We start from the raw sequence: 54,834 nt of genomic DNA, 5'->3' as shown, positions 1-54,834 counted from the left end.
GCGCGGCGCATGGTGCTGGAGAGGCCCCAGCGGGTGCCCTCGACCTCCTCGCGCCAGTCGATGTGGGCGTCGACCTGGAGGATCGTGAGGGGGCCGTGGGGTTCCAATGCCTGGAGCATGGGGATGGGAAGGGAGTCGTCGCCGCCGAGGAGGACGGGAATGGCGCCGGCGGCCAGGATCTCCGTGACCTTGTCGAGGATGAGGGTGCGGTTGCCCTCCGGGTCGTCCTCGCGAATGGGGAAGTCGCCCGCGTCGGCGGGGAGGCGGTCGCCGAAGGCGGGGGCGCCCAGGTCGAAGTTGTGCTTGGTGGCGTCGAAGGGGGCGGAGGCCGCGCGGATCGCGGCGGGACCGCCGGCGCAGTAGTTGCCGACCGAGGGATAGGGCGTGCAGCCGTCGGCGCCGAGGAGGACGGCGGGGACGGTCGAGCCGTCCCACTCGGGCAGGCCCATGAAGGTGGCGCCCTGACGGGCGCCGAACATCTGGCCGAGCGTGGACATGGGACCCCTCCTGTGCTGCCGGAGAAGACTGGCGCGAGGCAGCGGGCGGCGCAAGGAGGCGGGTGAGCGGGCGCGGGCGCCGTGCTAGGATGGCCGGGCGAACAGGGAGGTGCGCCATGGCCTTGGAAGGCGAGAGCGTCGTGCGGCATTACGGGAGGCCGGGGCTGGTGGAGCGGCTGCTCGACGACTTGGAGGCGCGGGGCGGGGATCGGAGCCGTCCCAGCGCGGCGGGCTTTCGGGCGATGGACCAGCTCCATGGCGGCGGCTTCGCGGCGACGCAGGCGATGGCGGCGCTGGCGGGCGTGGCGCCGGGGATGCGGGTGCTCGACGCGGGGAGCGGGCTCGGGGGGTCCTCGCGCTACCTGGCCGAGACCTTCGGCGTGCGCGTCGAGGCGGTGGACCTGACGCCGGAGTTCGTGCAGGCCGCGCGGGAGATCGACCGGCTCTGCGGCACCGACGGGCTGATCCGCGCGCAGGTGGGCAGCGTGACCGCCCTGCCCTTTCCCGACGGCGAGTTCGACCTGGTCTGGAGCCACTACGTCGCGATGAACGTGTCGGAGAAGGCGGCGCTGTTCGGAGAGGCGTTCCGCGTGCTCAAGCCCGGCGGGCGCTTCGCCTTCGCGATGCTGGCGCAGGGGCCCGGGGGGGCGCCGCATTACCCGCTGCCCTGGGCGCGCGACTCCTCCTACAGTTTCCTCGTCACGCCCGAGGAGGCGCTGGCCGGGATCGAGGTGGCGGGGTTCGAGCTGCGGGAGGTGCGGATGCCGCCGCCGGCCCAGCAGCAGCCCGCCACGATGGGGGACCAGGGCCTTGCCCCCAAGACCGCCGCGATGGGCGACGACATGGCGCAGCGCGAGGAGAACTCCCGCCGGTCGGTGGCCGAGGGGCGGCTGCAGCCGATGATGGTGCTGGCGGTGCGGCCGGGCTGACGGGGTCTAGGAGCGGGGCGACTCGGCGACGATGCGGACGGCGTCGCCGACGGTCCTCATGCCGTCGATCTCGGCGTCGGGGATGCGGGTCCCGAAGGCCGCGTCGAAGGCCATGACCAGCTCCACGAGGTCGAGCTCGTCGGCGCCGAGGTCGCGCTTGAGGGAGGCCTCGTCGGTCACCTGCGTCTCGGCGATGCGGAAATGCTCGGCCACGATCTGGCGCACGCGGCCGGCGATGTCGTCCTGGGCCCGCGCGATCAGGGGCGCGAGGCCGAGGACCATGGTGGCGATGGCTGCCAGGACGATGCGGCCGGCGACGGACATCCCTGCCCTCCCTTCAGAGACGGGGCGAGTGTCGCAGGCGCGACGGCGCTTCGCAAGGCGTCCTGCCGCAACGAAAAGGGCGGCGCCCCCCGGGAGGAGCGCCGCCCTTGTTCCGGTGGGCGTCCGCTTACTGCGCTTCGGAGATGAAGCGCACGGCGTCGCCGAAGGTCTGGATCGTCTCGGCGGCGTCGTCCGGGATCTCGATGCCGAACTCCTCCTCGAAGGCCATGACCAGCTCGACGGTGTCGAGCGAGTCCGCGCCGAGGTCGTCGATGAAGGAGGCGTTCTCGGTCACCTTCTCCTCTTCCACGCCAAGGTGCTCCACCACGATCTTGCGCACGCGGTCCGCGACGTCGCTCATAGATAGTCCTCTCGTCCTGGGCCTCGGCCCGCCTGTCAAAGTCACCGGCCCGACAAGTCCGGAGACCCGCCCCGTGTTCCCTGCGCCGGCCCACGTCCCCGCGCGCGGGCGCGCACGGGACCGTGTTCGGGGGGGTCATAGCAGAAGTTTGAACCGTGGCAAACGCTTTCGCCCGGTGGTTGCGGGCGCGCGCGAGGGCGTCCGCGCGACCGGTCGGCGGTCGCCGATCCCGCCGGCGCCGGCCCTTGGACGCGGGCGGCGCGGCGCTTGACGTCGGGGCGCGCCGGGGAGGAGGCGGCCCCGGGGCCGATGTCCCGGGCGGGAGAGGAGCGCGCCCAGGGGGCCCGCTCAGATCCGGCCCATCACCAGCAGGATCAGCAGGACGAGCAGGATCACCCCGAGGATGCCGCTCGGGCCGTAGCCCCAGCCGGTCGAGTAGGGCCAGGTCGGGATGGCTCCGATCAGGAGGAGGATGACGATGATGAGGAGGATCAGTCCGAGGGACATGGCGTGGCTCCGTGACGCCGCCTGACGCGGCGTCAGTCCAATGCGCGACAAGCTTCTTTGTTCCCTCTAAGGACCCGGAAAGGATCGGAATTCCCGAGGCCGAGCGAACCGGGCCGGGGCCGCCGGGAGACGCGTCCCGCGCCCCTCAGAGCATCGCCATGCCGCCGTTGACGTGGAGCGTGGCGCCGGTGACGTAGGCGGCCTCGGGGCTCGCGAGGTAGAGGACGGCGGCGGCGACCTCCTGCGGGTCGCCCATGCGGCCCATGGGGACGCGGCGCAGGAGCCCCGCGCGCTGGTCGTCGTTGAGGGCGTCGGTCATGGCCGTGGTGATGAAGCCCGGCGCGACCGAGTTCACCGTGATGCCGCGCGTCGCGACCTCGGCGGCGATGGCCTTCATCATGCCTTCGAGGCCGGCCTTGGCGGCGGCGTAGTTGGCCTGCCCGGGGTTGCCGATCGAGGCCACCACGGAGGTCACGTTGACGATGCGCCCCCAGCGGGCCTTCATCATGCCCCGGATCACCCCGCGCGAGAGCTTCATGGCGGCCGTGAGGTTGAGGGCGATCACCCGGTCCCAGTCCTCGTCGCTCATGCGGATGAAGAGGTTGTCCTTGGTGATGCCCGCGTTGTTCACGAGGATGTCGACCGAGCCCATCGCCTTGGCCGCCTGATCGGGGAGGGCGGCCACGGCCTCGGGGTCCGAAAGGTTGCAGGGCAGGACTTGGGCGCGCTTGCCGAGCTCGGCGGCGAGGGACTCCAGCGGCTCGGTCCGGGTGCCGGAGAGGCCGAGGGTGGCGCCGGCGCCGTGGAGCGCGCGGGCGATGGCGCCGCCGAGGCCCCCCGAGGCGCCGGTGACGAGGGCGGTCTTTCCGGTGAGGTCGAACATGGGAGGCCTCCTTCAGGCGGCGGAGAGGGCGGAAGCGGCGGCACGGGCCTCCTCCGGGGTGCCGATGTTGCGGACGGAGATGCCGGGCGCGGTGCGGCGTATCATGCCGGAGAGCGCCTTGCCGGCGCCGATCTCCCAGGCCTCGGTGACGCCGGCCTGCGCCATCCAGGCGACGGATTCGCGCCAGCGGACGGAACCGGTGACCTGGCGGACGAGGAGGTCTCGGATCTCCTCCGGGTCCTGCACGGGGCCGGCGGTGACGTTGGCGACGAGCGGGACGCGCGGGGCGCGGATCGTCGTGGCGGCGAGGGCCTGCTGCATGGCGTCGGCGGCGGGCTGCATGAGCGCGGAGTGGAAGGGGGCGCTGACGGGCAGGAGGAGGGCGCGCTTGGCGCCCCGGCCCTTGGCGATGTCGACCGCGCGCTCGACGGCCTCGCGGGTGCCGGAGACGACCACCTGGGCGGGGTCGTTGTCGTTGGCGGCCTGGCAGACGCCGCCCGTCGCGCGGGCCTCGCGGGCGACCTCGGTCGCGGCCTCGAAGTCGAGGCCGAGGAGCGCCGCCATGGCGCCCTGCCCCACCGGCACGGCGGCCTGCATCGCCTCGCCCCGCAGGCGCAGGAGGCGGGCGGTGTCGGCGAGGCCGAGGGCGCCCGCCGCGCAGAGGGCGGAGTATTCGCCGAGAGAGTGGCCGGCGACATAGCCGGCGGCGGTGACGGGGACGCCCTCGGATTCGAGCGCGCGGAGGGCGGCGAGCGAGGTCGCCATCAGCGCGGGCTGGGCGTTGCGGGTGAGCTGGAGCGTCTCGGCGTCGCCCTCCCAGATCAGGCGGGAGAGGGGCTCGCCGAGCGCCTCGTCCACCTCGGCGAACACGGCGCTCGCGGCCGGATAGGCCTCGGCCAGGGCCCGGCCCATGCCAACGGTCTGGGCCCCCTGCCCCGGAAAGACGAAGGCGCGCATGATCCCCTCCCTTGGCCGCGTCGTGGGCGGCACCTTTAGGCGGAAGGGGCCGATGCGGCAAGGCGCGGCGTCGTCGGGGACCCCCGGTCAGGCCAGCACGGGGATCGGCCGGGCGCCCGCATGGAGCCGGATGTCGTGCTCGAGCCGTCGGCGCAGGGTCTGGAGCGCGTGCTCGGGCCCCTGGGCGATGCAGAGCCCGTCCCGGCTGCCCCGGTGGTGGAGGATCAGCGTCCGGTGGCCGCCCCCGGCGCCGTCGCGCCGGATGTGGAGCGAGGCCGAGGGATCGAAGCCATGGGCGCCGAGCGTGCTCGCGCGGCCGACGCGGTGGCGGACGACCTCGCGCAGCTCGCCCCGGGCGAGGTCCACGTGGAGCTCCACCACTCCCCCGCGCGAGGCATAGCGCAGGAAGAGGAGCGCGAAGGCCATCAGGACGGCGGAGGCGCCGAGCCGCATGAGCGAGAGGCCGCCCGCGTCGTCGGGCGTCAGCGCCGCCACGGCGAGGGCCGCCGCCGCGCAGGCCGCACCGAGCGAGAGGACCAGGCCCTGCGCGACCTGGACGAGGATCGGCGGCCCGGCGGTCCCTCGGATCACGTAGCCCCAGAAGGCCTGGCGAACCTCGAACGGCAGGATGTCCTCGCGGCCTTCGGAGGGGTTGGTCGCTCCTGGCTGGCTCATCGTCGTCTGGTCCCTCGTTCCCACCGTCCCGTTGGGCCTGGTGTGCCGTCGCGTTGTGGCGGAACCGTGTCGGGCGGGGGGCGCACGGCCCTGCGCCAGGGGACGGGCCGTTGCCGGATGCGGAACACACTCGCCCGGGAGGCGAGTGGGCGACGGGGCATCTTGCGCGCGGGGGCGACATCTGTATAAGGCCGCATCCTTCCGCGAAGCCCTTGAAACCGGCGCAACCTCTCGTGGGACGGGCGCGGAAGGCAGGCCCATCCCTATGAAGTGCGCAGCAAAGCAGGAGAGCACATGCCTCTTTACGAGCATGTCTTCATCTCGCGCCAGGACCTGTCGAACGCGCAGGCCGAGGCGCTGGTCGAGCATTTCGGGACCGTCCTCGCCGACAACGGCGGCAAGGTGCTCGGCAACGAGTACTGGGGCGTCAAGACGATGTCCTACAAGATCAACAAGAACCGGAAGGGCCACTACGCCTTCCTGCGCACGGACGCGCCCGCCGCCGCCGTGACCGAGATGGAGCGCCTGATGCGCCTCCACGAGGACGTGATGCGCGTGCTGACCATCAAGGTGGACAAGCACGAGGACGGCCCCTCGGTGCAGATGCAGAAGCGTGACGAGCGCGACGGCCGCGACCGCGACCGTGGTGATCGCGGCGACCGGGGCGACCGTCCCCGCGACGACCGCCCGCGCGAGGACCGCGGCCCCCGCGAGGACCGTGGCGACCGTGGCGGCTTCTCCCGCGACCGCCGTTGATCTGAGAGGACCTGACTGATGGCTACCAAACCCTTCTTCCGCCGCCGCAAGTCCGACCCGTTCGAGGGCAAGGACGCCCCCGCGATCGACTACAAGGACACGCGGCTCCTGCAGCGCTACATCTCGGAGCGCGGCAAGATCGTCCCGTCGCGCATCACCGCCGTCGGCGCCAAGAACCAGCGCAAGCTCGCCCAGGCGATCAAGCGCGCGCGGTTCCTGGCGCTCCTGCCCTACGCCGTGAAGTGAGGACCCACCCATGCAAGTGATCCTTCTGGAACGCGTGGCCAAGCTTGGCCAGATGGGCGAGGTCGTGCGCGTCAAGGACGGCTACGCCCGCAACTTCCTGCTGCCGCAGGGCAAGGCGATGCGCGCCAACGATGCCAACATCGCCAAGTTCGAGACGCAGAAGGCCCAGCTCGAGGCGCGCAACCTCGAGACCAAGGCCGAGGCCGGCAAGCTGGCCGAGACGCTGAACGGGCAGACCTTCGTGGTCATCCGCTCCGCCTCGGACGGCGGCGCGCTCTACGGCTCGGTGACGACCCGCGACGTGGCCGATGCCGCGACCGAGGGCGGCTTCAGCCTCGACAAGCGGCAGGTGATCCTGAACGCGCCGATCAAGGACCTGGGCATCCACGCGGTGACCGTGCGGCTCCACCCCGAGGTGGACGCGCAGATCAGCGTGAACGTCGCCCGCTCGCCCGAAGAGGCCGAGCTGCAGGCCTCGGGCAAGTCGATCCAGGAGCTCGCCGCCGAGGCCGAGGCCGCGGCCGAGTTCGAGATCAGCGAGCTCTTCGACGACATCGGCGGAGCCGCGCAGGAGGAGTGATCCTCCCTGCCCCGTTGCGAGGCTTGGCGGGCCGTCCCCTCGGGGCGGCCCGTTTGGTTTTGTCAAGCGCTTTGCTCCTTTGACCTTCACACGCTTGAAGTGCAGTCATTTTTGTGTATATAGTTACACACATGCGGATATGATGGAAACCAACAGCCGCAAGCTCATCGCCATGCTCAAGGCCGACGGCTGGGTTCATGTCGACACCAAGGGCGACCACATGCAGTTCAAGCACCCGACCAAACCGGGGCGCGTCACGGTCCCCCATCCCAAGCGGGACATTCCGAAGGGGACCGTGATGTCCATCTACCGGCAGGCTGGTTGGAGGTAGGGAGACCATGCGCTACGTCGCATTCCTTCATCAGGACCAGGAAGGCTTCGGCATCAGCTTCCCCGACTTTCCGGGCTGCGTCTCGGACGGGGCCACGGCGGACGAGGCCGTCACGCGTGGCGAGGAGGCTCTGGCCTTCCACGTCGAAGGGATGGAGGAGGACGGAGAGCCCCTGCCCCGGCCCAGGAGCCTGTCCGATATCCTCGCCGACGCCGATCTCGCCGAGTGGCGCGAGGGGGCGCAGATCGCCCATGTGCCGCTCCTGATCGATCGGGGTTCGCCGCGCCGGGTGAACGTCTCGCTCGATCCCGGGCTTCTGGAGGCCATCGACGCGGAGGCGCAGCGGCGGGGCATGACGCGGAGCGCCTTCCTGTCCTCGGCCGCGCGGGCGGAGATCCGGGGGCGGCACGGCTGACCGGCGGCCGATCCTGACGGTGCCTCTTGTTGACGCTACGCCATTGTCGCCAAGCGCGCGCGGGTTTGTCACCCTGTCCGACACAAGGACCGCGTGAGCCGGTCCGATCGCCACACGCAGGGAGGCCCCCCATGACCCTTCGCATCAACCGACGCGGCTTCCTCGCCGGTACGGGGGCGCTGATCGCGCTCCACCCCTATTCCGCCCGCGCGCAGGCTGGACAGGCGCATCTCAGGATCATGGAGACGACCGACATCCACGTCCACGTCCTGCCCTACGACTACTACGCCGACGCGCCGGCGGACACGCTGGGCCTCGCGCGGACGGCCTCGCTCATCAAGGCGGTGCGGGCGGAGTCCACGAACTCGCTGCTCCTCGACAACGGGGACCTGTTCCAGGGGAACCCGATGGGCGACTACATCGCCTACGAGCGGGGCGTGGAGGGGCAGCTCCATCCGGTGACCAAGGCGATGAACGAGCTCGGTTATGAGGCCAGCACGCTCGGGAACCACGAGTTCAACTACGGGCTCGACTTCCTGGCGGGGTGCCTGGAGGGGGCGAGCTTCCCCTTCGTGAGCGCCAACGTCGTGACCAAGGCGGGGACGACGCCGGACCAGGACGAGACGCTGGTGCCGCCGTACGTGATCCTGGACCGGACGATCAAGGACGGCACCGGGGAGGAGTTCCCGATCAGGATCGGCGTCATCGGCTTCGCGCCGCCGCAGATCGTGGAGTGGGACCGGAAGAACCTCGAAGGGCGCGTCACGACTCGGGACATCGTGGAAGCGGCGCAGGCCTGGGTGCCCAAGGTCCGGGCCGAGGGGGCGCAGCTCGTGATCGCGCTCTGCCATTCGGGGATCGGCGAGGCCGAGCACGTTCCGGGGCAGGAGAATGCGGCGATCCCGCTGGCAGGGGTCGAGGGGATCGACGTGGTGCTGACGGGGCACCAGCACCTCGTCTTCCCCGGGGAGGACTACGCGGAGACCGAGGGGGTGGACGCGGCCAAGGGGACCATCGCGGGCAAGCCCGCGGTCATGGCCGGGTTCTGGGGCAGCCACATGGGGCTCGTCGACCTGATGCTGGAGCGCGAGGGCGAAGGCTGGCGCATCGCCGACTTCACCGTGGAGGCGCGGCCGATCTACCTGCGGGACGAGGACAACAAGGTCGCGCCCACGGTCGAGAGCGACGAGGCGGTGGCGGCCTCCGTCGCGCAGGAGCACGAGGAGACGCTGGACTACATCCGCCGGCCGGTGGGCAAGACCGCGGCGCCGCTGCACAGCTACTTCGCGCTGGTGGCGGATGATCCCTCCGTGCAGATCGTGAACATCGCGCAGGCCTGGTACATCGACCAGATGCTGGAGGGGACCGAGCACGCGGACCTGCCGCTGCTGTCGGCGGCGGCGCCCTTCAAGGGCGGGGGGCGGGGCGGCCCGGACTACTACACCGACGTGCCGGTGGGGGACGTGGCGATCAAGAACGTCGCGGACCTGTACCTGTATCCGAACACCGTGCGGGCGGTGAGGATCACCGGGGCGCAGGTCAAGGACTGGCTGGAGCGCAGCGCGGGGATGTTCAACCAGATCACGCCCGGCGGGCAGGACCAGGTGCTGCTGAACCCGGACTTCCGCAGCTACAACTTCGACGTGATCGACGGGGTGACCTACCGGATCGACCTGTCGCAGCCCTCGAAGTTCGACACGGACGGGAACCTCGTGGCGGCGGATGCGAACCGGATCGTGGACCTGGCCTATGACGGCCAGCCCATCGACCCGGCGCAGGAGTTCATCGTCGCCACCAACAACTACCGCGCCGAGGGGGGCGGGAGCTTCCCGGGGGCGGACGGGTCCACCATCGTCTTCGAGGCCCCGGACACCAACCGGGACGTGATCGTGCGCTACATCGTCGAGCAGGGGACCATCGACCCTGCGGCGGACGGGAACTGGAGCTTCGTGCCGATGCCGGGGACCACGGTGCTGTTCGACACCGGGCCGAAGGCGGCGGAGCATCTGGATCAGGTGCCGGGCGGGCTGAAGTGGAGCCGGCGGGGGACGGGCCGGACGGTTCGCGTGGTTCAGGATCGCGCTCTGACTACGAGGCGGGCGTCCTGCAGGGCGCCCGTTCCTTGCCAGTCGTGCCGGCAGGGGACCCGATCGCGGGGCACCCTTCGATAGGTCCGACGCCGCGGCCTCTCAGGCTGTCCCATGCAAGGGCGAGGCAACCGGCAGGTGGACCATGTGACAGGACCCTCCGTCGGTGCTAGAGCCGCGCGGCGCCCCTTGAGCCTTCTGGATGAGGTACGGAATGACGATCACGAGCCAGGATGAACTGGAAGGCCTGGCGGAGATCGGTCGCATCGTCGCCAACACCATGCAGTCCATGGCCAGAGCGATGGAGCCCGGCATGACGACGCGGGAGCTGGACGGGATCGGCCGCGAGCTTCTGGAGCGTGAGGGCGCGACCTCCGCGCCCGAGAGCACCTACGGGTTTCCGGGCGCCACCTGCATCAGCGTCAACGAGGAGATCGCGCATGGCATTCCCGGCGATCGGATCATCTCGACGGGCGACCTCGTGAACATCGACGTCTCCGCCTCCAAGGGCGGCTACTTCGCCGACACCGGGGCCACGTTTCGCGTGCCACCCGTCCAGCCCTCTCTCGACCGGCTCTGCCGGGACGGGAAACGGGCCATGCAGATCGGCATCGCGCAGGTCGGCAGCGGCAAGCCCCTGGCCGGGATCGGGAAGGCCATCGGACGTTTCGCCTCGGAGCGCGGCTATACGCTGATCCGCAACCTCGCCAGCCACGGCGTCGGCCGGGCGCTTCACGAATATCCGGAGACGATCGCGACCTGGCCCACGCGAGGCGACAGGCGGCGGATGCACAGGGGCCTTGTGCTGACCGTCGAACCGTTCCTGTCCAGGGGAGGTATCTGGGCGACCGATGGAGACGACGACTGGACGCTGTTCAGCGAGCCGCGCGCGCCTGTCGTGCAGTACGAGCACACGGTCGTCGCGACGGATCGCGGCGCCATCGTCGTCACGCTGCCGGGCTGATCTCGAGAGCCCGGAGCTCCGAGCCACCGTCCACCGCATCGGCCTGCGACCCCGGAGGCCCTGGGTGAACGAGCCATTCGATGGAGGGCCTGCGCGGGGCGTCCTTCCGGGGTGGCTGGCGAGCCTCATGGCTCACCGCGCCTGAGGTCGGGCGCCGTCCGCTGGACGGCCCCCGGGAGTGTCGGGTTGACGGGGGAGCCGTCCGTGAGACGGTTCCCCCAGGACCTCACTCCTCGTCGAGCTTCTCCACGGCGGCCTGGAGGTCGTCCTTGGAGACTTCCTTCTCCTCGACCTGGGCGGCGCCGAAGATGTGGTCGATGACCTTGTCCTCGAAGATCGGCGCCTGGATCTGCTGGCGGGCGGCGGGGTTGTTCTGGACGTATTCGAAGAACTGCCGCTCCTGGCCACGGTACTGGCGGGCCTGCTGGAGCACGGCCTGGGTCAGCTCCGAGTCCGTGACCTTGACCTCGGCCCTCTGGCCCAGGTCGGCGAGCAGCAGGCCCAGCTTCACGCGACGGCGCGCGAGGCGGAGGTGGTCCTCGGTCGGCTCGACGTGGTCATGGTCGTGGCCGTGCTCGTGCGGGTGCTCCTCGTGCCAGAGCTGGTGCGCGATCTGGTCGGCCTCGGCCTTCACGAGCGACTCGGGCAGGTCGAAGTCCACGCGCTTGTCGAGCTCGTCCAGAAGGGCGCGCTTGGCGACGGCGCGGGCGGCGCCGGAGTATTCCTGCTCGAGACGCTCGCGGACCTGGCGGCGCAGGTCGTCGAGGTTCTCGGCGCCGAAGCGGGTGGCAAGCTCGTCGTCGATCTCGGCGGCCTTGGGCGCCTTCACGGCCTTGACGGTGCAGGTGAAGACGGCGGCCTTCCCGGCGAGGTGCTTGGCGCCGTATTCCTCGGGGAAGGTGACGTCGACGTCCTTCTCCTCGCCGGCCTTCACGCCGACGAGCTGGTCCTCGAAGCCGGGGATGAAGGAGTTGGAGCCGAGCACCAGCGGGTAGTCGGTGGCCGAGCCGCCTTCGAAGGCCTCGCCGTCCACCTTGCCCACGAAGTCGATCACGACCTGATCGCCATTTTCGGCGGCGCCGTCCTTGTCCTCGTAGGACTTGGCGGTGTCGGCGAGCTGGGTCAGGGCCTCATCGACCGAGGCTTCCTCGGGGGCGACCCTGAGGCGGGTGAGGCTCAGCGAGGAGAGGTCCATCTCGGGAACCTCGGGGAGCTTCTCGTAGGAGACCTCGACGGTGACGTCGTCGCCTTCCTTCCAGGCCTCGTTGGTCATCTTGACCGAGGGCTGCATCGCCGGGCGGTCGCCGGTCGATTCCAGATGCGAGGAGACGGCGCCGTCGATGGTCTCCTGCATGGCCTCGCCCATGAGGCGGGGGCCATGCTGCTTGCGCAGGAGCGCCATCGGGACCTTGCCCTTGCGGAACCCCTTCATGGCGACCTGGGGCTGCACCTCGGCCAGCTTGGACTGGACCTTCTCGTCGAGCTCCTGGGCGGTGACGGTGACGGTGTAGCCGCGCTTCAGGCCCTCGTTCAGCGTCTCGGTGACTTGCATCTTCTCTCCTCTCGTGGCGCGCGGGCGCATCGTTCGTCTGGTGCGGGTGAAGGGACTCGAACCCCCACGCCTTGCGGCGCCGGAACCTAAATCCGGTGCGTCTGCCAGTTCCGCCACACCCGCAAGTCCTAGCGGGGGACGGGCCACGCCCTCCCCCTTCTGGCTGGCGCGCGGATTAGCAGAGGGCGCGGGCCGGGGCGAGGGGAAAAATCAGCCTCCCGGGGTTGCCTTCATCGCGCCACATTCAACCTTAGGATGAGCATCGTTCCGCCTAGGGAGAGTCGGATGCGTCATGAGACGGGGTTTCGGGTCGAAGCGGTCTCGCTGACGCGGCTGGCCGGCATGGCGACCGGGACGCGCATCCTCACGGGAAGCGGCTCGCGGTCGGTGGAGAGCCTCAAGCGCGGCGAGTGGGTGGTGACGCGCGAGGGGCGGGTGCCGGTGATCGCGGTCGAGGCAAGGTCGGCGCGGGTCGCCCCGGTGCGGGTCGTGGCGGAAGCGCTGGGGCTCGGGATGCCTGCGGAGGACCTCCTCGTCGGGCCGGCGACGCGGCTCTGGCTGCCCCGGCAGTCACGGCCCATCGAGGCGTTCCGGCTGGTGGACGGGGTCTACGTCACCGAGGAGCGGCCCAGAGGGATGACGCTCTGGACGCTGGTGGTCTGGGGGACTCGGGCGGTGCGGGCGGAGGGGGTGGAGGTCTGCGTCTGACGCGCCTGCCGTGCGAGGGGATGGCTCATCGCGGCACGGAGGCTCGTCCGTCTATGGCCGGAGATGGCGAGTGAACCATGGGCGCAGGGGTAGGTCCCCCGCCCTGGTCCCCCTCGCGGAGGACCCCCTTCCTACAGGCCCAGCGCCCGGAACACCTTGGGCAGCTCCTCCGGCAGGTCCTCGGCGATGAGGCCGGGGCCGAAGCTCCTCGCGCATTCGACATGGAGCCAGGCGGCGGTGCAGGCGGCGTCGAAGGGGGCGAAGCCGCGCGCGAGGAGGCCCGCGATGAAGCCCGCCAGCACGTCGCCGGAGCCCGCCGTGGCGAGCCAGGGGGCGGCGCGGTCGTAGACGGCGGCGTTGATGGCGGCCCTTCCGTCCGGCGAGGCGATCACGGTGTCGGGGCCCTTGAGGAGGACGGTCGCGCCGCTCTCGCGCGCGGCGTCGCGGGCGGCGTCCACCTTGGAATAGGTGGGGCCTCTGAGCGGGGGCTCGTGCCAGCGCTCAGCGATGGCGGGGAAGAGGCGAGCGAACTCGCCCTCGTGGGGAGTGAGGACGCAATGGCCGTGGAGCCTGGCGCGGAGGGCCTCGTCCTTGGAAAGGAGCGTCAGGGCGTCGGCGTCGAGGACGAGCGCGCGGGGGCGAGCCGCGCCCGGATGGGAGCCTGGGGGGCTCCCGTCAGCGGGAAGCGCCGGGCGTCCTGCGCCCGGCCGGAAGGACGCCTCCCCTGCCCCGCGCGAGGCGTCGAGGAGGGCGGAGAGGAGCGCGGCCTCGCGGTCGGAGGTGCCGAGGCCGGGGCCGGCGGCGAGGGCGTTGAAGCGGGGGTCGGAGAGGAGGTCGGTCAGGGCCTCGGCGTCCTTGACGGAGCGCAGCATGATGGCGTCGAGGCGGGCGGCGTTCTCCTGCAGCGCGCCAGGCGGGACGGCGAGGGTCACGAGGCCCGCGCCGATGCGGAGCGCGCCCCGGGCGGTCATGCGGGCGGCCCCGCCACGACCGGGGCGGCCGGAGAGGATGAGGGCGTGACCGTGGGAGTATTTGTGGCCGGTGCGCTTGGCGAGCCCGAAGGCGCCGTCGAGCGGCGGCGCATCGAGAGTCCGAGTCGAACCGGCTGCAGCAGGCAGGCCGATATCCTTGACCGCGATCCTCCCGCACCATGAAGGACCGTCACTCAGGACGTGCCCATGTTTCAGGCTATGGAAGGTGACGGTGAGGTCAGCCCGCAAGCACCGCCCGATCGGTTGGCCGGAATCGCTGTCCAAGCCACTCGGAATGTCCACGGCCACCATCCAAGGGCGGCTGCGCCCATCCCTCATGTCGGCCTCGGGGGTCGGAGCGGTCAGTCCTGCCACCAGGTCATCGTCGAGAGGCCGCGCGAGGCCCGTTCCGAACAGGGCGTCGATGATCAGGTCTGACCGGGAAGGGTCCTTGGCCCGGAGCGTCCCCGAGAAGGGTCGGAGACGCCCCAACCTGCACCAGCGATCATGGTTGACCCTGGCGTCCGGCGGCAGCCTGTCGGGGTCCCCGTAGAGGAACGCCTCCACCTCCCACCCCCGCTCCTTCAGCAGCCGCGCCACGACGAACCCGTCGCCGCCGTTGTTGCCGGGGCCGCAGAGGACCACGGCTCGCCGTGCGCCCTGCTCGATCTCCGGCCACTCCGCCAGGATCGCCTCGACGCCCCCCCTCCCCGCCCGCTCCATGAGCTCGAGGCCGGTGACCTCGCCCCTCGCGATGGCCTCCTGCTCGAGCGCCCGCATCTCCGCCGCCGTCAGGATCGCCGTCATCGCATCCTCCCCCGGCAGTTTTCAAACTGCCCAAATTCGCGGCAAGACGCCCAGGCGGCGATCAATCCGCATCCTTCCCCCCGGCGCCCCCCGCTTCGCTGCGCGGCCATGGTTGAAGCCCCCGGCGTGCCCGGCGATACGGCCCTCCGGAACGAGGGGCAGGCGCATGAAGAAGATCGAGGCGATCATCAAGCCGTTCAAGCTCGACGAGGTCAAGGAGGCCCTCCAGGAGGCGGGCGTCCAGGGGCTGAGCGTCGTCGAGGTGAAGGGCTTCGGCCGCCAGAAGGGGCATACGGAGCTCTATCGCGGCGCGGAATACGTCGTGGACTTCCTGCCCAAGGTGAAGATCGAGGTCGTGCTCCCCGACGAGCAGGTCGAGCGCGCCATCGACGCGATCGTCCAGTCGGCGAACACCGGCAAGATCGGCGACGGCAAGATCTTCGTCTCGCCCGTCGAGCAGGCGATCCGCATCCGGACCGGCGAAGCCGGCGACGACGCCCTCTAGCGCAGACACAGGACAGGGGCGGGAACGCCCGAACGGACACGAAGGGAAAGCAACGGGAAAATGGCCAACAAGCTTCTCGACCTCATCTCCTCGGAGGAGGCGGAATACGTCGACATCCGCTTCACCGACCCGCGCGGCAAGCTCCAGCACGTCACCATCGTGTCGGACCTCGTGGACGCCGACTTCATCGAGGAAGGCTTCATGTTCGATGGCTCGTCCATCGCCGGCTGGAAGTCGATCGACCAGTCCGACATGAAGCTGATGCTCGACGTCGAGTCGGCCTATGTCGACCCGTTCTTCGCCGAGAAGACGATCTGCGTGCACTGCAACGTCGTCGAGCCCGACACCGGCGAGCCCTACTCGCGCGACCCGCGCGGCACCGCCGTCAAGGCCGAGCAGTACCTGAAGTCCACCGGCATCGGCGACACCGCCTTCATGGGCCCCGAGGCCGAGTTCTTCATCTTCGACGACGTGCGCTTCAGCGTCACCATGAACAAGGTGTCGTTCCAGGTGGACGGCGTCGACGCGGCCTGGAACAGCGACCGCGAGTTCGAGGGCGGCAACACCGGCCACCGTCCGGGCATCAAGGGCGGCTACTTCCCCGTCCCGCCGCTGGACGACGCGCAGGACCTGCGGTCCGAGATGCTCTCCACGATGAAGCGGATGGGCATGAAGGTGGACAAGCACCACCACGAGGTCGCCTCCACGCAGCACGAGCTGGGCATCATCTTCGGCACGCTGACCAAGCAGGCCGACGAGATGCAGAAGTACAAGTACGTCATCCACAACGTCGCCCAGGCCTATGGCAAGACCGCGACCTTCATGCCCAAGCCCATCGCGGGCGACAACGGCTCGGGGATGCACGTCAACATGTCGATCTGGAAGGACGGGAAGCCCCTGTTCGCCGGCGACAAGTACGCCGATCTCTCGCAGGAGGCGCTGTGGTTCATCGGCGGCATCCTGAAGCACGCCAAGGCGCTGAACGCGATCACCAACCCCGGGACCAACAGCTACAAGCGCCTGATCCCCGGCTTCGAGGCCCCCGTGCTGCGCGCCTACTCGGCCCGCAACCGGTCCGGCGCGATCCGGATCCCGTGGTCCGAATCGCCCAAGGCCAAGCGCGTCGAGGCCCGCTTCCCCGACCCGTCCGCGAACCCCTACCTCGCCTTCTCGGCGCTGCTGATGGCCGGCATCGACGGCATCAAGAACCGCATCGACCCCGGCCCGGCCTCGGACAAGGACCTCTACGACCTGCCGCCCGAAGAGCTGGCGCAGATCCCGACCGTCTGCGGGAGCCTGCGGGAAGCGCTGCAGGAGCTGGAGAAGGACCACGAGTTCCTGCTCCAGGGCGACGTGTTCACCCGCGACCAGCTCGAGGGCTACATGGCGCTGAAGTGGGAGGAGGTCTACGCCTTCGAGCACACGCCGCACCCGGTGGAATACAAGATGTACTATTCCTGCTGATTCGCCCTTAACGCGAATCTCCCGGACAGGATTGGAGGGCGCCCTTTCGGGGGCGCCCTTTTTCCATTCCGAAACGCCCTTTTCGGCAGGTTCCATCCTGGAAACAAACTATCCCCAGTAGACTCTCCCTTGGGTTGTTACATGCAGCCGGGGATTGTGACTGAATCCGGGCAATGGAAAGGGGCCGCATCGCAGAAAGTCCTTAATTCGTTCGAACACTGGCCCAACTGGAAAGCGAGAACCGCAGCGTGCCGAGTCGTCTGTTTCCACCCTTAAGGAGCTTCGCGATGAACGCCCCCCTTCGCTCGAAGACCACGGTCGGACAGCTTCTCTATCCCACCCGGCCGTCGCTCGACTTCGAGCGACTGGTGGCGGAGCTGGACTCCGCCCTGGCCGGCGCCGGCGCGGGGGAACGGCGGACGACGCTGGAGCGCGACGGGCTGGCGGTGATCGACGCGGGGGCGTCGCGGATCTCGGTCGCGATGGCGGAGAACCTAGACACGGCCGGCGCCGCGGCCATCACGGTGACGGTGGGATTCGGCCCCGGGGATCAGGGCGACGCGCGGCTCGCACGGCGTCAGGCGGTGCTGGCGCGGCTGATCGCCGATCGCCTTGCCGCCCGCTCCACGCCCGCCGAGACGATCTGGACCGAGAGCCACGAGATCGCGACCCCCGAGTTCCTGGAGCGGAGCATCGAGGCCCTGGCCGCCCGCCGGGAGGCCGAGCGGGAGCACCGCCCACCGCCGCGCCACTTCGTCGACCTGGACGACCTCCCCCGACTGGTGGCCAAGGTGGATGCGACCCTCGACGCCCGTCGCGCGGGCTGGGTGGAGAGCGTGGGCGTCCCCGCAGGCCTGGACCTGCCGGAGGTGGACCTCTCGGGCTTGGACGCCCGCAGGACCGAGTCTGCGCCCTCCGCGGCCCTGCGGCTTGCTGCCCATCTGATCGACGCCACGCTCATGGTCGTCCTGCTTCCGGTGGGCGCGGCGATGATGATCTACAGCCTCTCGCGCGGGGCCAACCTCACGACCAGCGCGCGGGCCATGGCGCTGACGGGGGTGGGCGTCAGCGTCGTGCAGGCGCTGGGTGGCATGGGCATCGTCCAGGACGTCCTGTCGCGAACGATCTGAGGCGAGGGGAGAGCCGAGGCGGGTCGCGGGCGGGTCGGACAGGGGACCCGGCCCGCGACATCGCTTTGGCGAAGGCATCTCCGACGCCTTTGCGAGCCAGCCCGCCCTGAGGACGACACCACCGGAACGCCGGTCGTGAGCTCCCCGACGGACTGCCCGTCGGGCATCGTGCCGAGCCCGGATCCAGGCCCTTCGTTTCCATCTCAGGGGCCAGGATGCGCAGGGGCAGCGGTCCCCAGCGACGCGCGAAGGCCTGCGGGGGCTGAGGCAGGGCTTGGAGGCTGGGAGCTTGCAACCAGGGCCGGGAGCCGAGTCCCTCACTGCGGAGGGCAGGTGCAAGGCGCCGATCGGCCTGTGGAGGGCCTGCCCCAGGAACGAGAACGGCCGGGGGGGTCCCCGGCCGCCAGGTGGATGAGCCCTGCGCCTTTCCGTGCCTCAGGCCCGCGCAGTGCCCACGAGGCGCCAGACCGTCGGGAAGATGAGCGCGGCGAGCGCGAGCTTGATGGCGTCGCCGATCAGGTAGGGGGTGAAGCCCCAGGCCAGGGTCTGGTCCCAGACGGTGGCGTATTTGGCCGGGTCGAAGGCGCCAGCGGCGATGACGTGATCGATCCAGGCGATGCCCGGAATGTAGATCGCGACGTTGCCGAGGAGCATGGCGAAGGCCATCAGACCCACGCTCCGATCCCAGCCGCGCCGCGCGAGCGTGCCGAGGAGGACGGTGGCCAGCACGTAGCCCAGGAGGTAGCCGCCCGACGCGCCCATCATGTAGTGGAGGCCGTTGTTCTCGGCCGTGGAGCTGGCGAAGACGTCGGCGCCGAGCATTCCCAGGAGCATGTAGCCCAGGATCGTCACGAGGCCGAGCCGGGGCCCGTAGGCGGCGCCGATCGACAGCACGGCGAAGGTCCCGAGGTTCACCGGCACCGGCGAGGGCGGCACCGGCACCTGCACCTGCGCCGCGAGCGTCAGGCCGGCGATCCCGAGCGCCACGAACATGGCCTGCCGCGCGAGGCGGGCCGCGCCGTCCTCGTCGCTGCCGATCTCGGCCAGGACGGGCCAGTCCGCCTGGGTGATGCCTTGCGCCATATGGAGGTTCCCCCCTTTTGTCTCCCGTTCGTGTCGTTCTGACGCAAGGGCCGATCCCGCGCAAGTTGTTACGCTCGCCGATAGGCGGACCGCATCCGATAATCCTTGGCGGGCCCGGTCACGACCCACTCCGTGCCCCAGGCCGGCCACGCCGTGACGTCGTAGGTCACGCGGTAGAGGTCGAGTCCGCAGGGGTGGTCGGTGCCGGGGGCGCAACCCTCCGGGCGAAAGGCGTGGAAGGGCCGGCCGTCGGGGAAGCGGACCTCGATCAGGTCGCCCGCATGGTGCCAGAGGTAGTCCCGATGAGCCGCCATCGCCGGGCCGTCGCCGAGGCGCAGGACACCGTCCTCGCGGTAGCGCAGGCCGTCCCCCTCGGGCCGGAGGGAGGCCACTCCCTCGAACCGGCCGGGCGGGCCGAGATGGTCCTCGATGGTCCGGTGGAGGCGCCAGGTGCCGGCGAAATCCGCGAGGGTGAGCATGGTGGGGCAGGCTTTAGCGCGCAGGGTGCCTGTCCGGCAAGAAACGGAGTTGTGGCGGCGGGGCGCCCGCCCTACAGGGCGCTGACGCAAGGAGACCCGCCATGATCCCCCGCTACTCCCGCCCCGAGATGGTCGCCATCTGGTCCCCCGAGACCCGCTTCCGGATCTGGTTCGAGATCGAGGCGCACGCCTGCGACGCGCAGGCCGAGCTGGGCGTGATCCCCAAGGCGAACGCCGAGGCGGTGTGGAAAGCCAGGGACGCGACCTTCGATGTCGCGCGCATCGACGAGATCGAGGCGGTGACCAAGCACGACGTGATCGCCTTCCTGACCCATCTGGGCGAGATCATCGGCCAGGACGAGGCGCGCTTCGTCCACCAGGGGATGACGAGCTCGGACGTGCTCGACACCTGCCTGAACGTGCAGCTCTGCCGGGCGGCGGACCTGCTGCGCGTGGGCCTCGACCGGGTCTGCGCGGCGCTGAAGGCGCGGGCCTTCGAGCACAGGATGACCCCGCGGATCGGGCGCAGCCACGGCATCCACGCCGAGCCCACGACCATGGGCCTGACCTTCGCGCGCTTCCACGCGGAGATGGACCGCAACCGCGAACGGCTGGCCCGCGCGCGGGACGAAGTCGCGACGGGGGCCATCTCCGGCGCGGTCGGCACCTTCGCCAACGTCGAGCCTTACGTGGAGGAGCACGTCTGCCGGATGATGGGCCTGAAGCCCGAGCCCGTCAGCACGCAGGTCATTCCCCGCGACCGGCACGCGATGTTCTTCGCCACGCTGGGCGTGATCGCCAGCAGCATCGAGAACGTCGCCATCGAGATCCGCCACATGCAGCGGACCGAGGTGCTGGAGGCGGAGGAGTATTTCTCGCCCGGCCAGAAGGGATCCTCGGCGATGCCGCACAAGAGGAACCCCGGTGCTGACCGAGAACCTGACCGGCCTCGCGCGGCTGGTGCGGAGCGCGGTGACGCCGGCGCTCGAGAACGTCGCGCTCTGGCACGAGCGGGACATCAGCCATTCGTCCGTGGAGCGGGCCATCGGGCCGGACGCGACGGTGACGCTGGACTTCGCGCTGCACCGGCTGGCCGGCGTGGTCGAGCGGCTGGTGGTCTACCCCGAGAACATGATGCGGAACATGAACAAGTTCCGCGGGCTGGTGATGAGCCAGCGGGTGCTTCTGGCGCTCACGCAGGCGGGGGTGAGCCGGGAGGACGCCTATCGGCTCGTGCAGCGGAACGCGATGAAGGTCTGGGAGCAGGGGGCGGACTTCAAGGAGGAGCTGCTGAAGGACCCCGAGGTCACGGCCGCCCTCCCGCCCGAGGAGATCGAAGAGAAGTTCGACCTCGGCTATCACCTCAAGCACGTGGACACGATCTTTCGCAGGGTGTTCGGCGAGGGCTGACGGAGACCTGTGGCGACCGAAATGGGGCCAGCCCGAATGGCGCGCCATTCGGTCCGATGGTTCAGTTTCGGAATGGGCTCGACCGTGGCAATGACGCCGCGTTGATCCACTGCGCCCGATTCAGATCAGCCCGAATGCGGCCGCGCGGGAAATCGCCTCGGCGCCCGTCTTGGCGTCGAGCTTGAGGCGCGCGTTCTTGAGCCTCTGCTTCACCGCCCCCTCGCTCACGCCGAGCAGATGGGCGATCTGCTTGAGGCGCTGGCCGTTCTTGATGAGGCGGAGCGCCTCGAGCTCGGCCCGGGTGATGTTGCGGGGCGGCGAGAGCGCGTCGTGGCGGGCCCGCACATAGGCCAGCAGCGCCTGGGCCTCGAGGTCCGTGAACTCCCGGTCGGACCGGGCGAAGGAGCCGAAGCTGCGCTGGCCCGACGGAGCGGAGTCCCGCAGCGAGACGGCCACGCCGTGGACCAGGCCATGCAGGCGGGCGGCCGCCATGATCCCGCGCGGATCCGGGAAGGGGACGGCGCTCCAGCGGCAGAGCCCTTCGCCGTCGTAGATCCAGCGGAGCACCGGGTCCGACATCATGTAGCCTTCGCGGGTGTACCGCTCGATCCAGGCGGGGGGGAGGGCGTTCACTTCCTCCTTGGGAAAGGCGAAGCCGATGCGGAGGGCGATGTAGTAGCCGGCGTTCGCGAGCGCGGGGAGGTCGATGGAGAGAATGTCCTCCACGGGCGGGCAGGATCCATCCCGGCGGGAATAAGCCCCGTCCTTCGCCTTGTCCAACCTTTCCACATACATCCGGTTCGCCCCGTCTGTTTCCGATTTCATAGCGCTTGACGCATTGCGAGAGCAACCCGAAAGAGAATAAAGCTTTCCCATGCACGAGAAATTGGACATTCCCGATCTGTTGCTCGCGTTGATGGCGCTGGCGCCGGCCGGCTTCGCGATCGGACTCCATGTCCGCTACCAGACCCCGACGCTGATGTTCCAGACCTACCCGGTCGCGTGGCTCGCCGAATACTCCCACGGGGGGCTCGTGATGCAGGACCCGACCATCGGCTGGGCGGCCGAGAACCGGGGGATGATCTCCTGGGAGGAATTGAAGGACCGCGACCCCGCCGGCGTCTTCGAGAGGGCGCGGGCGCATGGGATCGTCCACGGCTTCGCGATCAGCCTGGAGCGGGGGGGCAGCCAGTCGCTCGCGAGCTTCGCGCGCGGCGATCGAGACTTCACGCCCGAGGAGAAGGAGACCACTCGGGCGCTCATGCTGCGGCTCCACGAGGCCACCGCCTCGGCCATGCCCCTCTCGCCAGAGACGCGCGAGGCGCTCCGCAGCCTGTCCGTCGCCTTCACGCAGCCGTGATCGCCGGGCCGGGCTGTCCGGGGGCCGGTTCGTGCTAGATTCGGGTCGCGATCCGTCCAGGGAGACCCCCGTCATGACGCGCCTCGTCCTTCTCCTCGTCCTTGTCGCCTCCCCGCTCGCCGCCTGGGCCGAATGCCAGGGGCACCACGACCAGCAGGCCATGTCCTGCGCCGAAGGGATGCAGTGGAACCCCGAGACCAGCTCTTGCGTGCCCATCGTCACCGGCTGAGGGCGTCCTCAACCGAATGGTAACGGATTGAGGCGATGCTGCCGGGGTGACGTGCCCCGGGGGACCCCATGATTCGCTCCAGTGACGCCGCGCTCGACCAGCGGCGCAAGGCTGCCATCGTCGTGCGCTTCCTGCTCTCGGACGGGCTTCGCCCGCCGCTCTCGGCGCTGCCGGAGGATGCGCAGGTCGCGCTGACGCGCGAGATGGGGCAGCTCCCGCTGGTGGACCGCGCCACGCTGGACGCCGTGATCGGGGAGTTCTCCGACGCGCTGGAGGGCGTGGGCCTCGCGCCTCCCTCGGGCGAGGACGCGGCGCTGGAGGCGATGTCGGGCCATATCAGCCCCGCCGCCCTGGCGCGCCTCAAGGCGGAGGCGGCGAAGCGGCACGGCTCGGACCCCTGGGCCGCCATGGCCGCGCTGGGGACGGCGGACCTCGCCGCCGCGCTCGCGCGAGAGAGCGTGGAGGTCGCGGCGGTGGCCCTGTCCAAGCTGCCGGTCGCCAAGGCCGCCGAGGTGCTGGGCAAGCTCCCGGGACCGCAGGCGCGGCGGATCACGCTGTCCGTCTCGCGCACCGCCAAGGTCACGCCCGACGCCGTCCGGCGAATCGGCCGCGCCCTGGCCGAGGAGCATTGCGGCACCCCTGCCCCGGCCTTCCCTCAGGCCCCGGGCGAACGGCTGGGCGCGATCCTCAACTCCTCCCCGCCCGCCACGCGGGAGGAGGTGCTGGGAGGGCTCGATGCCGAGGACAAGGCCTTCGCGGCCGAGGTGCGCAAGGCGATCTTCACCTTCGCCCACCTGCCCCGTCGGCTCAAGGCGGCGGACGTGCCCAAGGTCCTGCGCGCCATTGAGCCGAGGGTCGCCGCCCTGGCGCTCGCCGCCGCGCAGAAGGGCAAGGAGGACGAGGTCGCGGCCGCCGCCTTCCTGCTGGCCAGCCTGCCGCAGCGGCTGGCCGAATCGATCCGCGAGGAGATCGCCACCTTCGACCGGATCAAGCCCGCCGAGGCCGAATCCGCGCAGGCCGCCATCCTCGCCGCCGTGCGCGAGCGCGTAGCCCTGGGCGAGTTGGAGCTCGTGGAGGACGAGGACGGGCAGGCGGCGCCGTGAGCCCGTGCGGAGGACGGCGACGAGACCGCCCGCACGGGCGGCTCCGGACTTGGCAGGCCGCGGGTGACGCCCTATGCCGCTCGGACTCGTCCGAGGTCCCCGACCATGCCCGAGAGCGCCTCCACGCCCGCCGTCCAGGGCAGCACGACCGACCGGCTCGTGGACCTCGCGTTGCGCGGAGCCATCGGGGCGGCCATGGCGATGCCCTATCCCCGGCGCGTCGCCTTCTTCGGCGGGGTCGCGCGCCGGGTCGCGGGGCCGCTCGCGGGCTATCGGCGCCGGGCGCTGGAGAATCTCGCGCTCGTCCGGCCCGACTGGCCGGAGGCGGAGCGACGCAATGTGGCGGAAGGGGCGCTCGACAACTTCGGGCGCACGCTGATCGAGAACTACTCCTGGCGGGAGCTGGGCACCCGGCTGGCCACGACGCCGCTGACGGGCGGGGGCCTGCCGCATCTGGAGGAGGCGCGCGCCAGGGGGCGGCCGGTGCTGTTCCTGACGGGACATTTCGGCAACCACGAGGCGCCGCGTCACGTCCTCACGCGGCTCGGCTGCCGCGTGGGCGGGCTCTATCGCGAGATGAGCAACCCCTACGTGAACGCCCACTACGCCGCGACCATGGCCGAGGTCTCGGGGCCGGCGTTCCCCAAGGGGCGGCGGGGGACGCTGGGCTTCGTGCGCCACCTCGCGGGGGGCGGTATGGCGACGATCCTCTTCGACCTGCACGACTGGGACGGGGTGCCGATTCCCTTCCTGGGGCGCCCGGCGCTGACGGCGACCACGGCGGCCGACCTCGCGCTCCGCTACGACGCGCTGCTCCTGCCCTACTGGGGCATCCGGCAGCCGGACGGGCTGAGCTTCGACACGGTGCTGGAGGAACCGATCCCCCACGGCACCCCGCTCGCCATGATGGAGGAAGCGACGCGCCGGCTCGAGGCGCGGGTCGCGGCGCATCCGGGCCAGTGGTTCTGGGTGCACCGCCGCTGGAAGGGGGCACCCCCTCAGTGATCGAGCTTGGCCGCCGCGCGGATGGGCCCGGGCCCGGGCTCCTGGAGGAGGACCACGACGGGCTGCGTCCCCTCGACCGAATGGTCGAGGGCCAGGGGCTCCCGCCCGTCCCAGTGGCCCAGATGCTCCCACGAGGTGACGATGTTGTGGTAGGCCATGGTGAGGCCCGCGTTCTCGCCCCCGGTGATGACGACCTCGTCCTCGGGGACGTAGCGCACCAGCATCACGTCGAGCGGATGGGCAAGGTGGGTGGGCGCGGCCTCGATGCGGATCTCGTCCCCCTCGCGCGAGAGGTGCAGGTCCACGGGCGTCGTGGCATCGGCATGGGCCTGCAGGCTTTCCATGACGGCGAAGGTGTCGCCGCCGACCAGGCGGTCCTCTCCGTTGACGATGATCTGGGGCGTGTAGACCATCCGCTCGCCCGCCGCGCGCGCATAGGCCTCCTGCCGGGCGGTGTGGTTGGCCGAGGCGAAGGTGTCGGGCCAGCCGATGTAGTCCCAGTAGTCGACGTGCAGCGCGAGGGCGATCACGTTGTCCATCTTGGACAGGTCGCCCAGCATGGAGTCCGCCGGCGGGCAGGAGGAGCAGCCTTGGGAGGTAAAGAGCTCGACCACGATGGGAAGCTTGGATTCGGCGTGCGACAGGCCGGGCATCAGCATCGCAAGGGCCGAGAGGCCGGTCGCCGGAATCAGTCGCATTGGGGTTCGCCTGGCCTCTTGGTCGTGACTCCGGGCTTACGGGAGCCCCTCACGCCGCGCCAATCAATGAATTGCGAGAGGCCGCGCCGCAAGCCTCCTCGCCTCGCGCGGTGCGGCCTGCCAGCCCTGGGAGAGGGCTTTCCCTCCTTTGTGTGCAATGGTATACAAACCGCCGACCACGGCCCCCATATGGGGACGGGACACCAGAAGGATTAGCCAGATGCCCATCCAAGCAGGCCACGACAGCGCCGGCGTGCGTCGCACGCTGACCGTCGGGGGACGTGACTACGCCTATTTCTCGATCCCCGCCGCCGAGGAGGCCGGCCTGGGCCAGTTCGCCCGCCTGCCCGCCGCGCTGAAGGTCGTGCTCGAGAACCTGCTGCGATTCGAGGATGGGGGCTTCTCGGTGTCGCTGGACGACATCAAGGCCTTCGGGGACTGGGCCGCAAATGGCGGGCGCGCGGACCGCGAGATCAACTACCGCCCCGCCCGCGTGCTGATGCAGGACTTCACGGGCGTGCCGGCGGTCGTGGACCTCGCCGCGATGCGCGACGGGATCATCGGGCTGGGCGGCGACGCGCAGAAGATCAACCCGCTGAATCCCGTGGACCTCGTGATCGACCACTCGGTCATGATCGACGAGTTCGGCAACCCCCGCGCCTTCCAGATGAACGTGGAGCGGGAATACGAGCGCAACATCGAGCGCTACCAGTTCCTCAAGTGGGGCCAGACCGCATTCCGCAACTTCCGCGTGGTGCCGCCGGGGACGGGCATCTGCCACCAGGTGAACCTCGAGTACCTCGCGCAGGTCGTCTGGACCGACACCGACCAGACCGGGGCCGAGGTCGCCTATCCCGACACGCTGGTGGGCACCGACTCGCACACGACCATGGTCAACGGCGCGGCGGTCCTGGGCTGGGGCGTGGGCGGAATCGAGGCCGAGGCGGCGATGCTGGGGCAGCCGGTCTCCATGCTCATCCCCGAGGTCGTGGGCTTCAAGCTGACGGGCCGGCTGCGCGAGGGAACGACGGCCACGGACCTCGTGCTGAAGGTGGTGCAGATGCTCCGCCAGCACGGCGTGGTCGGCAAGTTCGTGGAGTTCTACGGCGAGGGGCTCGACCACCTGCCGCTCGCCGACCGGGCGACCATCGGGAACATGGCGCCGGAATACGGCGCGACCTGCGGCTTCTTCCCCATCGACCAGGAGACGCTGCGCTACCTGCACATGACCGGCCGGGACGAGGCGCGGATCGCCCTCGTCGAGGCCTATGCCAAGGAGAACGGCTTCTGGCGCGGCGCGGACTACGAGCCGATCTACAGCTCGACCCTGCACCTCGACATGGGCGAGGTCGTGCCCGCCGTCTCGGGCCCGAAGCGTCCGCAGGACCACACGCCGCTGACCCAGTCCTCCGAGAGCTTCTTCAAGGTGGTGAGCGACTACCGCAAGGGCGTTCCCCACAAGACCGGCATCAAGGTCGCGGGCGAGGACTACACGATCTCGGACGGCGCAGTGGTGATCGCCTCGATCACCTCCTGCACCAACACGTCGAACCCCTACGTCATGATCGGCGCGGGGCTGGTGGCGCGGAAGGCGCGGCAGCTCGGCCTGACCCGCAAGCCCTGGGTCAAGACCTCGCTCGCGCCCGGGTCGCAGGTGGTATCCGCGTATCTGGAGGCCGCCGGGCTCCAGGAGGACCTCGACGCGATCGGCTTCAATCTCGTGGGCTATGGCTGCACGACCTGCATCGGCAACTCCGGGCCGCTCCAGCCCGAGATCAGCCAGGCGATCAACGAGAACGACCTCGTCGCCGTGTCGGTGCTCTCGGGCAACCGCAACTTCGAGGGGCGCATCTCACCCGATGTGCGGGCGAACTATCTCGCCTCGCCGCCGCTCGTGGTGGTCTATGCGCTGGCCGGGGACATGGACTGCGACATCGCGAATGGCGTGATCGCCACGGCGCCGGACGGGCGGGACGTGTATCTGAAGGACCTCTGGCCCACCCAGGCCGAGATCGCCGAGCTGGTGGAGCGGACCGTCACGCGCGAGGCGTTCCAGTCCAAGTACGCCGACGTCTTCAAGGGCGACGAGCGCTGGCAGGCCGTCGCCGTCTCGGGCGGGGAGACCTACGACTGGCCGCCCTCCTCGACCTACATCCAGAACCCGCCCTACTTCAAAGGCATGGGGCGCGAAAAGGGCTCGATCGGCAACATCCTCCAGGCGCGGACCCTCGCCATCCTGGGCGACATGGTGACGACCGACCACATCTCGCCCGCCGGCTCCTTCAAGGAGACGACGCCCGCCGGCCGCTACCTCGTAGAGCGGCAGGTCCCGGTGCGGGAGTTCAACTCCTACGGAAGCCGTCGCGGCAACCACGAGGTGATGATGCGCGGCACCTTCGCCAACATCCGCATCAAGAACGAGATGCTGGACGGCGTGGAGGGCGGCTACACGCTCGGCCCCGACGGCAAGCAGACCTCGATCTACGACGCGGCGATGGCCTACCAGTCGCAGGGCACCCCCCTGGTGATCTTCGCCGGACAGGAATACGGCGCGGGGTCGTCGCGGGACTGGGCGGCCAAGGGGACCGCGCTGCTGGGCGTCAAGGCGGTCATCGCCGAGAGCTTCGAGCGCATCCACCGCTCGAACCTCGTGGGCATGGGGGTCATTCCCTTCGAGTTCACGGAAGGAATGACCCGCAAGACCTTGGGCCTGAAGGGCGACGAGAAGGTCTCCATCGGCGGCCTCGACACCGTGACGCCCCGGATGCTGGTCCCGGCGATCATCGAATACGCGGACGGCTCTAGGCGCGACGTCACGCTCCGCTGCCGGATCGATACCGCCGTGGAGATCGAGTACATCCAGAATGGCGGCGTGCTGCACTACGTGCTGCGCAACCTCGCCAAGGCGGCCTGAGGCCGCGAGCGGGCGCCCTTTCCCAGGGCGCCCCTTCCATCATCCGGCCGGCGGCTCGGGAAGCTGGCGCAGGTATAGGATGATCGCGGCGAGGTCGTCGTCGGTCATCTTCGCGAAATGGGCATAGGGCATCGGCGGGTTCATCGGCGTGCCGGTCGGACGCTGCCCGTGCCGGATCATTCCGTCGAGGTCGGCGTCCGTCAGGTGCTCCAGCGCCGCGCCATAGATGGGCGGCGCCACCACCACGCCCCAGGGTCCCTTGAACTCCATCCCTCCGCCACCCGTGCGCGTGTCGGTCTCCGGTCCCTGTGGACCCATGGGCGAGTGGCACTCGACGCAATGCGCGATGGGGCCTGCGAGGTATTCGCCGTATTCGACCGTCACGCCGGCCGGGATGGCCTCCACATGGTCCACCGGCGGGCCGTAGTTCGGGGGCAGCGGGATGTTGTAGGTGCTCTCGCCCGGATCATTCTCCACGGCCGGGACCTGCCGCAGATACATCACCACGCTCATCACGTCATCGTCCGAAAGGCGGCGGTAGAGGTGGATCGGCATGGGCGGCCCGATGACCCGCTCGTTCGGCCGGATGCCCTCGCGGATCGCGCGGGCCAGCTCCTCGTCCGACCAGTTGGCGACATCCCCGGCGGGCGTGATGTTGGGCGCGATGGCGGTGTAGAGATCGTTCTGCTCCACGATCCGACCCGAGAGCTCCTGCCCGGCGACCTCGCCGGTCGGCCCCAGCGGCGTGTGGCAGTTGCCGCAGCCCATCGGCCCTTCGACGAGGTAGGTCCCCCGTTCGAGCGAGGGCTCCGCCCAAGCGCCCCCGGCGGCGAGCGCCAGAAGCCCCGTGCCCAACACGATCCTCATGTCATCCTCCCTGTTGCGTTTTCAGGAGGATACCACGATTCCGGCGCAATTCGCCGCTCCAAAAGGTCAGTTCGCGGATGCACCCGCCGCTTCGAGCGCGGGGCGGAGACGGCGTTGCAGCGCGTCCTCGGTCAGCGGCTCGGCGAGGCGGGCGACGACCTTGCCATCGCCATCGACCACGAAGGTCTCGGGCACGCCGTAGATGCCCCAGTTCACCGCCGTGCGCCCGTCGGGGTCCGTCCCCGTCGCCTCGTAGGGGTTGCCCACGTCCTGCAGGAACCCCGCCGCCTTGGCGGGATCGTCCTTGTAGGCGATTCCGTAGATCGGGATCCCCTCGCCCGCCAGCGCCAGGAGCTGCGGCGCCTCGACCCGGCAGGGGGCGCACCACGAGGCGAAGAAGTTCACGAGCTTGACGTTCCCATCCGCCAGCACCGCCGGGTCGAGCGCCGGGAGGCCGGGGAGCGTCCCCTCCGGCAAGGTCGGGGCGGCCTGGCCCACCAGCGCCGAGGGAAGCTGCTGCTGCCCGGCGTCCCTCGTGTACATGGCCGAGGCGAAGAGGCCGGCCAGCGCCGCGAAGATCACCGGCGGGATCAGGACGAAGGGCGAGATCCTAGCCATCGCGACCCCTCTCGACGCGCTCCATCTCGGCCTTGACGCGCCGGTAGCGACGCCAGCTCCAGCCGGAGAGGCCGACGAGGAGGGCGAGGCTCACGCCATAGGCCGAGAGGACCTCGGACGCATATTTCCCGAGCTCCAGGGTCATGCGGCGGCCCTCTGCGCCTGGCGCTCCAGGGCGCGGAGACGGCGGAGGCGGATCTCCGTGCCGGTGCGCATCAGGACGAGCGCGACGAAGAGAAGGATGAACCCGGCGATGCAGACGACGAGGGGAACCCAGAACACGTCCGCGATGTGCTGCTCGGAGTCCATCGACAGCGTCGCGCCCTGGTGGAGGCCCTGGTTCCAGAAATACACGGCGTAACGGGACAGGAGCGCGAAGACCGAGCCGACGAGACAGAGAACCGAGGTCAGGTCCGCCGCCTGGTCCGGGTCCGGGATCGCCTCCCAGAGCGCGACGTAGCCCAGGTAGAAGAGGAACAGGATCAGGAAGGACGTGAGGCGCGGGTCCCAGGCCCACCACGTGCCCCACATCGGCTGCCCCCAGACCGCGCCGGTCCAGAGCGCGATCAGCGTCATCACCATGCCCACGGGCGCGGCGGCCTTGGCGGCGAGCGCACTGACGTGGTGGCGGCGGATCAGCCAGATCAGCGAGGCCACCAGCATCATGATCCAGCCGTTGATGGCGATCATGGCCGAGGGGACGTGGAGGTAGATGATCTTGACGGTCGAGCCGAAGCGGTCCGCGTCGGGCGTCAGGAAGAAGCCCCAGATCAGGCCGACGACGATGCACAGGATCGCCCCCCCGAAGGCCCAGGGGATCACCGGGGCCGTCGTGGCGATGAACTTCTTGGGGTTGGCGTATTCCCAGATCGACATTGGGCTTCAATAGTCACTGAGGCCCTTCGTCTCAATGCCCGATCAGCGGAGGTTGATCCTCAGGACCGCCCCTGCGGCGAAGGGCAGCAGGGCCAGCGCGCCGAGCGTGATCCCCGCCAGCATCAGGAGCGGCGTGGCGACCTCCAGCCCCATGGCGCCGCGCCGCGCGGCTTCGGCCCCGAAGATGAGGGTCGGGACATAAAGCGGCAGGACGAGAAGGGACAGGAGCAGCCCGCCGCGCTTGATCCCCACCGTGAGCGCCGCCCCGAAGGTGCCGATCACCGACAGCGCCGGGGTGCCGAGGGCGAGCGTCAGCACGAGCCAGGGGAAGGACGCGCCTTCGAGATTCAGGAGGATGCCCAGCGGCGCGGCGGCCAGCGTGAGCGGCAGGCCGGTGGTAAGCCAGTGGGCCACGGCCTTGGCCAGCGCGACGGCCTCCAGGGGAAGCGGCGAGGTGGCGATGAGCGGCAGCGCCCCGTCCTCGTGGTCGAGCGCGAACTGGCGATCGAGCGACAGGAGCGTGGCCAGGAGCGCGCCGACCCAGAGCACGCCCGGCCCGATGCGGGACAAGGTGTCGGCCTCGGGTCCCACGGCGAAGGGGACGAGGACGGTGACGATCAGGAAGAAGGCCAGCGAGAGGCCGAAGCCGCCGCCGGCGCGAACGGCGAGGCGCAGGTCGCGGAGGAGGAGGGCCTTCATGGAGTCACCCGTGAGGGGGGCTCTGTCCCCACCCCCTTCGGGGGCTCCCCCGGGATATTTGTGGCCAGAAGAATGACCATCAGAGAAAAGCCGCGTCGCTCCCCTGCCCCGCGACCATTGGGTCGGCGCGGAAGCGGGAGAGATCGAATTCGGGCGCGTCGAGGCCGAGCGGCACATGGGTGGCGATCACCGCGAGGCCGCCCGAGGCGAGATGCCTCTCGCGCAGCCATCCGGCGAAGCGCGCGACCGAGGCGGCGTCGAGCGATACCGTGGGCTCGTCGAGGAGCAGGATCGGACGCCCGATCACCCCAAGCCTCGCGAGGCCCAGGCGGCGGGACTGGCCGGCGGAGAGCGTTCCGGCCGGACGATGCGCGAGGCTCCGCAGATCGAAGTCGTCGAGCACCCCCTCGGCCCAGGGCCGCGCGTAGAGGTCCGCCCAGAACCGCAGGTTCTCCCGGACGGAGAGGGTCGCCTTGATGCCATCGGCGTGGCTCGCATAGGCCGCGCTTTCGGGCGGCATCTCCACGCGCCCCGCGAGAGGCGGCGCGAGTCCGGCCAGCACCCGCAGGAGCGTCGTCTTGCCCGCCCCGTTGGGCCCACGCAGGACCAGCGCCTGCCCCGGCTCGACCGTGAAGGACAGTCCGTCGAGGACTGGCACCCCACCCCGGGCAACCGAAAGACCCTCGACCCTGAGGCTCACACCGGGAACAGCGCGATGCCGACGCGCCGCCCCTCCGAGAGGAGCACGTTGTAGGTGCGGCAGGCGGCGGGCGTGGGCATGGGCTCCACGCCGAGGCCCACATCGTTCGTCACGGCGCGGAAGCCCGGAGGCAGGTAGGCCATCTCGGCCCCCGTGCCGACGAAGAGCACGTCGAGCCGCTTCGCCTCGGCGAGGATCAGCGCCGTGTCCTCCCAGCCGCCCCAGGCGCGCACCCCCGAGTCGGGCAGGATCAGGAGCGGCCCCCGGATGACCTCCCCGCCCACGCGGAAGAAGCCCGGCCCGTAGCTGTCCACGGGGCAGGGCATCGGGAAAGCGCATCTCGTTGAGCTGCATGACCTAGGCGTCGATGTCCGCGAACTCGTTGCGCGAGGCCTTCTTGGCCTTCTCGCCACGCGGCAGCCCGATCCAGAGGACGATGTTCTTGGCCACGTAGACCGAGGAGTAGGTCCCCACGAAGACGCCGAAGGTCATCGCGAAGATGAAGCCCCGGATCACGTCGCCCCCGAAGATGAGGAGAGGGATCAGCGCCAGCAGCGTCGTGCCCGAGGTGACCAGCGTCCGCCCCAGCGTCTCGTTGACCGAGAGGTTCATCACGTCCCGGAGCGGCATCGTCTTGTACTTCAGAAGGTTCTCCCGCAGCCGGTCGAACACCACCACCGTATCGTTGACCGAGTAGCCGAGGATGGTCAGCAGCGCCGCCACGATGGTCAGGTCGAACTTGAGCTGGAAGAGCGAGAAGATACCCGCCGTGACGATCACGTCATGGAGCAGCGCCACGATGGTGCCGAGCGAGTACTGCCACTCGAACCGCATCCAGATGTAGAGCCCGATGCCGAGGCAGGCGCCCGCGACCGAGAGGAACGCCGTCCTGATGAGCTCGCCGGAAACCTTGGGACCGACCGATTCGACCGCCGGGAAGGTGACCTGCTGGTCCACGCCGCGCAGCGCGTCCTCGACCTGCGCGATGGTGTCCTGCGTCACCGCCTCCTGCCCTTCCTGGGCCGCGATGCGGACCTGGGCCACGTGCTGGTCCGCCGCGAAGGTCGGGTCGAAGACCTCGGTGATCGTCACGTCGCCGAGCCCCAGCCCTTCGAGCGCCTGCCGGTAGGCGCCCACGTCGACGGGTTGGCTCGATTCGGTGCGGATGGTGGTGCCGCCCTTGAAGTCGATGCCGAAGTTGAACCCCAGCGTCAGGAAGCACACGAATGACGCCGCGATCAGGAAGGCCGACAGGCCGAACGTGATCCACTGGAGGCGGAAGAAGTCGATGTTGGTCTTTACGACGCGAGCCGCAGTCGCCAAGCCATTTCGGGGCCTCACACGGTGATGGTCTTGGGTCTGGCCCGGTTGAACCAGAGCGTGACGAGCACGCGCGACACGAAGACGCCCGTGAGCATGGTGGTCACCACGCCCATCGCGAGCGTGACGGCGAAGCCGCGCACCGTGCCGGTGCCGACGAAGAACATGATGGCCGCGACGATGAAGGTCGTGACGTTGGCGTCGAGGATCGCGGAGTGGGCCTTGGCGAAGCCTTCCTGGATCGCCTTCACCGGGCTCGCGCCGCGCCGCAGCTCCTCGCGCATCCGCTCGTAGATGAGGACGTTGGCGTCCACCGCCTGGCCCATGGTGAGCACGATGCCGGCGATGCCGGGCAGCGTCAGCGTCGCCCCCAGGATCGACAGGAGCGCGAAGATCATCACGATGTTGATGGCCAGCGCGACCACGGCGATGAAGCCGAAGAAGCCGTAGGAGGCAATCATGAACAGGACCACCAGCACGGCCGCCGCATAGGCCGCGTTCTTCCCCGCCTGGATCGAGTCGGCGCCGAGCTCGGGCCCGATGGTCCGCTGCTCGAGGATGTTGAGCTTGGCCGGCAGGGCGCCCGCCCGCAGCAGCACGGCGAGGTTGGTCGACTCCTCGGTGGTGAAGCTGCCGGTGATGATGCCCGAGCCGCCGGGGATGGCGCTCTGGATCGTCGGGGCCGAGATCACCTCGTTGTCGAGGACGATGGCGAAGGGCTCGCCGATGTGCTGGCCGGTGTATTCGCCGAAGGCGCGGGCGCCGGTCGGGTCGAACTGGAAGCTGACGGCGGGCCGCCCGTTCTGGTCGAACGACGGCTGCGAGTTGGTCAGGTCCTCGCCCGTCACCACGGGCGCGCGCTCGAGGATGTAGTAGGTCCCCGGCTGCTCGGAGGAGGGGACGAGGACGTTGCCCGTGCCGGGGTCGGCGTTCGGGTTGGAGGTGATGTTCACCACCGGGTTGAACGTCAGTTGCGCCGTGGTGCCGATGAGGTCGATGACCTCCTGCGCCGACTTGGCGCCCGGCACCTGAACCAGGATACGGTCGTTGCCCTGCCGCAGGATCGTGGGCTCGCGGGTGCCGGCCTCGTCAATGCGGCGGCGCACGATCTCGAGCGCCTGGTCCACGGTGCGCGAGTCGGTCGCGGCCTTCTCGGCGTCGGAGAGCTGGACGGTGACGACGTCGCCGTTGGCCGTGGCCTCGATGTCCGAGGTGCCGCCCCCCGTGAGCGAGGCGACGGGCTGGGCCATGCCGCGGATGATCTCCAGCGCGCGCGCCACGCCGTCGGGGTTCGAGACCCGGACGCGCAGTTCGGTCGCCGGGCCGTCCTCGCGGGTGACGAAGCCCACGGTGTCCCGCTCGGCCGCGAGCGCGTCGCGCAGGGTGGGCCAGAGCGAATCCATGCGCGAGGCGTAGACGTCCGCGACCTGCACCTCGGCCAGGAGGTGCGCGCCGCCCCGAAGGTCGAGACCGAGGTTGATGAGGCGCGACGGCAGCCAGGACGGCCATTCAGAGGCCTGACCCTCGAGCTCGGCCGAGGTGATGCCGCCCTCGATGGAGCCGCGGGCGTCGTTCGCCTGCTCCACGCGGGTGTAGAACAGGTTCGGCATCGCGAAGAGGATGGCGGCGACGACGACCGCCGCCACCATCAGGCGTTGCCAGAGGGGGATGAAGATCATGAGGGGGCTTTCGCCGGTTCGGTCTTGCTGACCACGCTTTGGATGGTGCTGCGGACGACGCGCACGTTGACGCCGGGGGCGATCTCGACCTCGACCTCGTTCTCGTTGTCCTTGACCCGGGTGACGCGCCCCACGATCCCGCCGGAGGTCACGACCTGGTCGCCCCGGCGCAGGGCGGAGACGAGGGCCTGATGCTCCTTGAGCTTCCTCTGCTGCGGACGGATCAGCAGGAAGTACATGATGAGAAAGACGAGGATCAGGGGGACGAGGGAAGCGATGCCTTCCATGGCGGTCCTTCTTGGCGGACGGAGGGGAGCCCCCCGAAAAGTCGCGGCAACATATGTGCGAGCCCCCCGCTTGTCCACCGCACCACAGCGTGAGGAGAGCGGAAGCGTGTGCGGCCCTTCCGCGCGGACGGGGGATGGGGCATAGGGAGCGCGCCGTTCACGCGATCTTAACTTCTTTCTGCGAAAGTGGGCCCATGCACGACATCCGCGCCATACGGGAGAACCCGGCCGCCTTCGACGCCGCCCTCGCCCGGCGGGGGCTGCCCCCGGCCTCGCCCGCGATAATTGCGCTCGATGAGGAGCGGCGCGCCCGCATCACCGCCGCCGAGACCGCCACGGCGGAACAGAACCGCGCCTCCAAGGAGGTCGGCGCCGCCAAGGCCCGCGGCGACGACGCGGAGTTCACGCGCCTCAGGTCGCTGGTCGCCGAGAAGAAGGCCGAGGTCGCGCGCCTCACCGAGGAAGCGAAGCTCAAGGACGCCGAGCTCTTCGACGTGCTTCTGGGGATCCCGAACCTCCCCTACCCGGACGTGCCGGACGGGCAGGACGAGACGGACAACCTCGAGGTCAACCGTTGGGGCAGTCCGCGCAGCTTCGCCTTCCAACCGCTTGAGCATTACGACATTCCCGCCGCCAAGGCCGGCATGGACTTCGAATCCGCCGCCAAGCTCTCGGGCAGCCGCTTCGTCGTGCTGAAGGGTGCGATGGCCCGGCTCCAGCGGGCGCTTGCGCAGTTCATGCTCGACCTCCACGTCGAGGAGCACGGCCTACAGGAGACCTGGACCCCTGTCCTCGTGAAGCCCGAGATGATGATGGGCACCGGCCAGCTCCCCAAGTTCGCGGAGGATTCCTTTGCGACGACGAACGGCTGGTGGCTCGTTCCCACCGCCGAGGTGACGCTGACCAACCTCGTCAACGGCGAGGTCGTGGACGAATCGACTCTCCCGCGCCGCTACGTCGCCCATACGCAATGCTTCCGCTCCGAGGCGGGGAGCGCCGGGCGCGACACCTCGGGGATGCTCCGCCAGCACCAGTTCGAGAAGGTCGAGATGGTCTCGGTGACCCGCCCCGAGGATTCGGACGAGGAGCACCGCCGCATGACCCGCTGCGCCGAGGCGGTCCTGGAGCGGCTGGGCCTGCCCTACCGCACCGTCGTCCTCTGCGCCGGCGACATGGGCGCGGGCGCGCGACGGACGCACGACCTTGAGGTCTGGCTGCCCGGTCAGGACCGCTACCGCGAGATCAGCAGCGTGAGCACCTGCGGCGACTACCAGGCCCGCCGGATGAACGCGCGCTACCGCCCCCAGGGCGGCGGCAAGCCGGAGTTCGTCCACACGTTGAACGGCTCGGGCCTGGCCGTCGGCCGAACGCTGATCGCCGTGCTGGAGAACGGGCAGGAGGAGGATGGCTCCGTGACGCTGCCCGAGGCGCTGCGGCCCTACCTCAAGGGGGCGACGCGCATCACGCCGACGGGGGAGCTGGCCTGAGGCCTTTCGGGGCGCGGAACGCCTGCATCACCTTGGACAGCGTCGGCGGGTCGTAGTCCGCGAAGGTGGCGATCCGCTCACGCGCGGCCTCGGACACGACGGTGGGGTCGTCCGGCCCGTCGCGGTCCGCGAGTTGCCAGAGCCGCCCGAAACCCGCTGTGCCGCGGGTGAGCAGCGGGTCGCGGATGTTCCTCGACCGGGAGACCTCCGACATGAACGGGGGGTCCAGGGCGAGCCCGGCCTTGGCGGCGCCGGCCGCGATCCAGGCCAAGGCATAGGAGGACAAACCCAGCGTCGCATTCCCTCCGCCGACGGCGCCGTGGTCGCCGGGGAACCAGGCCTGCTGGTAGGGCAACTGGTCCGCCAATGCCCCGGACAGGTCCGCATCCGCCGACAGGCCCCGGGTCCTGAGGTCGGGCGACTTGCGGTTCAGCTCGGCCAGGTTGGTCCAGAGCGTCGGCGCGAAGGACAACCGCCGCTCGTCTACCGCGACCGCATGGCGCGCGCGGCGCACCATCGAGCTGAGATCGGTGTCGTGGAAGTTGTAGCGCCGGTTGAAGAGCGGCGCCGTGGTGAAGTATCCCGGAACCCCGAGCGCGCCCACGGTATCCCAGACCCCGAGATAGGCGAGCTGCACGAGGCGATCGGGCACGAAGAGGCCGTTCTCCGCGCGCCAGTCGATCTCGTAAGCGCTCGTCGGCGAGAGCGGGGCATAGGTCGCGCGCCACTTCAGGAACTCGGGGCGGTCCGGCACCGACCGCTTGCGGCCCTTCTCGTCGCGCCCGGGATCGTCCGTGATGCGGCGACGGTAGAGATCCATGGCCTCGGACACCCGGTCCGCGTGCTTCGGCGACATCAGCCCCGCCCGCCGGATCAGGCCCACGAGCGAGCGAGCCGTGTAGGCCCCGCGCGAGAAGCCGAAGACATAGACCTCGTCGTTCGGCTCGTAGACCTCCATCAGCTTGCGGTAGGCGGTCTCGATGTTGAGGTCGAGGCCCCAGCCGAAGGCCCCGCCCGTCCATTTGTCGAACTGCTTGGTGAGCTCGTCCGAGCCACGCCCGACCCCCACGCCGGGGAAGTAGAAGCCCTGCTGCGAGACCCCGTCCGGCGCCTTCGCGACAATGGCCTGGGCCAGTCGCCAGACATTCGACGGATGCTCCGAGTCGTTCCGAAGCCAGGTGCCGTCGCAGAAGATCGCGATGCGCTTCATGCTCGAAATGTCGCCCAGAAGTGCCGTAGCGTCAATCGGTTCCTGCCCGGCGCCGATGAACCAGGGTCTCCGTGGGATGAAGGGTCCGACATTAGGGCGGGGAGCGGTCCGGCCCCCGGCGGCATCCCTATCCCTTCAGGTGCTTGTCGAGCGCTGTGGGCTGCTTGGCCTTGCGACCCTTGAACGGGTTCTTCGACCCGCTGTCGCGCAGCACCAGCCGGATCGGCGTGCCGTCGAGGTCGAAGGCGTTGCGCAGCCCGTTGACCAGATACCGCTCATAGCTCGCCGGCACGTCCTCGGGATGGGTGGACATGACCACGAAGGCGGGCGGACGCGTCTTCACCTGCGTCATGTAGCGCATCTTGATCCGCCGGCCGCCCGGGGCCGGTGGCGGGTGCGCCTCAGTCATGCCGAGGAGCCAGCGGTTGAGCTGGGCCGTGGAAACCCGCCGGTTCCAGACCTCGTGCGCCTTGACGATGGCCGCGTGCAGCCGGTCGAGCCCCCGCCCCGTCCGGGCCGAGACCGTCACCAGCGGCGCTCCCCGGAGTTGCGGCAGCAGCCTCTCGAACGCTTCCTTGAGCGCCTGGAGACGCGCCTCGCGGTCGGGGACGAGGTCCCACTTGTTCACCGCGACCACCACCGCCCGCCCCTCGCGCTCGGCGAGGTCGGCGATCCGCAGGTCCTGCTGCTCGAAGGGCGTCTCGGCGTCGAGGAGCACCACCACCACCTCGGCGAAGCGCACGGCACGCAACCCGTCCGAAACCGAGAGCTTCTCCAGCTTGTCGGTGATCCGGGCGCGCTTCCTCATCCCGGCGGTGTCGAAGACGCGGACCGGCGTCCCCTCCCAGGTCGTCGGGATCGAGATGGCGTCGCGCGTGATGCCCGCCTCGGGCCCGGTCAGGAGGCGTTCCTCCCCGATGATCCGGTTGATGAGGGTGCTCTTCCCGGCATTCGGGCGTCCCACCACCGCGATCTGGAGCGGGCGCCTCTCGGTCGGGCGCCAGTCCTCGGACGGCGCCTCCTCGTCCTCCTCCGTCTCCTCGCCGGACCAACCGAGGTCCACGTCGGTCTCGGGCGCCTGCTCGGCGGTGTTTCGATCCTCCGCCTCGAACTCCTCGGCCAGCGGCATCAGGACGCCGAGCAGGTCCTCCATCCCCTCCCCGTGCTCGCCCGAGAGGCGGATCGGCTCGCCGAGGCCGAGGCCGAAGGCCTCGATCCAGCCCCCTTCGCCCGCCTTCCCCTCGGCCTTGTTGGCGGCGAGGATGACATGGGCGTTCTTGCGCCGCAGGATATCGGCGAAGACCTCGTCGGTCGGCGTCACCCCTTGGCGCGCGTCGATCAGGAAGAGGCAGACGTCGGCCTCCTCCACCGCCCTCTCGGTCAGGCGCCGCATCCGCCCCTGGAGCGAGTCGTCGTTGGCGTCCTCGAGCCCCGCGCTGTCGATCACCGTGAAGCGGAGAGGCCCGAGCCGGGCCTGCCCCTCGCGCAGGTCGCGCGTGACGCCCGGCTGGTCGTCCACCAGCGCGAGCTTCCTCCCCACGAGGCGGTTGAACAGGGTCGACTTGCCCACGTTGGGACGGCCGACGATGGCAAGCCTAAAGGTCATCCAAAGCCCTCAGCGGAAGGCGTTCAGACGCCCGTCCTCGGTCACGATGTAGAGCGTCGAGCCCGCCACGACAGGGGCCGAGGCGGCGCCCGAAGCCAGCGCCACCGCGCCCAGCACCACGCCGGCGGTCGGATCGAACTGGAGGAGCTGGCCATCCGAGGAGGCGACGATCAGCCGCCCGCCCGCGAGCACCGGCCCGTAGAAGGCCGTGACGCCGCGCTTGTGCTCGGCCTGCGGGAGCCGGACGCGCCAGATCACGCCCCCTGTCGCGGCCTCCACGCGAAGGAGCTCGCCCAGGTCGTTGACGAGGAAAATGGAATCGGCCGCCGGGGCCACGGGGGATTGCGTCCCCTCAGGGATCGACCAGAGCGTATCGCCGTTCTCGATGTCGAGGGCGGCGGTGCGGCCGGAGAAGGTTCCGACATAGACGGTGGAGCCGTCGAGGACCGGGTCGCCGCCGATGTCGGTCGCGGCATAGGCCGCGGCCGAGCCCTGCCGGTTGCCGGCGACCACGGTCGTCCAGCGGACGAGGCCGCCCTGCGGGAAGACGCCGCGCACCTCGCCCGAGGGATGCGGCAGCACGACGATGTCGCCACGCGCCGCCACCCCGGCGCCTCCGGCCCAGGTCGCGGTCGAGGGCAGGCCCTCCACCTCCCAGCGGACGCGGCCCATCGCCGCATCGAGAGCCCAGGCCCGGCTGTCGCGCCCCACGATGAGCACGGTGTCGCCCAGTATGGTGGGCGAGGAGGAACCCGGCGCTTCGAGGTCCTGCGTCCAGATCGGCTCGCCGGTCGCGGCGGAGAGCGCCGTCAGGCGGCCGTAGCCGGTGCTCACGTAGACCACCGACCCATCGGTCGAGAGGCCCCCGCCCGAGGCGTCGGTCACGGCGGCGTCCGGCGGCAGGACCGGCCGACGCCAGAGGAGCTGCCCGCCGGTGGAGAAGGCGCTCACCGTCGCGCGGGCGTCGAGCGTGAAGATGCGACCACCGGCCACGACCGGCTCGGCCGTGATGCGGGCGCCCCGGCTGTCCCCCTCGCCGATGGGCACGGCGAAGGCCAGAGCCAGCGCCCCCGGCAGCGCGACATGGCCCGGATCGTGGTCCGGCCCGCCGCCCCGATGCGTCCAGTCCGCGTTCGCGACCGGCGCGGGCAGCGCGATCCCGCGCGGAGCGGCAACCGGCTCCGGGTTGGAGAAGGTGCCGGCACGCAGCGGATAGCGCGTGCCGGTCAGGATGACGTCCCGCGGCCCGCCGCAGCCCGCGAGGAGGAGCGCGGCCAGGAAGGTCAGTCGAAGCGGCGAGGCCATGGTCACTCCCCGGCCGTCGCGGCGACGGGCTCGGCCGAGGGCAGGTCCTCCAGCGGGACGCCCAGGGCGGTCAGCAGCGCCTCGACCCGACCCCGCTGGTTGGGGGTGACCTCCGCGTCCTGGCGGATCGATTCGAGCGTCGCCACCGCGTCGTCGCGCTTGTCCTGCGCGAGATCGAGGAGCGCGATCTGCTCCTGCGCGAGGAGGCTGAAGGGTGCGCCGGGGGCCGCGAGGGCCTCGAGCGCGGCGCGGTCGGCGTCGGGCCCGAGCGCCATCTGCGCCTTGAGCGAGGCGAGGTCGCGATAGAGCGGCGGCACGTTCGGGTCCGAGGCCAGCGCGTTCAGCGTCTCGGCCGCGGCCTGCACGTCGCTATTCCCGCTCTGCTCCCCTGCGAGGAGGAGGGCGGCGATCGTCCCCTCGTCACCCGTGCGCGGCAGGGCGGAGAGGGCGTTCACCCGGTCCTCGGCGCTTTGGGTCTCGACGGCGGAGAGGATGGCCTCGCCACGCGCCTCGGCGGCCGCCTCGCGGCGGGCGTCCCGCCACTGGGTGAGGGCGGCGGCCCCGACGATCAGCAGGATGACGAGGCCCAGCAGCCAGCCCCAGCGGCGGAACCAGAGGTTGATCCGGTCGCGGCGCAGGGCCTCCGCCACCTCGTCGATGAAGCTGTCGTTGGTGTTGGCCACCGCGGTCCCCCTATGGCCCTTGGTCTAGGGTCGCGCCGTGGGCGGTCCCGAAGTCCCGCCCGTCATAGCCCGCGAACGGAGGGGCTGCCAAGCCCCCCGCCCCCTACTCCGCTGCCGCCGGAGCCAGTTGGATCCCCCGCCGCAGCACTCCGAGGCCGATGACCAGCGCCGCGATGGCGCAGAAGCAGATCGTCGCGACCATGGGCAGCGCCGTCCCGTCGAAGAAGGGCGCCGTGGCGGCGACGAGGACGCTCCCCGTGACCATCTGGAGCGTGCCCCCCAGCGACGAGGCCAGCCCCGCGATGTCGCCGTGCTCCTCGAGCGCCATGACGAAGGTCACCGGCATGACGAGGCCCAGGAAGGCGTTGCCCACGAAGAGGCAGGCCATGAGGACCGGCAGCGTTCCCGTCCCGGCGAGGGTCAGGACCAGCATCGCGACGGTGGCCGCCGCGAAGCCCCAGAGCGCGATCCGCATCATGCGCACCATGCCGAAGCGGAAGCCGAGCGGCGCCGCCGCCTGCGAGGCCGCGAAGAAGCCGAGCGCGTTGAGCGCGAAGGCCAGGGAGAACTGCGTGGGGCTCAGGCCGAAGGTCTCGGTGTAGACGAAGGAGGCCGAGGCGATGAAGACGAAGAAGCTCCCGAAGCCGAAGGCGCCGACCATGGTCAGGCCCATGAAGCCCACCGAGCCCAGGAGCCTCCGGCAGCCCGAGGCCATGGAGCGGAGGTTCACCGGCACCCGGTCCTTCCGGGCCAGCGTCTCGGGCAGGGCGAAGAGCGTGACGAGGAGGCTCATGGCCGCCACGAGGAGCAGGACCACGAAGACCAGCCGCCAGCCCCCGAACTGGAGCACCAGCGACCCCGCGAGGGGCGCCAGCATCGGCGAGACCGAGATGACCAGCATCACCATGGCCATCAGCCGCGTGGCCTCCAGCCCCGTGTAGCGGTCCCGCACGATGGCGCGCGGCACGACCCCCACCGCCGCCCCGCCGATCCCCTGGACGAATCGCGCCGCCACGAGCCAGCCGATCGTGGGCGCCAGCGCGCAGCCGACCGCACCCACCGCGAAGATCAGGATGCCGAGGATCAGCGGCAGCTTCCGCCCATAGGCGTCCGCCATCGGCCCCCAGAGGAACTGCGAGACCCCGAAGGCGAGGAAATAGAGCGTGATCGTCATCTGCACGTCGGTCTCGGTCACGCCGAGGCCCTCGGCGATCTGCGGCAGCGCCGGGAGGTACATGTCGATCGAGAATGGCCCGATGGCCGACAGGAGACCCAGGACCAAAGCGGTCCGGAAAAGGGAGGAATGCATGAAATGCCCCCTTGAAATTAGCGTGAACGGAATGTGAACAGGCCGCCTCACTACGCCCTCGCGACATCGTTGGCAAGCCCGAAGTGACGCGAAGGTCAGGCCGGCTGCCGACTGCGTCCCTCAGGCATTGCGAGGTCGGCCCCTGCGATGCGGGCGGCAGATAGGGCGGCCCAGCGGAACGGCCAGTATGCCTTGGCGCGCTTCGGCCGATCGCCGGGCCAACCCTGCCGCCCGGGTGGCGAGAGCCTGTTCAGGCCGCCATCTCCTCCTCGCGGGTCTGCCGCGACCAGAGCTCGGCATAGCGCCCGCCGCGCGCGAGGAGCGCGTCGTGCGTCCCTTCCTCGATCAGCCGTCCGTCCTCCAGCACCACGATCCGGTCGGCGTCGGCGATGGTGCTCAGCCGGTGCGCAATGACGATCACGCTCCGCCCCTGCCCCATGTCGTGCAGCTCCTCCTGGATGTCGGCCTCGGTCGCGGTGTCGAGCGCCGAGGTCGCCTCGTCCAGGATCAGGATCGGCGGGTCCTTGAGCAGCGTCCGCGCGATGCCCACGCGCTGCTTCTCCCCGCCCGAGAGCTTGAGCCCCCGCTCGCCGACCTGGGTCTGGTAGCCCTGCGGCAGGCGCATGATGAAGTCGTGGATATGCGCGGCCTTCGCGGCGGCCTCGATCTCGGCCTGCGTGGCGCTGTCCCTGCCGTAGGCGATGTTGTAGCCGACCGTGTCGTTGAACAGCACCGTGTCCTGCGGCACGACGCCGATCCGGGCGTGGAGCGACTCCTGCGTGACCTCGCGGATGTCCTGCCCGTCGATGCGGATCGCGCCCCCGGTCACGTCGTAGAATCGGAACAGCAGCCGCCCGATGGTGCTCTTGCCCGCGCCGGACGAGCCCACGACGGCGACCCGCTGGCCGGGCGCCACGCGGAACGAAAGGCCCTTGAGGATCGGCCGCTCGGGGTCGTAGCCGAACTCCACCCGGTCGAAGACGATCTCGCCCCCCAGGACCTCCAGCGGCTTCGCCCCGGGCCGGTCCGTGACCTCGGCCGGCTGCTCCAGCAGGTGGAACATTTCGTCCATGTCCACGAGGGCCTGCCGGATGTCGCGGTACATGGACCCCAGGAAGTTCAGCGGCGTCGTGATCTGGATCATGTAGGTGTTGACCATCACGAAGTCGCCTACGGTCATCTGCCCCGCCTGCACCCCGCGCGCCGCCATGAGCATGACCACGATCAGCCCGAGGTTGATGAGGAGCCCCTGCCCCAGGTTCAGGTAGGCCAGCGAGTTGTTGGTCTTGACCGCCGCCTCGGCATAGGCCGCCATCGCCTCGTCGTAGCGCCTGGCCTCGCGCTCCTCGGCGTTGAAGTACTTCACCGTCTCGTAGTTGAGGAGCGAGTCGATGGCCCGCTGGTTCGCGCGGGTGTCCTGGTCGTTCATCTCCTTGCGGATCTTCACGCGCCATTCTGTGACGGTGAACGTGTACCAGACGTAGACCGCGATCGTGGCGCCCACGACCACGAGGTACCAGGCGTCGAACAGGAACCAGAGCATGACGCCGGTCAGCACCAGCTCCAGCAGCAGCGGTCCCAGCGAGAAGAGCATCAGGCGCAGGATGTAGTCCACGCCCTTCACGCCGCGCTCGATGATGCGGCTCAGGCCCCCCGTCTTGCGGGTGATGTGATAGCGGAGCGAGAGCGCGTGGATGTGCCGGAACGTCTCCAGCGCGATCAGCCGCAGCGCCCGCTGCCCCACGCGGGCGAAGACCACGTCGCGGAGCTGCTGGAACGCCACGTTCGACACCCGCGCGAGGCCGTAGGCCAGCGTCAGGCCGATGGCGCCCATCGCCAGCGCCCCGCCTGGCACGTTCCCCGGGTCCGACAGCGAATCCACCGCCCAGCCGTAGACCACCGGCGTCAGCACGGTGATGACCTTGGCCAGGACAAGGAGCAGCACCGCCCCGACGACGCGCCGCTTCACCCAGGGATGCCCCTCCGGCCAGAGATAGGGCGCGGTGCGCCGGACCGTGCGCCAGTTCGAGGCACGGTCGGCGCGGAGGGCTTCGTCGGTGATCGACAGGCGGCGCATGGGCAGGGTCCCGGTCAGGTAGCGGAGGAACCTAGCCCGTGGCGCGCGGAATGGCGAGAGGCGGCGCGTCCGCCTGCCCATGCGGGCAGGCCCCATCGGGAGCCCGGACAAGAGCCTGGGCCCCGCGCCCTCGGGTTTCACCAAGGGCACCGCCGGCCCGGGCCGGAGGCCGTCCTACCGGCCCGCCCCATGCGATCCCGCAGACGTCCGACCTAGCGCCCGTCCATGGCGGGCAGCACGAAGACCTGCCCCGGATAGATCAGGTCCGGGTTGCGGATGCGGTCGCGGTTCATCTCGAAGACCTGGACATACATCAGCGGCTCGCCGTAGCGGTCACGCGCTATGGCCCAGAGCGTGTTGCCCGGCTGGACCGTCCGCACGGCGATGGTCTGCCCGGGCCGCTGCGCCTCGGCCATGACCGCGTCGAGGTCGTCCTGGCCCTCGCGTCGGAAGGGGGTCTCGATGCGGCTCAGCACCTGCCCCCCGGCGTCCACCTGGTCCACCCGCAGCGTGTACGCGCCGGGCTCGGTCCCCGTCAGGGTCGCGGCCCACTGGCCATCGGGGCCGACCGGAACATCGGCCACCATGACGTTGTCGAGGTAGAGCCGGACCGCACCGCCCCCCGAGGCCCGTCCCGCGAGCTCGACCTCCCCCTCGCCGCCATAGGAGATGGCGTCGAGCGCGACGGTGGCGAGCGTCTCCGCATCCGCGCCGGGGGCGAGCGCCGGCTGCAGCACGCGTACTCCCTCGGCATCCGAGAGGAGCACGGCGGCCTGCCCCGGCTTGCCGCCCTCGGGGACCGGCGGCTCGGCCGGTCCCCCAGCCACACTGGGCGCGGGCCCGTGCTCGGGAACCTGGTCGGGCGAGGCGGCAACCGGACCGGTCGCGGCAAGCACGCCGGAGGGCGCCCCCTGCCCTGCCGAACCCGCTGCCGGGGCGCTCCCCTCGCCGGGCGGAGCGACGTTCCCGGCGGGCTCGGCCAAGCCGACCTCCGGCGCCGAGGCGTCGTGCGGGGCGCTCGCCACGGGTGAACCGATCGCGCCCCCATCCACCGGCGGAGGTGGCCCCGCATCCCCAGCAACGGCAACATCGCGCCTCGGCGGCTCGGGCGAGACCGTCGCCGGCGGTCCGGAAACCTCGCCCGCCTCCTCCGGGGCGACCTCGGCCGTGGCACCAGACGGTGGCGCGGCGCCCACCGCAGTCGAGGCGCCCGAAGGTAGGCCCACCTCCTCCGCCCCGCCAGCGGACCCGGCGTCGGCAACCTGCCCCCCGGTGGGCGCCACGATCACCGTCTCCTCGGAGACCGCGCCCCCCTCGTCCCGCAGGGTCAGCGCGCGCGGCTCGACCGAGGGCGAGAGGTCCAGGAAGGCCACGAAGCGCCCGTCCTCGTCCGCCGTGACCTCGGCCGCGACGTCCTCGTCGGCCAGCACGGCGACCGAGGCGCCCGGGTCGGCCTGCCCTGCGACGACGCCGCTCCCGTCCGGGGCGACGCGAACGGTGTCGAAGCGCGGGCCTAGATCGCTCTCGGGAATTTCCGTGTCCGGCGCGGGCGCGGACGCCGGCTCGGCGGCGGGTCTCGCGACCGTGGCCGTGCGGGTCGGCTCCACCGGCGCCAGCAACGGCACCGCGCTGAGGAGCAGCACGCCGCCCGTCCCGACCCCCGCCAGGGCGCCGAGCAGCACGCGCAGATCGCTCCCTATGGCCACGCCTCCTCCCAATCCGCCCGGACCCTCGCATCCGGGTTGGAATGAGAATAGCAACCCCCCTAGACTACGTCAAAATTCCATCGGAGGAGCGAGAGGTTGAGCCTGTCGGTCTGTGTCTATTGCGGCTCGCGCGACGGCCGCGACCCCCTTTACGCCGAGATGGCCGAGGCGACGGGCCGGATGCTCGCCGCCAACGGCTGGGGGCTCGTGTATGGCGCCGGCGACGTGGGGCTCATGGGCCGCGTCGCCCGCACCCATCAGGCGGCCGGCGGACGGGCGCTGGGCGTGATCCCCGGCCACCTCTTCCCGCGCGAGATCGCCAAGCGCGACCTCGACCGCCTCGTGGTCACCGAGACGATGCACGAGCGCAAGAAGGTCATGTTCATGAACGCCGACGCGGTGGTCTGCCTGCCCGGCGGCGCCGGATCGCTCGACGAGTTCTTCGAGGTCCTCACCTGGCGCCAGATCGGCCTGCACGAGAAGCCGATCCTGCTCCTCGACGCGGGGGGCTACTGGCACCCCCTCGTCGCGCTCCTCGACCATGTCGTCGCGCAGGGCTTCGCGCAACCCTCGCTCAGGGACTTCGTCACCGTGGTGCCGGACGTGCCCGCGCTGGAGCACGCCCTGCGCGCGGCCCTGCCTCAGGCGGCCGCCAGTTCCTCCGCCACGATGCGCTCGATCTGATCGACCGGGTGGCCGGTCAGGGTCTTGGGCACCTCCGCCACGACCCGGCTCGCCACCTCCTTGTGGAGCGACTGGCGCAGCGTCCCCAGCACCTTGGGCGGCGCCACGACGACGAGCCGGTCGAAGCGGTTGCGGTGCGCGGCCTTGTAGAGCCAGTCCGCCATCGCCTCCGCGAAGCGGTGCTCCTCGAAGGTGTGATAGTCGTTGGCGTCGAGCTGCCGGCGGACGCCCTGCTGGTCGGGGCTGGTGGTGGCCTCGCCCCGGCTGTCGGGGGCGTCGTTCTCCTCCTTGCGCACCACGCGGAGGTTCGGGTCCATGCCGTCCGTCAAGTTCTCGAGGACCAGCGCCTTGGCGCCGTCCACGACCAGGACCCAGGTGCCGTTCTCAAGCCGCATCGCGTTTCCCTCCGTCTGAACGGAGGGAAAACCGGCCGGACCTCGCCCCGGTTCCGAAACGCGAACGGCCCGGCGGAGTTTCCGCCGGGCCGCCCGGTCCGCCTCTGGGAAAGGCGGCCTCAGAGCCGCGAGGCGACGTTCTCCCAGTTGACGAGGTTGTCGAGGAAGTTGGTGAGGTAGGCCGGCCGCTTGTTGCGGTAGTCGATGTAGTAGGAATGCTCCCACACGTCGCAGCCCAGCAGCGCCGTCTCGTTGAAGCAGAGCGGGTTCACCCCGTTCTCGGTCTTGGTGATCTTGAGGTTGCCGCCGCTGTCCTTGACCAGCCAGGCCCAGCCCGAGCCGAACTGCGCGGCCCCGGCGGCGGCGAACTGGGTCTTGAAGTCCTGCACGGACCCGAAGGCGCCGTTGATCGCGCGCTCCAGCTCGCCCGGCATCCGGGATTCGCCCGGGGTCATCCACTGCCAGAACTGGTTGTGGTTCCAGTGCTGCGAGGCGTTGTTGAAGATGCCGTTCTGCGCCACCGCGCCGGCCTGGTAGGTGCCCCGGACGATGTCCTCGAGCGACTTGTTCTCCCACTCGGTGCCGGCGATCAGCTTGTTGCCGTTGTCCACATAGGCCTTGTGGTGGAGGTCGTGGTGGAACTCGAGCGTCTCGCGGGACATGCCCTTCGACGCCAGGGCGTCGTGCGGATAGGGCAGGTCGGGAAGGGTGAAGGCCATGGCGCGGCTCCTTGCATTCATCTCGGGCGCCCGATCGGCGCGCGCCATAACAAGGCGCACGGCGGCGTGAGGTCAAGGGTCGGCGGCTCGCTTCACGGGCTCGACACCGCGTCCATGGCCCTGAAACGTCGTGGCCCCCGCGGTCGCTTGCCAGCGAACGGCGGGGGCCGGCCCGGTCCGCGCCGGGCCTATCTGGCCGGGTCCTCTCCGGCCGAAGGAATGCCTTCTTGAACGCCCTCCTGCCTAGCAGAATCGGGCGAATCACGCAACGGCCGCGTCCAGGGCATCGGCTAATAATGGCCGATGCGGACCTAATCCCGCCGGATCAGAAGAAGCCGACCGCTCCGTCCACCGCCGACTGGCGCAGCAGCGCGAGCATATAGTCCCCGACCGAGCGGAAGCAGACCACGCGGGCGCCCTCGCCCTCGAGCCAGAAGGCCGCCGCGACCTGTCCCAGGCGCGAGCGCCGGACCATGGCGGGACCGAACACGTCGGGGTGAAGGTCGGCCGGCGTGAGCTTCGCCAGAACCTCCCGGACCTCCGGCCCGTCGAGCCGCAGGCACACCCGCAGGTCGGACACGTCGGTGACGAGGTGATGCGTCCCGGCAAGCGCCTCCGAGAGCCGCGCCACCGCCGCGCCCACCTCGTCGCGGGCGACGAACAGCAGGAGCTCGTCCGGCGACATCCAGGCCGCGCCGCGCTCCGAGGTCCCCCTCGATCCGCAGCGGGTCGGGCACGGCCACGCCCGTCACCTCCCGCACGGCGGCACGCAGACGCTCGTCCGATAGGTCGCCGCGCAGGCCGATCATGCCCAGCGGCGCCGACATCGTCACCTCAGCCATTCAGCCTCTCCCCCGCCTTGTCGAAGAGCACCGGATCGACGACCCGCGCCGGCACGGGATCGCCGCCCCTGCGCGAGACCTGCACCGTCTGCCCCATCCGATCGCCCCCGCGGTGGAGCAGCGCCATCGCGATCCCCCGGTCCAGCGTAGCCGAGAAGTAGGTCGAGGTGATCCGGCCTTCTGTGTTCCTCTGCCCGTTCGCGTTCTCGCCCACCCCGAGGATGTAGGCCCCCTCGGGCAGCACCGACCCGTCCAGCGTCTCGAGCCCCACGAGCTGCCACCTGTCTGGGCTTGCCATGAAGGTCCGCATCTGGGCGCGCTTGCCGAGGAAATCGGGCTTCTTCTTCGAGATCGCCCAGCCGAGGTTCAGGTCCTGCGGGATCACCGTCCCGTCGGTCTCCTCGCCGATCATGACGTAGCCCTTCTCGGCCCGGAGGACGTGCATCGCCTCGGTCCCGTAGGGCGTGACGCCGAACTCGCGCCCGGCCTCCATCAGCGCCTCCCAGAGCGCGAGGCCCTGGCCCGCCGGAACCGCGATCTCGTAGGACAGCTCGCCCGAGAAGCTGATCCGGTGCACCCGCGCCTGGAAGCGGTTGCCCAGCGTGCCCTCGGCGAAGGTCATGAAGGGCAGCGCCTCCCTGGACAGGTCCATCCCCCCGAGCTTCGCGATCACGTCCCGCGCCCGCGGCCCCGCGACGGCGATCTGCGCCCATTGCTCGGTCATGTTGGCCGTGTAGACCTTCCAGCCGTGCCACTCGGTCTGGAGCCAGTCCTCCATATGCGCGTGGATGCGGTCCGCACCCCGGTCGTCGTATGGCAGAGCCAGGTGTCCTCGTTCAGCCGCACGACCACGCCGTCGTCCGACAGGAACCCGTTCTCGCTGCACATCAGCCCGTAGCGGCACTTGCCGACCGGCAGGCTGCTCATGACGTTGGTGTAGAGCATGTCGAGGAAGCGGCCCGCGTCCGGCCCCTTCACGACGATCTTGCCGAGCGTCGAGGCATCCAGCAGCCCACCGAGTTCCGCACCGCCAGAACCTCGCGGTTCACCGCGTTCTCGACGTGCTCGCCCGGCCTGATGTAGGCAAAGGGACGGCGCCAGAGGCCCACGGGCTCCCAGGTCGCGCCGTGCCGCTCATGCCATTGGTGGATCGCCGTCTTGCGGATGGGCTGGAACAGCGGCCCCTTGGCGACCCCTGCGATGGTCCCCATCGTCAGCGGCGTGTAGGGCGGGCGGAAGGTCGTCGTCCCCACCGCCGGGATCGGCACGTGCAGCGTCTGACCCAGCACCGCGAGCCCGTTGAGGTTCGAGGTCTTCCCCTGGTCCGTCGCCATCCCCAGCGTCGTGTAGCGCTTGACGTGCTCGACGCTCTGGAACCCCTCGCGGGCCGCGAGCTCCACGTCCGACACCTTCACGTCGTTCTGGAAGTCGAGCCACATCTTTCGCTTGAGCGAGGTCTTCGCCCCCTGCGGCATGACCCAGACGGGCAGGAACGGCCCCTCCTCCGCGTCGCGCGCGGCGATATGCGGCTCCGCCTCGCCCCCGGCGGCCTGCGCGCCCGCCGAAAGTCCCGAGGCCAGCACGCCGGCCGTCCGCAGCTCCCCAGCCGAGCCGCCGGCCGGGATCACCATGGCGCTGCCGTCATGCTGGCGCGGCGGCCTCTCCGGGTTGGGCAGGAACATCGCCCGGTCGTCGTCCCAGGCCAGCGCCCCCCCTGCGTGCGACCAGAGGTGCACCGAGGGCGTCCAGCCGCCCGACATCGCCACCGCGTCGCAAGCGATGTCCTCGATCCCGGCCCCCTCGCCCACCAGCGCGCAGAGCGTCACGCCCGTGACGCCCCGCCGCCCCTTGACCTTGGCGATCCCCCGCCCCGCCTCGATGCGGATGCCGAGGTCCCGCGCCATCCGCACGAGCTCCCCGTCCGGCCGGGGCCGCGCGTCCACGATGACGGGCACGAGCAGCCCCGCCCGATGCACCGCCAGCGCCGTCCGATAGGCGTCGTCGTTGTTGGTCACCACCACCACGCGGTCGCCGACGCTCACCCCCCAGTTCGCGAGGTAGTCGCGCACCGCCGAGGCCAGCATCACCCCCGGGACGTCGTTCCCCGCGAAGGCCAGCGGCCGCTCGATGGCCCCGATGGCCGACACGATCTTCCCGGCCCGGATGCGCCACAGCCGCTGGCGCGGCCCCACGCCGTCGAGCTGCTCGCAGGCCAGCACGTAGCCGTGGTCGTAGACCCCGCTCACCTGCGTGTTGAGCCGCAGCCGCACGTTCGGCAGCGCCTCCAGAGCCTTGACCGCCTGCTCGATCCAGTAGGCGGCGGGCGTGCCGTCGATCTCCGGCCCGTCCACGGCCGCCCGGCCGCCCCACCAGCCGTTCTGCTCCAGCAGCAGCACGCGCTGGCCCGACCGCCCGGCCGCCAGCGCCGCCGCGAGGCCCGCGATCCCGCCCCCGGCGATCAGCACGTCCACGTGGACGTTGAAGTGCTCGTAGAGGTCCGGGTCCCGCCCCTCCGGCACCCGGCCCAGGCCCGCGCTGCGGCGGATGAATGGCTCGTAGACGTGCTTCCAGGCGGCGCGCGGCCACATGAAGGTCTTGTAGTAGAACCCCGCCGGCAGGAACCGCCCGAAGGCGCTGTTCACCGCGCCCACGTCCAGGTCCAGGTTCGGCCAGCGGTTCTGGCTCAGCGCCGTGAGCCCCTCCGTCAGCGGCGTCACGGTCGCGCGCTGGTTGGGCTCCATCCGGTGCCCCGCGCCGAGGTTCACGAGCCCGTTGGGCTCCTCCTGCCCCGAGGCCACGAGGCCCCTCGGCCGGTGGTACTTGAAGCTCCGCCCCACCACCGTCTGTCCGTTGGCAAGCAGCGCCGAGGCCAGGGTATCCCCCGCGAAGCCCCGGTAGTGGTGCCCGTCGAAGGTGAAGCGCAGGGGGCGCGAGCGGTCGATCAGCCGCCCGCCCCGGGAAAGCCGCGTGCTCATGGCGCCACCTCCGCGTCGGGCGAGGGCGCGCCGGGCTCGAAGCCCCAGCCGGGACGCGCCGCGCTGATCCGCTCCCGCAACCTGTCCGAAGGTTCCGCCAGCGTCGCCGGATAGGTCCCGAAGACCTGGTTGTTGGCGGTGTCCCGCGCCGCCAGGAACCACTTCCCGCAGCCGAAGCTGTGGCGCCAGCGCTCGAAGTGCGGGCCCTTGGGGTTCTGCCGGTGGAACAGGTAGCCCAGGAACTCGTCGTCCGAGGATTCGGGCCCGAAGCGCTTCAGATGCGCCTCGCCGCCGGGCGAAAGCTCGGTCTCGTCGGCTTGGACGCCGCAATGGGGGCAGGTGAGGATCAGCACGGCGCCTCCGCGATGCATGGAACGGCAAAAGGCCGCCCTCCGCAGGGAGGGCAGCCCACGTGTCCCCGAAGGGACGACAAGACTTCGGGGCGGACGCGACGGCGTCCGCCCGACAGATGGATCGTCGGCCCGGCCTTACTGGTCGGTCGGCTGGGTTCCGGTCGCCTCGCCTTCGGTCGGAGAGGCTTCGGTCGCCGGAGTGGTGGTGGTGCCTCCGGTGGTCGAGGTCTCGTCCGCGCCCGTGGCGGCATCGGCCGCGTCGTCGGCCGCAGCATCGGCAGCCGCGCCGGTGTCGGTCGTGGCATCAGCCGCGCCGGTGTCGGTCGTGGTCGTCGTGGTGGTGTCGGCGCCAGTCGTCGTCGTGGTGGTCGCGGTGTCGCCACCTTCGGTCGTGGTGGTGGCAGTGGCGTCCGTGCCGCCCGCGGCGGCGTCGGTCCCGGTCGTGGCCGTGTCGGTCGTGGCGGTGTCGGTCGCAGTCGTCGTGCCACCGGCGGCGGTGTCGTCCGTGGTCGTCGTGGTCGTGGTGGCGGCGTCGCCCGTGTCCGTTGTCTCGACGACGTTGTCACCGGCCGACATGAACCACCACAGCAGCAGCAGCACCACGATGATGGCGCCGATGATGAAGGCGACCGTGCTGCCCGAGCTGCGACGCGGCGGAGGCGAGGTGTAGTTCGGATCGGACATGAAGAGGGCTCCGTGGCTAAGTCTTGCGCCACGGCAACGAGGTCCCCTCGCGGCCGGTTCCCGAACCCGTGAAGAATCTTGGTCAATGCGCCACCCCGGCGGCGACGCTTTCGTCGATGAAACGCCCTTCGCGGAACCGATCAAGCCCGAAATCGGCGGAAAGCGGCCCAGGCTGCCCCGTGGCGACCAGATCCGCCATGGCCCAGCCCGAGCCCGGGATCGCCTTGAACCCGCCCGTCCCCCAGCCGCAGTTGACGAAGCAGTTCCCCAGCGGCGTCGCCGAGAGGATGGGCGAGCGGTCCCCCGTCATGTCCACGATCCCGCCCCACTGCCGCAGCATCTTGAGCCGCGAGATCATCGGGAAGGTCTCGATCAGCGCCCGCACCGTCTCCTCGATGTGGTGGAAGCTGCCGCGCTGCGTGTAGGCGTTGTAGCCGTCGGTGCCGCCGCCGATCACCATCTCGCCCTTGTCGGACTGGCTCATGTAGCCGTGCACCGTGTTGGCCATCACGACCACGTCCATGCAGGGCTTGATCGGCTCGGACACGAGGGCCTGGAGCGGCAGCGACTCGATGGGCAGGCGGAAGCCCGCCATCTCGGCCAGCACGCTCGAATGCCCCGCGACGACGATGGCGAGCTTCTCGCAGGCGATGGTGCCCTTGGTCGTCGCGACGCCCGAGACCTTGCCGTTGGCCGTGTGGACGCCTCTCACCTCGCACTGCTCGATGATGTCCATGCCCATGTCGGCGCAGGCGCGGGCATAACCCCAGGCCACCGCATCGTGCCGCGCCGTCCCGCCACGCGGCTGCCATAGCGCTCCCAGCACCGGGTAGCGCGGCCCGTCGAGATGGATGATCGGGCAGAGCTCCTTCACGCGGGCGGGCGAGATGTATTCGGTGTCCACGCCCCTGCAGGGCGTTGGCCTCGGCGGTGCGCTTGTAGCCCCGCACCTCGTGGAGCGTCTGCGCCAGCATCATCACGCCGCGCGGGCTGAACATGACGTTGTAGTTCAGCTCCTGGCTCAGCGTCTCGTAGAGGCTCCGCGCCTTCTCGTAGATCGCGGCCGAGGGGTCCTGGAGGTAGTTCGACCGGATGATGGTCGTGTTCCGCCCCGTGTTGCCGCCGCCGAGCCACCCCTTCTCGATCACCGCGACGTTGCGGATGCCGTGGTTCTTGCCGAGGTAGTAGGCCGTGGCGAGCCCGTGCCCCCCCGCCCCGACGATCACCACGTCATAGCGGCTCTTGGGCAGGGGCGAGCTCCACGCCCGGTCCCAGCCCGAATGCTGCCGGAGCCCCTCGCGGACGAGGGCGAAGACGGAATAGCGGCGCATGAGTCTCATCCCCTGGAGGCCTGCGGGCCACGCTCTACAAGAGCGGCCGGCCCGTGGGAAGCGGGCAGCGCTGCGGCACTGGGCCACGCGAAAGCGACCTTCCGCGCACGGCGCCCCGCGACTAGATAGGCCCGGCGCCAAAGGGGCGCGGAGGCCTGGCCCATGCTCTTCTGGATCGTCGCGGGAACGCTCTCGGCCCTGGTGGCGCTCCTCGTCGCGCGGCCCCTCCTCCGCCCCGGCGCGGAGGCGCCCCAGGGCTCCCCCGACCTCGGCATCTACCGCGACCAGCTCGCCGAGGTGGAGCGCGACCTCGCCCGCGGCACCCTCGCCCCCGAGGAGGCCGAGCGCGCCCGCACCGAGATCGCCCGCCGCCTGCTCGCCGCCGACCGCGCGGGGCCGCTCTCCCTCCGCGAGGCACCCCGTCGCGCCGCGCTCGTCATGGCCGCCCTCGCCGCCGCCCTCGTGGTCATGGGGAGCCTCCTCCTCTACGCC

At 70.4% G+C, this 54,834-nt stretch carries 54 protein-coding genes, 1 tRNA gene and 4 pseudogenes (1 of these 59 only partly in view); 21 read left to right on the top strand and 38 right to left on the bottom strand.

Features of this window, described 5'->3' with window-relative positions:
* Nucleotides 1-497, bottom strand: the 5' portion of a protein-coding gene (locus RUMESO_RS08300) for an arginase family protein (RefSeq protein ID WP_051521134.1). 412 nt of this gene lie to the left of the window's left edge; only the first 497 of its 909 coding nucleotides appear in the window; the start codon lies at nt 495-497; its stop codon lies off the left edge, out of view.
* A gap of 116 nt (nt 498-613) precedes the next feature.
* Here RUMESO_RS08300 and RUMESO_RS08295 point away from each other — a divergent pair, with 116 nt between their 5' ends.
* Nucleotides 614-1,426 carry a class I SAM-dependent methyltransferase gene (locus RUMESO_RS08295; RefSeq protein ID WP_051521133.1) on the top strand — a complete coding sequence of 271 codons (813 nt, stop codon included), beginning with the start codon at nt 614-616 and terminating at the stop codon, nt 1,424-1,426.
* A 6-nt stretch (nt 1,427-1,432) separates the two neighbouring features.
* Here the strand turns inward: RUMESO_RS08295 and acpP are convergent, their stop codons facing one another.
* From acpP to RUMESO_RS08270, 6 genes are all read right to left on the bottom strand, one after another.
* A complete protein-coding gene (gene acpP, locus RUMESO_RS08290) occupies nt 1,433-1,750 on the bottom strand; it encodes an acyl carrier protein (protein WP_425414886.1) in 318 nt (105 codons plus the stop codon).
* Between the two features lie 127 nt (nt 1,751-1,877).
* Nucleotides 1,878-2,111, bottom strand: a complete 234-nt coding sequence (locus tag RUMESO_RS08285; RefSeq protein ID WP_037279563.1) for an acyl carrier protein — start codon at nt 2,109-2,111, stop codon at nt 1,878-1,880.
* Between the two features lie 348 nt (nt 2,112-2,459).
* Nucleotides 2,460-2,618 carry a DUF3309 family protein gene (locus tag RUMESO_RS24035; protein ID WP_037279561.1) on the bottom strand — a complete coding sequence of 53 codons (159 nt, stop codon included), beginning with the start codon at nt 2,616-2,618 and terminating at the stop codon, nt 2,460-2,462.
* A 145-nt stretch (nt 2,619-2,763) separates the two neighbouring features.
* On the bottom strand, nt 2,764-3,501 hold the full coding sequence (gene fabG / locus RUMESO_RS08280; protein ID WP_037279559.1) for a 3-oxoacyl-[acyl-carrier-protein] reductase: 738 nt from the start codon (nt 3,499-3,501) through the stop codon (nt 2,764-2,766).
* A 12-nt stretch (nt 3,502-3,513) separates the two neighbouring features.
* Nucleotides 3,514-4,458 carry an ACP S-malonyltransferase gene (fabD, locus tag RUMESO_RS08275; protein ID WP_037279558.1) on the bottom strand — a complete coding sequence of 315 codons (945 nt, stop codon included), beginning with the start codon at nt 4,456-4,458 and terminating at the stop codon, nt 3,514-3,516.
* A gap of 87 nt (nt 4,459-4,545) precedes the next feature.
* Entirely contained in the window at nt 4,546-5,133 is a 588-nt protein-coding gene (locus tag RUMESO_RS08270) for a hypothetical protein (protein WP_051521132.1), read from the bottom strand.
* A gap of 294 nt (nt 5,134-5,427) precedes the next feature.
* Here RUMESO_RS08270 and rpsF point away from each other — a divergent pair, with 294 nt between their 5' ends.
* The 7 genes from rpsF to map all read left to right on the top strand — a co-directional run bounded on the left by rpsF (nt 5,428) and on the right by map (nt 10,512).
* Nucleotides 5,428-5,889 (top strand): 30S ribosomal protein S6, encoded by a 462-nt coding sequence (gene rpsF, locus RUMESO_RS08265; RefSeq protein ID WP_037279556.1) that lies wholly within the window; start codon nt 5,428-5,430, stop codon nt 5,887-5,889.
* 18 nt (nt 5,890-5,907) lie between these two features.
* Nucleotides 5,908-6,135: a 30S ribosomal protein S18 gene (rpsR, locus tag RUMESO_RS08260; RefSeq protein ID WP_037279554.1), complete on the top strand. Its 228-nt coding sequence runs from the start codon at nt 5,908-5,910 to the stop codon at nt 6,133-6,135.
* A gap of 10 nt (nt 6,136-6,145) precedes the next feature.
* On the top strand, nt 6,146-6,715 hold the full coding sequence (gene rplI / locus RUMESO_RS08255) for a 50S ribosomal protein L9 (protein WP_037279553.1): 570 nt from the start codon (nt 6,146-6,148) through the stop codon (nt 6,713-6,715).
* A gap of 139 nt (nt 6,716-6,854) precedes the next feature.
* Nucleotides 6,855-7,046: a type II toxin-antitoxin system HicA family toxin gene (locus RUMESO_RS08250; protein WP_342670749.1), complete on the top strand. Its 192-nt coding sequence runs from the start codon at nt 6,855-6,857 to the stop codon at nt 7,044-7,046.
* Nucleotides 7,047-7,053: 7 nt separating this feature from the next.
* Nucleotides 7,054-7,461, top strand: a complete 408-nt coding sequence (locus RUMESO_RS08245) for a type II toxin-antitoxin system HicB family antitoxin (RefSeq protein ID WP_037279551.1) — start codon at nt 7,054-7,056, stop codon at nt 7,459-7,461.
* Between the two features lie 131 nt (nt 7,462-7,592).
* Nucleotides 7,593-9,632: a bifunctional 2',3'-cyclic-nucleotide 2'-phosphodiesterase/3'-nucleotidase gene (locus RUMESO_RS08240; RefSeq protein WP_245639199.1), complete on the top strand. Its 2,040-nt coding sequence runs from the start codon at nt 7,593-7,595 to the stop codon at nt 9,630-9,632.
* A gap of 130 nt (nt 9,633-9,762) precedes the next feature.
* Nucleotides 9,763-10,512, top strand: coding sequence for a type I methionyl aminopeptidase (map, locus tag RUMESO_RS08235; protein ID WP_037279550.1), 750 nt, complete (start codon nt 9,763-9,765; stop codon nt 10,510-10,512).
* Between the two features lie 226 nt (nt 10,513-10,738).
* Here the strand turns inward: map and tig are convergent, their stop codons facing one another.
* Nucleotides 10,739-12,064, bottom strand: coding sequence for a trigger factor (tig, locus tag RUMESO_RS08230; RefSeq protein ID WP_037279549.1), 1,326 nt, complete (start codon nt 12,062-12,064; stop codon nt 10,739-10,741).
* 38 nt (nt 12,065-12,102) lie between these two features.
* Nucleotides 12,103-12,187, bottom strand: a tRNA-Leu gene (locus tag RUMESO_RS08225).
* 162 nt (nt 12,188-12,349) lie between these two features.
* On the opposite strand from RUMESO_RS08225, the gene RUMESO_RS08220 reads away from it, so the two are divergent.
* Nucleotides 12,350-12,772, top strand: a complete 423-nt coding sequence (locus tag RUMESO_RS08220) for a Hint domain-containing protein (protein WP_037279548.1) — start codon at nt 12,350-12,352, stop codon at nt 12,770-12,772.
* Between the two features lie 131 nt (nt 12,773-12,903).
* Here the strand turns inward: RUMESO_RS08220 and RUMESO_RS08215 are convergent, their stop codons facing one another.
* The gene (locus RUMESO_RS08215) at nt 12,904-14,550 is read right to left on the bottom strand and encodes an NAD(P)H-hydrate epimerase (protein WP_037279547.1); all 1,647 of its coding nucleotides are present in this window, start codon (nt 14,548-14,550) and stop codon (nt 12,904-12,906) included.
* Between the two features lie 166 nt (nt 14,551-14,716).
* Between RUMESO_RS08215 and RUMESO_RS08210 the strand changes: the two genes are divergently transcribed.
* The 3 genes from RUMESO_RS08210 (at nt 14,717) to RUMESO_RS08200 (ending at nt 17,649) form a co-directional block, all read left to right on the top strand.
* Nucleotides 14,717-15,055, top strand: a complete 339-nt coding sequence (locus RUMESO_RS08210) for a P-II family nitrogen regulator (RefSeq protein WP_037279546.1) — start codon at nt 14,717-14,719, stop codon at nt 15,053-15,055.
* Between the two features lie 60 nt (nt 15,056-15,115).
* Nucleotides 15,116-16,519 (top strand): type I glutamate--ammonia ligase, encoded by a 1,404-nt coding sequence (gene glnA, locus RUMESO_RS08205; protein WP_037279545.1) that lies wholly within the window; start codon nt 15,116-15,118, stop codon nt 16,517-16,519.
* Between the two features lie 287 nt (nt 16,520-16,806).
* On the top strand, nt 16,807-17,649 hold the full coding sequence (locus RUMESO_RS08200) for a hypothetical protein (RefSeq protein ID WP_037279543.1): 843 nt from the start codon (nt 16,807-16,809) through the stop codon (nt 17,647-17,649).
* Between the two features lie 435 nt (nt 17,650-18,084).
* Here RUMESO_RS08200 and RUMESO_RS08195 read toward each other — a convergent pair whose 3' ends face one another.
* Complete coding sequence (locus tag RUMESO_RS08195; RefSeq protein ID WP_037279540.1) at nt 18,085-18,732, bottom strand: biotin transporter BioY; 648 nt, start codon at nt 18,730-18,732, stop codon at nt 18,085-18,087.
* 68 nt (nt 18,733-18,800) lie between these two features.
* Nucleotides 18,801-19,211, bottom strand: a complete 411-nt coding sequence (locus RUMESO_RS08190; RefSeq protein WP_037279538.1) for a DUF6314 family protein — start codon at nt 19,209-19,211, stop codon at nt 18,801-18,803.
* Nucleotides 19,212-19,312: 101 nt separating this feature from the next.
* Between RUMESO_RS08190 and purB the strand changes: the two are divergent.
* Nucleotides 19,313-20,621: pseudogene (gene purB, locus RUMESO_RS08185) on the top strand (adenylosuccinate lyase).
* A gap of 120 nt (nt 20,622-20,741) precedes the next feature.
* Here the strand turns inward: purB and RUMESO_RS08180 are convergent.
* Complete coding sequence (locus tag RUMESO_RS08180) at nt 20,742-21,347, bottom strand: autoinducer binding domain-containing protein (RefSeq protein WP_037279536.1); 606 nt, start codon at nt 21,345-21,347, stop codon at nt 20,742-20,744.
* A gap of 148 nt (nt 21,348-21,495) precedes the next feature.
* On the opposite strand from RUMESO_RS08180, the gene RUMESO_RS08175 reads away from it, so the two are divergent.
* From RUMESO_RS08175 to RUMESO_RS08165, 4 genes are all read left to right on the top strand, one after another.
* Nucleotides 21,496-21,981: an autoinducer binding domain-containing protein gene (locus RUMESO_RS08175; RefSeq protein ID WP_051521131.1), complete on the top strand. Its 486-nt coding sequence runs from the start codon at nt 21,496-21,498 to the stop codon at nt 21,979-21,981.
* A 73-nt stretch (nt 21,982-22,054) separates the two neighbouring features.
* On the top strand, nt 22,055-22,210 hold the full coding sequence (locus RUMESO_RS25690) for a hypothetical protein (RefSeq protein ID WP_169791147.1): 156 nt from the start codon (nt 22,055-22,057) through the stop codon (nt 22,208-22,210).
* Nucleotides 22,211-22,278: 68 nt separating this feature from the next.
* Nucleotides 22,279-23,313 carry a FliG C-terminal domain-containing protein gene (locus RUMESO_RS08170; RefSeq protein ID WP_037279535.1) on the top strand — a complete coding sequence of 345 codons (1,035 nt, stop codon included), beginning with the start codon at nt 22,279-22,281 and terminating at the stop codon, nt 23,311-23,313.
* Nucleotides 23,314-23,418: 105 nt separating this feature from the next.
* The gene (locus RUMESO_RS08165; protein WP_037279534.1) at nt 23,419-24,318 is read left to right on the top strand and encodes a lysophospholipid acyltransferase family protein; all 900 of its coding nucleotides are present in this window, start codon (nt 23,419-23,421) and stop codon (nt 24,316-24,318) included.
* On the opposite strand, the gene RUMESO_RS08160 is transcribed toward RUMESO_RS08165, so the two are convergent.
* Nucleotides 24,312-25,016 carry a DUF1223 domain-containing protein gene (locus tag RUMESO_RS08160; RefSeq protein ID WP_037279533.1) on the bottom strand — a complete coding sequence of 235 codons (705 nt, stop codon included), beginning with the start codon at nt 25,014-25,016 and terminating at the stop codon, nt 24,312-24,314. The two genes, RUMESO_RS08165 and RUMESO_RS08160, sit on opposite strands and share 7 nt — an antisense overlap.
* A 220-nt stretch (nt 25,017-25,236) precedes the next feature.
* Between RUMESO_RS08160 and acnA the strand changes: the two genes are divergently transcribed.
* Complete coding sequence (gene acnA / locus RUMESO_RS08155; protein WP_037279532.1) at nt 25,237-27,930, top strand: aconitate hydratase AcnA; 2,694 nt, start codon at nt 25,237-25,239, stop codon at nt 27,928-27,930.
* 39 nt (nt 27,931-27,969) lie between these two features.
* Here acnA and RUMESO_RS08150 read toward each other — a convergent pair whose 3' ends face one another.
* From RUMESO_RS08150 to yajC, 10 genes and pseudogenes are all read right to left on the bottom strand, one after another.
* On the bottom strand, nt 27,970-28,797 hold the full coding sequence (locus RUMESO_RS08150) for a c-type cytochrome (RefSeq protein ID WP_037279531.1): 828 nt from the start codon (nt 28,795-28,797) through the stop codon (nt 27,970-27,972).
* 66 nt (nt 28,798-28,863) lie between these two features.
* A complete protein-coding gene (locus RUMESO_RS08145) occupies nt 28,864-29,415 on the bottom strand; it encodes a DsbE family thiol:disulfide interchange protein (protein WP_037279530.1) in 552 nt (183 codons plus the stop codon).
* On the bottom strand, nt 29,408-29,560 hold the full coding sequence (gene ccmD / locus RUMESO_RS08140) for a heme exporter protein CcmD (protein WP_055725559.1): 153 nt from the start codon (nt 29,558-29,560) through the stop codon (nt 29,408-29,410). Before ccmD ends, RUMESO_RS08145 begins: the two co-directional genes overlap by 8 nt.
* Nucleotides 29,557-30,291 (bottom strand): heme ABC transporter permease, encoded by a 735-nt coding sequence (locus tag RUMESO_RS08135; RefSeq protein ID WP_037279529.1) that lies wholly within the window; start codon nt 30,289-30,291, stop codon nt 29,557-29,559. The genes ccmD and RUMESO_RS08135 overlap by 4 nt, the downstream gene beginning before the upstream one ends.
* A 42-nt stretch (nt 30,292-30,333) precedes the next feature.
* Nucleotides 30,334-30,990: a heme exporter protein CcmB gene (gene ccmB / locus RUMESO_RS08130; protein ID WP_037279527.1), complete on the bottom strand. Its 657-nt coding sequence runs from the start codon at nt 30,988-30,990 to the stop codon at nt 30,334-30,336.
* A gap of 79 nt (nt 30,991-31,069) precedes the next feature.
* Nucleotides 31,070-31,690, bottom strand: a complete 621-nt coding sequence (gene ccmA / locus RUMESO_RS27015; RefSeq protein WP_037279525.1) for a heme ABC exporter ATP-binding protein CcmA — start codon at nt 31,688-31,690, stop codon at nt 31,070-31,072.
* Nucleotides 31,687-32,016, bottom strand: coding sequence for an Mth938-like domain-containing protein (locus RUMESO_RS27010; RefSeq protein WP_342670747.1), 330 nt, complete (start codon nt 32,014-32,016; stop codon nt 31,687-31,689). The genes ccmA and RUMESO_RS27010 overlap by 4 nt, the downstream gene beginning before the upstream one ends.
* A 31-nt stretch (nt 32,017-32,047) precedes the next feature.
* Nucleotides 32,048-33,018, bottom strand: a pseudogene (secF, locus tag RUMESO_RS08115) (protein translocase subunit SecF).
* 9 nt (nt 33,019-33,027) lie between these two features.
* On the bottom strand, nt 33,028-34,689 hold the full coding sequence (gene secD / locus RUMESO_RS08110; protein ID WP_037279523.1) for a protein translocase subunit SecD: 1,662 nt from the start codon (nt 34,687-34,689) through the stop codon (nt 33,028-33,030).
* Nucleotides 34,686-34,976 carry a preprotein translocase subunit YajC gene (yajC, locus tag RUMESO_RS08105; RefSeq protein WP_037279521.1) on the bottom strand — a complete coding sequence of 97 codons (291 nt, stop codon included), beginning with the start codon at nt 34,974-34,976 and terminating at the stop codon, nt 34,686-34,688. Before yajC ends, secD begins: the two co-directional genes overlap by 4 nt.
* Nucleotides 34,977-35,170: 194 nt before the next feature.
* On the opposite strand from yajC, the gene serS reads away from it, so the two are divergent.
* Nucleotides 35,171-36,463: a serine--tRNA ligase gene (gene serS / locus RUMESO_RS08100; RefSeq protein ID WP_037279519.1), complete on the top strand. Its 1,293-nt coding sequence runs from the start codon at nt 35,171-35,173 to the stop codon at nt 36,461-36,463.
* On the opposite strand, the gene RUMESO_RS08095 is transcribed toward serS, so the two are convergent.
* The 7 genes from RUMESO_RS08095 to RUMESO_RS08065 form a co-directional block, all read right to left on the bottom strand.
* On the bottom strand, nt 36,438-37,673 hold the full coding sequence (locus tag RUMESO_RS08095) for a DUF2235 domain-containing protein (protein ID WP_051521130.1): 1,236 nt from the start codon (nt 37,671-37,673) through the stop codon (nt 36,438-36,440). The two genes, serS and RUMESO_RS08095, sit on opposite strands and share 26 nt — an antisense overlap.
* A 127-nt stretch (nt 37,674-37,800) precedes the next feature.
* A complete protein-coding gene (gene der / locus RUMESO_RS08090; RefSeq protein ID WP_037279517.1) occupies nt 37,801-39,279 on the bottom strand; it encodes a ribosome biogenesis GTPase Der in 1,479 nt (492 codons plus the stop codon).
* 9 nt (nt 39,280-39,288) lie between these two features.
* A complete protein-coding gene (locus tag RUMESO_RS08085; RefSeq protein ID WP_037279515.1) occupies nt 39,289-40,584 on the bottom strand; it encodes a PQQ-like beta-propeller repeat protein in 1,296 nt (431 codons plus the stop codon).
* Nucleotides 40,585-40,586: 2 nt separating this feature from the next.
* Nucleotides 40,587-41,267, bottom strand: coding sequence for a tetratricopeptide repeat protein (locus RUMESO_RS08080; RefSeq protein ID WP_037279513.1), 681 nt, complete (start codon nt 41,265-41,267; stop codon nt 40,587-40,589).
* A gap of 103 nt (nt 41,268-41,370) precedes the next feature.
* Entirely contained in the window at nt 41,371-42,576 is a 1,206-nt protein-coding gene (locus RUMESO_RS08075; protein ID WP_037279511.1) for a multidrug effflux MFS transporter, read from the bottom strand.
* Nucleotides 42,577-42,826: 250 nt separating this feature from the next.
* Complete coding sequence (locus RUMESO_RS08070; RefSeq protein WP_051521129.1) at nt 42,827-44,653, bottom strand: ABCB family ABC transporter ATP-binding protein/permease; 1,827 nt, start codon at nt 44,651-44,653, stop codon at nt 42,827-42,829.
* A 212-nt stretch (nt 44,654-44,865) separates the two neighbouring features.
* Nucleotides 44,866-46,359 carry an Ig-like domain-containing protein gene (locus RUMESO_RS08065; RefSeq protein WP_156362759.1) on the bottom strand — a complete coding sequence of 498 codons (1,494 nt, stop codon included), beginning with the start codon at nt 46,357-46,359 and terminating at the stop codon, nt 44,866-44,868.
* 96 nt (nt 46,360-46,455) lie between these two features.
* On the opposite strand from RUMESO_RS08065, the gene RUMESO_RS08060 reads away from it, so the two are divergent.
* Nucleotides 46,456-47,043, top strand: a complete 588-nt coding sequence (locus tag RUMESO_RS08060; RefSeq protein ID WP_051521127.1) for an LOG family protein — start codon at nt 46,456-46,458, stop codon at nt 47,041-47,043.
* Here RUMESO_RS08060 and RUMESO_RS08055 read toward each other — a convergent pair.
* The 7 genes and pseudogenes from RUMESO_RS08055 to RUMESO_RS08025 form a co-directional block, all read right to left on the bottom strand.
* Nucleotides 47,001-47,438, bottom strand: coding sequence for a host attachment family protein (locus RUMESO_RS08055; protein WP_037279509.1), 438 nt, complete (start codon nt 47,436-47,438; stop codon nt 47,001-47,003). The two genes, RUMESO_RS08060 and RUMESO_RS08055, sit on opposite strands and share 43 nt — an antisense overlap.
* A gap of 119 nt (nt 47,439-47,557) precedes the next feature.
* On the bottom strand, nt 47,558-48,157 hold the full coding sequence (locus RUMESO_RS08050; RefSeq protein ID WP_037279508.1) for a superoxide dismutase: 600 nt from the start codon (nt 48,155-48,157) through the stop codon (nt 47,558-47,560).
* Between the two features lie 325 nt (nt 48,158-48,482).
* Nucleotides 48,483-48,842, bottom strand: a complete 360-nt coding sequence (locus RUMESO_RS08045; protein WP_245639198.1) for a sarcosine oxidase subunit gamma — start codon at nt 48,840-48,842, stop codon at nt 48,483-48,485.
* A 149-nt stretch (nt 48,843-48,991) separates the two neighbouring features.
* Nucleotides 48,992-51,974 (bottom strand): annotated as a pseudogene (locus RUMESO_RS08040) (sarcosine oxidase subunit alpha family protein).
* Nucleotides 51,971-52,327 carry a sarcosine oxidase subunit delta gene (locus RUMESO_RS08035; RefSeq protein ID WP_037279598.1) on the bottom strand — a complete coding sequence of 119 codons (357 nt, stop codon included), beginning with the start codon at nt 52,325-52,327 and terminating at the stop codon, nt 51,971-51,973. Before RUMESO_RS08035 ends, RUMESO_RS08040 begins: the two are co-directional and overlap by 4 nt.
* A gap of 135 nt (nt 52,328-52,462) precedes the next feature.
* The gene (locus RUMESO_RS25015; protein ID WP_037279506.1) at nt 52,463-53,011 is read right to left on the bottom strand and encodes a hypothetical protein; all 549 of its coding nucleotides are present in this window, start codon (nt 53,009-53,011) and stop codon (nt 52,463-52,465) included.
* Nucleotides 53,012-53,093: 82 nt separating this feature from the next.
* Nucleotides 53,094-54,342: pseudogene (locus RUMESO_RS08025) on the bottom strand (sarcosine oxidase subunit beta family protein).
* A gap of 162 nt (nt 54,343-54,504) precedes the next feature.
* On the opposite strand from RUMESO_RS08025, the gene ccmI reads away from it, so the two are divergent.
* On the top strand, nt 54,505-54,834 hold a 330-nt coding region (ccmI, locus tag RUMESO_RS08020; protein ID WP_037279505.1), incomplete at its 3' end, for a c-type cytochrome biogenesis protein CcmI.

The organism is Rubellimicrobium mesophilum DSM 19309, assembly GCF_000600335.2.
GTDB classification, from domain to species: Bacteria; Pseudomonadota; Alphaproteobacteria; order Rhodobacterales; family Rhodobacteraceae; genus Rubellimicrobium; species Rubellimicrobium mesophilum.
This window is presented reverse-complemented; position numbering and strand designations above follow the sequence as displayed.

Bases quoted from the DNA above. Each gene is read 5' to 3' on its own strand.
- RUMESO_RS08295 (WP_051521133.1), top strand. From the start codon at position 614: ATGGCCTTGGAAGGCGAGAGCGTCGTGCGGCATTACGGGAGGCCGGGG.
- acpP (WP_425414886.1), bottom strand. From the start codon at position 1,750: ATGTCCGTCGCCGGCCGCATCGTCCTGGCAGCCATCGCCACCATGGTC.
- RUMESO_RS08285 (WP_037279563.1), bottom strand. From the start codon at position 2,111: ATGAGCGACGTCGCGGACCGCGTGCGCAAGATCGTGGTGGAGCACCTT.
- RUMESO_RS24035 (WP_037279561.1), bottom strand. From the start codon at position 2,618: ATGTCCCTCGGACTGATCCTCCTCATCATCGTCATCCTCCTCCTGATC.
- fabG (WP_037279559.1), bottom strand. From the start codon at position 3,501: ATGTTCGACCTCACCGGAAAGACCGCCCTCGTCACCGGCGCCTCGGGG.
- fabD (WP_037279558.1), bottom strand. From the start codon at position 4,458: ATGCGCGCCTTCGTCTTTCCGGGGCAGGGGGCCCAGACCGTTGGCATG.
- RUMESO_RS08270 (WP_051521132.1), bottom strand. From the start codon at position 5,133: ATGAGCCAGCCAGGAGCGACCAACCCCTCCGAAGGCCGCGAGGACATC.
- rpsF (WP_037279556.1), top strand. From the start codon at position 5,428: ATGCCTCTTTACGAGCATGTCTTCATCTCGCGCCAGGACCTGTCGAAC.
- rpsR (WP_037279554.1), top strand. From the start codon at position 5,908: ATGGCTACCAAACCCTTCTTCCGCCGCCGCAAGTCCGACCCGTTCGAG.
- rplI (WP_037279553.1), top strand. From the start codon at position 6,146: ATGCAAGTGATCCTTCTGGAACGCGTGGCCAAGCTTGGCCAGATGGGC.
- RUMESO_RS08250 (WP_342670749.1), top strand. From the start codon at position 6,855: ATGATGGAAACCAACAGCCGCAAGCTCATCGCCATGCTCAAGGCCGAC.
- RUMESO_RS08245 (WP_037279551.1), top strand. From the start codon at position 7,054: ATGCGCTACGTCGCATTCCTTCATCAGGACCAGGAAGGCTTCGGCATC.
- RUMESO_RS08240 (WP_245639199.1), top strand. From the start codon at position 7,593: ATGACCCTTCGCATCAACCGACGCGGCTTCCTCGCCGGTACGGGGGCG.
- map (WP_037279550.1), top strand. From the start codon at position 9,763: ATGACGATCACGAGCCAGGATGAACTGGAAGGCCTGGCGGAGATCGGT.
- tig (WP_037279549.1), bottom strand. From the start codon at position 12,064: ATGCAAGTCACCGAGACGCTGAACGAGGGCCTGAAGCGCGGCTACACC.
- RUMESO_RS08220 (WP_037279548.1), top strand. From the start codon at position 12,350: ATGCGTCATGAGACGGGGTTTCGGGTCGAAGCGGTCTCGCTGACGCGG.
- RUMESO_RS08215 (WP_037279547.1), bottom strand. From the start codon at position 14,550: ATGACGGCGATCCTGACGGCGGCGGAGATGCGGGCGCTCGAGCAGGAG.
- RUMESO_RS08210 (WP_037279546.1), top strand. From the start codon at position 14,717: ATGAAGAAGATCGAGGCGATCATCAAGCCGTTCAAGCTCGACGAGGTC.
- glnA (WP_037279545.1), top strand. From the start codon at position 15,116: ATGGCCAACAAGCTTCTCGACCTCATCTCCTCGGAGGAGGCGGAATAC.
- RUMESO_RS08200 (WP_037279543.1), top strand. From the start codon at position 16,807: ATGAACGCCCCCCTTCGCTCGAAGACCACGGTCGGACAGCTTCTCTAT.
- RUMESO_RS08195 (WP_037279540.1), bottom strand. From the start codon at position 18,732: ATGGCGCAAGGCATCACCCAGGCGGACTGGCCCGTCCTGGCCGAGATC.
- RUMESO_RS08190 (WP_037279538.1), bottom strand. From the start codon at position 19,211: ATGCTCACCCTCGCGGATTTCGCCGGCACCTGGCGCCTCCACCGGACC.
- RUMESO_RS08175 (WP_051521131.1), top strand. From the start codon at position 21,496: ATGCACGAGAAATTGGACATTCCCGATCTGTTGCTCGCGTTGATGGCG.
- RUMESO_RS25690 (WP_169791147.1), top strand. From the start codon at position 22,055: ATGACGCGCCTCGTCCTTCTCCTCGTCCTTGTCGCCTCCCCGCTCGCC.
- RUMESO_RS08170 (WP_037279535.1), top strand. From the start codon at position 22,279: ATGATTCGCTCCAGTGACGCCGCGCTCGACCAGCGGCGCAAGGCTGCC.
- RUMESO_RS08165 (WP_037279534.1), top strand. From the start codon at position 23,419: ATGCCCGAGAGCGCCTCCACGCCCGCCGTCCAGGGCAGCACGACCGAC.
- RUMESO_RS08160 (WP_037279533.1), bottom strand. From the start codon at position 25,016: ATGCGACTGATTCCGGCGACCGGCCTCTCGGCCCTTGCGATGCTGATG.
- acnA (WP_037279532.1), top strand. From the start codon at position 25,237: ATGCCCATCCAAGCAGGCCACGACAGCGCCGGCGTGCGTCGCACGCTG.
- RUMESO_RS08150 (WP_037279531.1), bottom strand. From the start codon at position 28,797: ATGAGGATCGTGTTGGGCACGGGGCTTCTGGCGCTCGCCGCCGGGGGC.
- RUMESO_RS08145 (WP_037279530.1), bottom strand. From the start codon at position 29,415: ATGGCTAGGATCTCGCCCTTCGTCCTGATCCCGCCGGTGATCTTCGCG.
- ccmD (WP_055725559.1), bottom strand. From the start codon at position 29,560: ATGACCCTGGAGCTCGGGAAATATGCGTCCGAGGTCCTCTCGGCCTAT.
- RUMESO_RS08135 (WP_037279529.1), bottom strand. From the start codon at position 30,291: ATGTCGATCTGGGAATACGCCAACCCCAAGAAGTTCATCGCCACGACG.
- ccmB (WP_037279527.1), bottom strand. From the start codon at position 30,990: ATGAAGGCCCTCCTCCTCCGCGACCTGCGCCTCGCCGTTCGCGCCGGC.
- RUMESO_RS27010 (WP_342670747.1), bottom strand. From the start codon at position 32,016: ATGCCCTGCCCCGTGGACAGCTACGGGCCGGGCTTCTTCCGCGTGGGC.
- secD (WP_037279523.1), bottom strand. From the start codon at position 34,689: ATGATCTTCATCCCCCTCTGGCAACGCCTGATGGTGGCGGCGGTCGTC.
- yajC (WP_037279521.1), bottom strand. From the start codon at position 34,976: ATGGAAGGCATCGCTTCCCTCGTCCCCCTGATCCTCGTCTTTCTCATC.
- serS (WP_037279519.1), top strand. From the start codon at position 35,171: ATGCACGACATCCGCGCCATACGGGAGAACCCGGCCGCCTTCGACGCC.
- RUMESO_RS08095 (WP_051521130.1), bottom strand. From the start codon at position 37,673: ATGAAGCGCATCGCGATCTTCTGCGACGGCACCTGGCTTCGGAACGAC.
- der (WP_037279517.1), bottom strand. From the start codon at position 39,279: ATGACCTTTAGGCTTGCCATCGTCGGCCGTCCCAACGTGGGCAAGTCG.
- RUMESO_RS08085 (WP_037279515.1), bottom strand. From the start codon at position 40,584: ATGGCCTCGCCGCTTCGACTGACCTTCCTGGCCGCGCTCCTCCTCGCG.
- RUMESO_RS08075 (WP_037279511.1), bottom strand. From the start codon at position 42,576: ATGCATTCCTCCCTTTTCCGGACCGCTTTGGTCCTGGGTCTCCTGTCG.
- RUMESO_RS08070 (WP_051521129.1), bottom strand. From the start codon at position 44,653: ATGCGCCGCCTGTCGATCACCGACGAAGCCCTCCGCGCCGACCGTGCC.
- RUMESO_RS08055 (WP_037279509.1), bottom strand. From the start codon at position 47,438: ATGCGGCTTGAGAACGGCACCTGGGTCCTGGTCGTGGACGGCGCCAAG.
- RUMESO_RS08050 (WP_037279508.1), bottom strand. From the start codon at position 48,157: ATGGCCTTCACCCTTCCCGACCTGCCCTATCCGCACGACGCCCTGGCG.
- RUMESO_RS08045 (WP_245639198.1), bottom strand. From the start codon at position 48,842: ATGTCGCCGGACGAGCTCCTGCTGTTCGTCGCCCGCGACGAGGTGGGC.
- RUMESO_RS25015 (WP_037279506.1), bottom strand. From the start codon at position 53,011: ATGTCCGATCCGAACTACACCTCGCCTCCGCCGCGTCGCAGCTCGGGC.